Source organism: Paraburkholderia nodosa DSM 21604, from assembly GCF_000519185.1.
Taxonomy (GTDB): domain Bacteria; phylum Pseudomonadota; class Gammaproteobacteria; order Burkholderiales; family Burkholderiaceae; genus Paraburkholderia; species Paraburkholderia nodosa.
In genome coordinates, this window is record NZ_JAFA01000008.1 from 1 (window position 1) to 56281 (window position 56281).

Below are 56281 nucleotides of genomic sequence, written 5' to 3' on the forward strand. Positions count from 1 at the left end.
GAAAACGGCACTCGGACGGGTCCGAAAAAATCACAGGGGATGACTCACGTGATGCTTCGGCGCTCGCGTGCCCGATCGCCGAGGCGCCTTGGTTAATTCAATGAGCCACGATCGGTAGAGCGAAGACCTTGTGGGCGAGAGTTACCCACAGATTTCGTTGACAGCCCTGTGGAAAAGCCCTGGAAAGCTCGACCAACCCATTGGCCCATAAGGAAATTCCGCTCACCAAACAAAAAACGGCGCGCCGTTGCCGACGCGCCGTTTTTATCCTGCAGAACTCATCAAACCAGTATCAAGGCTTGTTCGATTCGAACAGATCCATGATCTGCTTCTTCTCCGTCGTCGTCACGTTCGGCGGCGTCATGCCGCCCGGACCCATGCTGCCGGTCGCGCCGCTCGCGTCGCTCGCCGCACCCGCCGGGTTCGCCGAGTCCAGACCGATGCTCGCCACGAAGCCGTTACCCGGCGTCATGTCCGAGAAGTACAGTTCGTCGTTGATCGTCGTGAGGCCCTCGGGCATCGCCGGCTCTTCCTGCGGCACGCCGCGCAGCGCACGCTGCATGTACTCCACCCAGATCGGCAACGCGAGCTGCGCGCCGAATTCGCGGCTGCCGAGACTCTTCGGCTGGTCGTAACCCATCCACGCCACGGCGACCAGCGTGCGCTGATAGCCCGCGAACCAGCCGTCCTTGGCATCGTTGGTCGTACCGGTCTTGCCCTGCAGGTCGTTGCGATGGAGCACGTTGGTGCCGGCGCCCGTACCCGCCGTCGCCACCGAGTGCAGCAGGCTGTTCATCACGAAGGCGTTGCGCGGCGACAGCGTTTGCGGCGCATTCTGGCCCGCCACCAGCGGCTGCGCGCGCAGGATCGGCTGGCCGCGCGCGTCGTCCACTTCGGCGATCAGGTACGGGTTGATGCGATAGCCGCCGTTCGCGAACACGCTATACGCGCCCGCCGACTGCAGCGGCGTGACGAGGCCCGCGCCGAGCGCCATCGGCAGGTACGGCGGGGTCTTGTCCGCGTCGAAGCCGAAGCGCTGCGTCACGTAGTCCTGCGCGTACTTCGTGCCGATGTACGAGAGGATGCGGATCGACACGAGATTCTTCGACTTCTGCAGTGCGAGGCGCATCGACATCGGCCCTTCGGGCTGGTCGTCGTCCTTCGGCTCCCACGCATCGCCGCCCGGCGAGCTGGGGGGGAAGTACAGCGGCGCGTCGTTGATGATCGTCGCCGGTCCGAGGCCCTTTTCGAGCGAGGCCGAGTAGATGAACGGCTTGAAGCTCGAACCCGGCTGACGCCACGCCTGCGTGATGTGATTGAACTTGTTCTTGTTGAAGTCGAAGCCGCCGATCAGCGCGCGGATCGCGCCGTCCTGCGGCGTGAGCGAGACGAGCGCGCCTTCGACCTGCGGCAGCTGCGTGATCTGCCAGTTGCCCTTCGCGTCCTCCATCAGGCGCACGATCGAGCCGGGGCGAATGCGCAGCGCCTGCGAGGCGCGCGGCGAGAGCGCGGTCGCGACGAAGCGCAGGCCCTCGCCCGTCACCGTCACCGAGGTGCCGTCGAGCTGTTGCGCCGTCACCGACTTCGGGCCCGCATCGGTCACGACCGCCGAGACGAGGTCGCCGTTGTCCGGGTGATCGGTGAGCGCGTCTTCGATGGCCTGCTCGCGGTCGTCGCCGTCGGCGGGCAGTTGCACGAAGCCTTCTGGTCCGCGATAGCCGTGGCGGCGCTCGTAGTCCATCACGCCCTTGCGCACGGCCGCGTACGCGGCGTCCTGGTCGGCCGAATCGATCGTCGTCGTCACCGTCAGGCCACGCGTATAGGTCTCGTCCTTGTACTGCGCGTACATCATCTGGCGCACCATTTCCGCGACGTATTCGGCGTGCACGTTGTACTCGGTGCCGGCCGTCTTCGTCTGCAGCGGCTCCTTGATCGCTTCGTCGTACTGCGCCTGCGTGATGTAGCCGAGGTCGAGCATGCGCTTGAGGATGTACTCCTGGCGAATCCTCGCGCGGTGCGGATTGACGATCGGGTTATACGCCGAAGGCGCTTTCGGCAGGCCCGCGAGCATCGCCGCCTGGGCGAGCGTGATGTCCTTCAGGTCCTTGCCGAAGTACACGCGCGCCGCGGCCGAAAAACCATAGGCGCGCTGCCCCAGATAAATCTGGTTCATGTACAGCTCGAGAATCTGGTCCTTCGTGAGTGCGCGCTCGATCTTGTAGGCGAGCAGCATCTCGTAGACCTTACGCGTGTAGGTCTTCTCGCTCGACAGGAAGAAGTTGCGCGCCACCTGCATCGTGATCGTGCTCGCACCCTGCGAGGCGCCGCCGTGCATCAGGTCGGCCACGCCGGCGCGCAGGATGCCGATGAAGTCCACGCCGCCGTGCTCGTAGAACCGGTAGTCCTCGATGGCGAGCACCGCCTTCTTTTGGATGTCAGGAATATCCTGGAAGCGCACGAGTTGACGACGCTCTTCGCCGAACTCGCCGATCAGCACGTGATCGGCGGTATAGATGCGCAGCGGCACCTTGGGCTGATAGTTGGTGAGCGCGTCGAGCGAGGGCAGTTGCGGCCCCATCACGACGAGTGCGTAGCCCAAGAGCAGCGCACCGACCACGCAAAGCGTGCCGATCAGGCCGACGAACCAGAGCGCGAGCGTGGTGCCGATGGAGCGCCGCTTCGGGCTCCCGTCGCGCGGCCCGTTGCCGCCGGACCCGCCGCCCGATTCAGGCCGGCGAGGCGGCTGGCGCCCGTTGTTGAAGGAGGGTTCCCGATCTTCGTTCGGGTACTGCGGTGAAGGCGGTCGTTTGATGATAGGCATGACTGGAATGATGGGCGCGTCTCGCGCGCGCCGGCTGCGCGCAACTCGCGCGCATGGATCTCGACCACGGCGTCATGGCGCCACTGCGGCATACGACGTCGCCGGCGCAAACCCGGCGACGCGGCGCGACCGGCAACGCCCCCGTCCGGCCGCGCGGCGCGCACTACGGCACGCCACAGGCGAATACACGCCCGTTCAGGCGCCATTCGCGAAATGTAACAGCGCATTCTAAAGAAATCGCAGGCGCCGGGTCGCGCTTTTTTTGTAAGAGTTTCTTGGGAAACCGTTCCTGCCCGATTTTTTGGCAGCCCAGGCGCTCGCTTGCGCCGATCGTGGTCTTGTGCGCGAAAAGTTTCATAATCATCCTTCTGTGACGCGACAAATTAGACGGCGGCCGGCTACCGACGGCAGATTCTTGCAGGCAGGGTTGTTCCTGGTCGAGCACCTTCCAATTGCGCATCGGCGCACTCGTCTTATGATGAAAGATCTGCTACACGCCCCCTGTCCGCGCCCAGGCGAGCACGCATCCATTCTTACAAAAAGCTGTTGCGCAGGCAGGCAAACCGACGTCATACGAAGCCGACCTAACGGCCCGTCGATCATGAACAAGCCCAGCGAACGCATCGTCGTCTTCGTTACGCCCGCGCAAAAGCGCGCGATCTCCGCCACCGCCGACGAACTCGGCATCAGCATCAGCGAACTCATGCGCCGCGCCGTGATCGCGTTCAGCGCCACGAGCGATCAGGTGAAGGCCGCGAGCATCGTCGACAGGCTGAACGCGCCGCGTCAGCCCGACGCCCTCGCCCAGGTGCTGCAAAAGGCGGCGAAGCCGCTGCGCGCGGGCCGTGCGGGCGCGTTCCGGCCACCTGCGGGCGCGGCGGCTGCCATCGGTACGAATGCAGCGACCGCCGACGCGCAAACGGCTGGCGAAGCGGCTGCGGCCGTTCACGACGACGCCACCCGCGAGGCAACGCCTCAAGCGCCAAACACACCCCTCCCCGCCGCGCACACCGAAGAGACGGACGTGAGCCACGCCGCGCGTGAAATCGCCCAGGCTGTCGCCCGGCTGAGCGCCGAAGCGGCCGCCGCAGCGGAAAGCGCCGCGCTCGACGCGACCGCGGCACAATCGCTGGACGTTGAACCGCTGCAGCCGCTGAGCTCGGCACCCTTCGCCCGCTCGCGGCGCGACGCGAGCGATCCACGCGATGAAGCCCGCAGCGACGACGCCGCGCCCGAAGGCGGCAAATACGCCTGACACGCGCCGCATCCGCGCCGCCATACGCACGCGTCACAATCGGCTTAACGCCCGCTTACACACGCGCCGCGAGCGCTGTGCAGGCCCGATTCCTTTAAGTCCCTTTTAAGACGGGCCGTGGTGTAATATCCGCGATCGATGGCGGCGCCCCGCCTGCAGCGGTGCTTCGCACCGCGCAGCCAGGCCCCGTCCGGATGAACATACGCGTGCAAGAAAACACCTTCACGCTATTGCAATTGCCGCACTCGCCCCGATTTTTGCCGTGCATGCGCGCCAGGCGCAAAGCGGCGTAAGCTGGCAGATGGATCAGCCCTCTGCCGGCCGACTGGCGCGTGAGGCCAAACCGCATACACGCACCTCGGCCCACCATGGCCGATCTCATTTCACTGGAGGAATTCATGTCGCTTTTCGACTCCATCTCCCGCACCGTCAAGGGCCTGCTCAACGACGCCGCCGACTCGGTGCAGGATCCGTCGCGCGACGCGCGCCAGATTGTGCGTGAGCTCGACGACAGCATCGCCCGCGCGGAGAACTCGCTCGTCGAGATCCAGGCGCAGGTCGCGACGCAGCAAAGCAAGCGCGACGTGGCCGCCGACAAGGCGAAGAAGTACGAAGACGGCGCGAAGCGCGCGCTGCAATCGGGCGACGAAGCGCTCGCACGCGAAGCGCTCGGCGCGCAGCAAACCGCCGAAGCCGAACGCGACGCGCTCGCGGGCGAACTCGCGAAGCTCGAACCGTCGGTCGATCAACTGAAGCAGCAGATCGACGACATGCGCCAGCGCCGCAACGACCTGAACGCGCGCTCGAACATTCTGCAGGCGAAGCAGCAGATCGCCCAGGCGAAGGACGTCGCGGCCACAGCGCTGGGCGGCATCGGCGGGAAGAATCTCGATGGCGACTTCCAGAAGCTGGAAGAGAAGGTCGCGCTCTCGAACGCGCGCTCGGACGCCCGGCTGAGTTCGTCCGACCAGTCAAGCGGCAAGGCGCTCGAGGACAAGCTCGCGGCGCTCAACAAGGGTCCGTCGGTAGATGAGCGCCTCGAGGCGCTCAAGAAGCAGATGAACACGCCGGCACAGTAAACGCGCTGGCGTGCTGGATGCGGCGCGGCATGGTCGTGCTGCCGGCATGGTCGGCAGGCGCCTGATAGCGTCGCATCCCCGTATCGAATGCCATGGAGACGGGCGTCAATCCGCCCGGCCTGCAACATGAAAAAGTTTCTCGCCGCTGCCAGCATCGCTGTCGCGTCGCTCGCCTTCACGGGCGGCGTGGCGTTTGCCGTGCCGAGCGTGCAGCAGATCGAATCCGCGATGTCCCAGGGCGACTGGCAGCGCGCCGACTCCGGCCTGACCGAAGTCCTGCAGGCGCATCCGGACAACGCTCGCGCGCATTACCTCTACGCGCAGGTGCTCGACCGCGAAGGTCGCTACAGCGACGCGCTCACCCAGGTCGATCAGGCGAAGTCGCTCGATCCGCAAATCCGCTTCACCCAGCCGCAGCGTTTCGCGCAGGTCGAAGCGAAAATCCGCTCCGACGCCTCGCGCGCCGGCAGTGTCAACACGAACAGCACGGGCAACCCGTTCACGCAGCAGCAGTTGGCCGCGCCCGCGCCACAGAAGCGAGGTCCTGGTATGGGCATGTGGATCGGTATCGCCATCTTGTTTGTCGGCATTGCGCTCGTGCTGCGCTGGACCCTGCGCCGCGCGAAGTCCACCGAAGACGCGAAGGCCGGCGACGACCGCCGCGACCAGCTCAAGCGCGCCACCGAGCTGCTCAACGGCGTGCGTTCGCTCAAGCTCGACGTGAAGCTCTCGACTGCGCCCGGCCACGAAGCGCTCGAAAAGGAAGTCGAAGGACTCGAAGCGCAGTTGCGCAGCCTCGTCGAAACGCTCTCGAACAGCGCGAATCCGCGGCCGCCGTATGAGATCGAGGATCTCGAACGCCAGTTCGCGAGCCTCAAGGCGCGCGCCGAAGGGCGCCCCGATCCGAATGCGCAGCCTGCCGCGCCGGACTACGGCAGCAACTCCACCTACGCGCGAGAAGCCGACGCCGCCTTCGGACGCCAGCCGCAGTATCCGCCTGCGCCGCAGCAGCAACCGCCGCAGGTCATCGTGCAGCAAGGCGGCGGTGGCATGGGCGGCATGGGCGGCCTGCTCACGGGCGTGCTGCTCGGCGAAGCACTGAACCACGGCCGTGACCGCGTGATCGAGCGCGATGTATTAGTCGACGACGAAGGCCGCCGGGTTCAGCGCGACGGCAACAATGGCGGCGGCCTCGACTTCGGTCAGGGCTCGAACGACTGGGACGACGGCTCGGGCGGCGGCGGCGTCGATATGGGCAGCAACGACAGCTCGGACGACTGGAACAACTCCTGAACGCCTGAGGCTTCCCCAGCGCACGCCGCTAAAGCAAAGACGGGCTCCTTCATGGAGCCCGTTTTGCATCGGCGCAGAACCCGGCACAACACACATAACGGCGGACGCACACATGGCCAAAGAAGCGCTCGGCAACGGGGGCGCGCTGCGCATCGCCATCATCGGCAGCGGCTTTTCCGGCATCGGCATGGCGATCCGGCTGCGTCGCATGGGCGTGGACTCGTTCACGATCTATGAGGCAGCCGAAGGCCTCGGCGGCACCTGGCGCGACAACGCCTATCCGGGCGCCGCCTGCGATATTCCTTCGCACCTCTACTCGTTTTCGTTCGAGCTGAATCCGGCGTGGACGCGCACCTTCGCGCCGCAGCACGAAATTCTCGACTACCTGCGCCATTGTGCGCACAAGTACGACGTCGAGCGCTTCATCGAATACCGTTCGCGCGTGCGCGCGGCGCGCTTCCTGGAGGCGCGCGGCGTCTGGCAGGTGGAGATCGAACGCGACGGCGCGATCACGACGATCGAAGCCGATATCGTGATCGCCGCGAACGGTCCGCTCTCGCGCCCGGCGCTGCCGCATGTCGCGGGCATCGAGCGCTTCGAAGGCAAGCTCTTCCACTCGGCGCGCTGGGACCACGACTACGCGCTCGAAGGCAAGCGCATCGCCGTGATCGGCACCGGTGCGAGCGCGATCCAGTTCGTGCCGCATATCCAGCCGCACGCGGCGCAGCTCACGGTGTTTCAGCGCACGCCGCCGTGGATCATGCCGCGGCGCGATCGCGCCATCAGCGAGCGCTGGCGCTGGATTTACCGGCACATGCCGTTCGCGCAACGCGTGGCGCGCGCCGCGATTTACTGGCAGCACGAATCGCGCGCGCTCGGCTTCGCGGTGGAGCCGCGCCTGCTCAAGACGCCGACGAAGTTCGCGCTGAGCTACCTCGCGCACAAGGTGAAAGACCCCGGCCTGCGCGCGCGCCTCACGCCCGACTATCTGCTCGGCTGCAAGCGCGTGCTGCTCTCGAGCGACTACTACCCTGCCCTCGCGCAGCCGAACGTCGAGCTGGTGACCGACGCGATCCGCGAGGTCGTCGCCGACGGCATCGTGACCGCCGACGGCACGCATCGGCCTTACGACGCGATCGTCTGCGGCACGGGCTTCCAGGTCAACGATGTGGACGCGCCTTTCCAGGTGACGGGCGTCGGCGGCCAGGACCTCGGCGAGACGTGGCGGCGCGACGGCCCCGAGGCCTACCTCGGCGCGAGCGTCGCGGGCTTCCCGAACCTCTTCTTCGTGATCGGGCCGAACACGGCGCTCGGGCACAACTCGATGATCTACATGATCGAGTCGCATATCGCCTATATCGCGGCCTGCATTCGCGCGCTGCAGCGCTCGGGCGCCCGCACGATGGAGGTACGCGCCGAGGCGCAGCAAAGCTGGAACGCGCGCGTGCAAGCGCGCTTCGCGCGCACCGTGTGGCAGTCGGGCTGCCGCAGCTACTACCTCACGCAGGCGGGCAAGAACACCGCGCTGTGGCCCGGCTTCACGTTCATGTTCCGCCGCAGAACGCGCCGCGTGCGCACCGCCGACTACGCGTTCGGGCGTTAGACGCGCTGCGGATGCCCGGCGTACACGCGCGTCTCGTAGGCGAAGTTCACGGTGCCGTCCTTTTGCGTTGCCGCGAACAGCTCGCGCAGCGCCGCGAGCATCGGCTCGTGGCGTTCATCGCCCGCGCGCGGTGCGTATGACGACGACATCAGCCGTCCGCGCAGGCCATCGAAGTCGAGCAGTTGCGCGTTCGGGAACACGGTTTGATGCTCGAAGCCATCGCCGAACCAGTCGGCCATCGCGGCCGAGTCGGGATAGGTTTCGGCCACCCGTGCGTAGTCGGGGCAAAAACGCTGCAGGAGCGCCTCGTAGCCCGCCAGAAACGCCGAGCCTTCGAGCAGGCGGCTGTTCCAGAACAGCACGATCTTGCCCCGCGGCTTGAGGATGCGCGCGAATTCGCGCTGCGTGTCGGTCTTGTGGAACCAGTGGAACGCCTGCGCGGCGCTCACGAGGTCCACGCTCGCGGCTTCGAGCGTCGTCGCCTCCGCCGTGCCCGCCACGCTGCGATAGCCTGGATAGCCGCCCAGCAGCTCGTCCGCCGCGGCGCGCATGGCTGCGTTCGGCTCGACGGCCGTGACCGGATGGCCCGCGTCGAGAAAGAGTTTCGTGGAAAGGCCCGTGCCCGCGCCGATATCGGCCACGGGCGCGCCCGGCGCGATGCCGCACTCCACATGCACGAAGGTCGCCACTTCGCGTGGATAGGTCGGCCGGAATTTCACGTAGTCTGCGACCCGGTCGGTGAAACGCCGGGTGGAATCGTCGATCATCGTCTGCCCTTTCGTCGTTCAACCGCCGCCGCCGAGGAGCTTCACCAGCTCCCAGAGGAAGCGCAACACCATCACGATCAGCTCCCAGAGCTGGATCAGCTGCTGCCAGAGCGCGAGCGGCGCGCTCCCGCCGAAAATCGCTTCTATCATCTTGCTCCCATCGCGACGCCCCTTTGCTCCTCATTGCCGGCTTTCGAAGCGCCCGAGTTCCCGATCATAGCGCCAGGCGCCGCCCCTGCGCTCAAGTCGCCGTGTTACACGCCGTAAACAAGTTCAGAAAGCCCGGCGATCGGACCTACCGACGACCGGGCACGCAGCCTTTCCGCAGTTGTCCGCACCGGGCAGCTTTGCATGGGATGGCGCGAGGCGCTAAAGCGCCAGGCGCCATCGACAAAGGAGACACCCGATGACACGTTTGCGTTTGCTGGGTCTGCGCGGCCGCCGCCGCGCGGGAAAATCCGCCGGCGTCGTCGTCGACATTGCCACACACGCCGGCAGGCTCGGTATCGAGATCTGCGACGTGGCGGGCCATGTCGACGAAGTCGCCGCGCGCGTGCAGCGTCAGACCGACGTGTGCCACGCCCTGCGCGAGTCCGCGGCTCACACCCTCGCCGGCAACCACCAGATCGCCACGGCCGCTCGCGCCATGCGCACGCTGAGCACCGGCACCGCCGCCACTGTGCAGCAGTCGCAGCAGACCATCGAGGCGTCGCTTGCCGACATTCACGGTCTCGTGGAGAGCGTCACCGTCATCGAGACGCAGATCCGGGCGCTCAAAAGCGCGCTCGCGCATGTCTCGAAGGTCTCCGAGGAAATTTCCCTGATCGCGCGGCAAACCCAGCTTCTCGCGCTCAACGCGGCCATCGAAGCGGCGCGCGCGGGCGAGTCCGGCAAGAGCTTCGCCGTGGTCGCGGCCGAGGTGAAGAACCTCTCCGCCAAGACTGCGCAGGCCACCGGCCAGATCGAGAAAACCCTCGGCCAACTCACGCAGCAGACCGAGCAGCTCATTGCCGAGGGCACCGCCAACACCGAACGCGCGCATCGCGTGCGCGAGGGCACGCACACGATCGGCGAGGCCGTGCACAGCACCGGCCAGGCGATCATGCAGCTCGACGAGCACGCCGGCCAGATCGCCCAGCTCACGGGCGAGATCGAGACGAAGTGCGATGGGCTCGAAAGCCAGGTGGGCGAAATGGTCGCGGGCGTCGAGGATTCGGGTCGCAACTTCGTGCAAGCGAAGGATCAGCTCGGCAAGCTGCTCGAGGTCTCGGAAACGCTGATCGAACTTTCCGCCGCAACCGGTGTAGAAACCGACGACACCCGCTTCATCGAGACGGTGCAGCGCGCCGCAGCCCAGGTGAGCAAGCTGTTCGAAGGCGCGCTCGCGCGTGGCGAGATCGGCGAAGCGGATCTGTTCGATGGCGTCTACGCGCCAGTGCCGAACACGAACCCGCAGCAGCATATGACGCGCTTCACCGCCTTCACCGACCGGGTGTTGCCCCCGGTCCTCGAACCGCTGCTGACGTTCGACGAACGCGTTGCCTTCTGCGTAGCGATCGATCCGCGCGGCTACATACCGACCCACAATCGCAAGTTCTCACATCCGCAGGGCGCCGACCCGGTGTGGAACGCCGCGAACTGCCGCAATCATCGAATTTTCAACGACCGCGCGGGCCGCGCCGCCGGTTCGCACACCAAGCCCTTCCTGCTGCAAACCTACCGTCGCGATATGGGCGGCGGCACGTTCGTGATGATGAAGGACGCCTCCGCGCCGATCTTCGTGAACGGGCGGCATTGGGGCGGGTTTCGGATGGGCTACCGGCTGTAAGGACTGCGCCGCAACAAGCAAACGGCGCGCGGACATGACTGTCCGTGCGCCGTTTTTTTGCATGCGCTTCGAAGCGCGGCGGCGCTCAGACCGCCATCGCCATGCGCTTGCGCTCTGCGCGCTGCATGAAGTAGTTGCCGGCGATCACGCCCACCGTGACGACCGCGATGAAGAGCGTGGCGAGCGCGTTCATCTCCGGGTTCAGGCCAAGGCGCACGCGCGAGAACACCACGAGCGGCAACGTGGTCGAGCCCGGGCCCGAAAGGAACGCCGAGAGCACCAGATCGTCGATCGACAGGGTGAACGACAGCAGCCAGCCCGCGGCAAGCGCCTGCGAGATGAGCGGCAGCGTGATCTGGAAGAACACCTTGAACGGCGTTGCGCCAAGGTCCAGCGCCGCTTCCTCGAGCGACGGGTTCAGCTCGCGCACGCGCGATTGCACGATGATGGCGACGTACGAAATGCACAGCATGACGTGGCCGATCCAGATCGTGAACACGCCGCGGCCCGCGGGCCAGCCGATCAGCTTGCCCATTTCCACGAAGAGCAGCAGCAGCGAAATGCCCTGGATCACTTCGGGAATCACGAGCGGCGCGTTGATCATGCCCGAGAAGAGCGTGAAGCCGCGAAAGCGCCCCATGCGCGCAAGCACGAAGCCCGCCCACGTGCCGATGAATACCGAGGCGAACGCCGTCATCAGCGCGATGCGCAGCGAGAGCCACGCGGCGGTGATCAGCTCGTCGTCGGTGATGAGCGCCTGATACCAGCGCGTGGAAAAGCGCGTCCACACCGTCACGAGTTGCGACTCGTTGAACGAGTAGACGATCAGGCTCAGGATCGGAATATAGAGGAACGCGAAGCCGAGGCCGAGCGCGATGAACTGCAGAAGGCGATTCGGTTTCATTTGCCGCGGCCCTCCAGTTCCTTCGCCTGGTAGTGCTGGAACAGCGCCATCGGCACGAGCAGCAGGAGCACCATCGCGCAGGTCACCGCGGAGGCCATCGGCCAGTCGGCATTGTCGAAGAACTCGTTCCACATGACGCGGCCGATCATCAGCGTGTTCGCGCCGCCGAGCAGCTCAGGAATTACGTACTCGCCCACCGCCGGAATGAACACGAGCAGGCAGCCGGCGATGATGCCGTTCTTCGAGAGCGGCAGCGTGATCTCCACGAACGCGCGCCACGGCTTCGCGCCGAGGTCGTAGGCGGCTTCGAGCAGCGTGAGGTCCATCTTCACGAGGTGCGCGTAGAGCGGCATCACGAGAAACGGCAGATACGAATACACCATGCCGATATAGACCGCCGTGTTCGTGTGATAAAGCTCGATGGGCGAATGAATGATGCCGATCGACATCAGGAAATTGTTCAGCAGTCCGTTGTTCTTCAGGATGCCGATCCATGCGTACACGCGGATCAGGAACGACGTCCAGAACGGCAGCATCACGGCCATCATGAGGATATTGCGCGAGGCCGGATTCGAGCGCGCAATGTAATACGCCATCGGATAGCCGATGATGAGGCATAGCAGCGTCGAAATCGCCGCCACCACGACCGAATTCACGTAGGTCGCAAAATACAGGCTGTCCTGGAACAGGAACGCGTAGTGCGAAAAGTCGAGCGCGATATGCCAGACGCCATCCGCGAACGACGTCAGCTCCGTGTACGGCGGAATGCCGAGCTGCTGGTCGGCGAAGCTGATCTTCACCACCAGGATGAACGGCACGAGGAAGAACAGCAGCAGCCAGATGAACGGGCCCGCCACGACAGCCGTGCGCCCGGTCAGGTTGAAGCGCTTCGCCGGCCAGTTCAGGATGTTGCGCACAGTCGTCGCGCTCATGACGTCAGCACCACACCGGCCGAAGCGCTCCAGCGCACGTAGACTTCGTCATCCCAGGTGGGCGAGTCGATCTCGGAGAGCGCGAGGCTCGACATGTTCGCGATCACCGTCTTGCCCGAATCGAGCTTGACGTGATACAGCGAGTAGCCGCCCATGTAGGCGATGTTCTTGACGACGCCCTTGCCCCAGTTGAACACGCCCTCGGGCGGCTTGCGCGTGAGCGCGATACGCTCCGGTCGCACCGAGATCGTCACGGGCATGCCGAGCGGCCCGGTGATGCCGTGGTTCACGTAGAGACGTACCGGCAGCTCGGCGCACTCGACGAACACGTGGTCGGGTTCGTCCTCGACCACATTGCCGTCGAAGAGATTGGTCGAGCCAATGAATTCCGCCGAAAAGCGGCTGTTCGGGAACTCGTAGACCTGGTTGGGCGTGCCGAGCTGGACAATCTCGCCTTCGCTCATCACCGCGAGGCGCCCCGCCATCGTCATCGCTTCTTCCTGGTCGTGCGTGACCATGATGCAGGTAACGCCGACCTTGTCGAGAATGTTGACGAGTTCGATTTGCGTGCGCTGGCGAATCTGCTTGTCGAGCGCCGACATCGGCTCGTCGAGCAGTAGGAGCTTCGGGCGCTTCACTAGCGAGCGCGCGAGCGCCACGCGCTGCTGCTGGCCGCCCGAAAGCTGGTGCGGCTTGCGCCTGGCGAAGCGCGTCATCTGCACGAGTTCGAGCGCATTGGCCACGCGATCCTTGAGTTCGCTCTTCTTCACGCCTTCCTGGCGCAGCCCGAAGCCCACGTTCGCCTCCACCGTCATGTGCGGAAAGAGCGCGTACGACTGGAACATCATGTTGACCGGGCGGCGGTACGGTGGCATCGAAGCGAGGTCCTCGCCGTCGATCAGGATCTTGCCCGACGTCACGGTTTCGAGACCCGCGAGCATGCGCAGCAAGGTGGACTTGCCGCAGCCCGAGCTGCCGAGCAGCGCGAACAACTCGCCCTTATTCACCGACAGATTGACGCCCTTGACGGCTGTCGTCTCGCCGAACTTCTTGACGACATCGACGATCTGCACGAAGTTGTCCGCGGCCAAATCTGCCGCGGTGAAGCCCGAAGGCAGCGAACCGGCGGATGCCGGCGCGCTCGACTGGTCACTCATGATTCTCTCTGCCCTGCCTGTTTCTGCGTGAATGCTGGACGGGGTTGACGAACAAAGCCCCCGGCATCGTGCCGAGGGCTCGGGGTAAAACGGGATCGAATTTCAACCGCGGCTGCGACCGGGTCAGCGGCCCGACTTGAACTCGGTCCACAGACGCGTCTGCAGGCGCTGGATCTCAGGCGGCAGCGGCTTGAGCAGGAACAGCGTCTTCAGGACCTCGGGCGGCGGGTACACGGCCGGGTCGTTGGCGATGTCCTTGTCCACATACTTGCGCGCTTCCGCGTTTGCGCTCGGGTAGTAGACCGCATTCGTGATCGCTGCGTGGACCTGCGGCGTCTCGATGTAGTTGATCCACTCTTGCGCGGCTTCCTTGTGCTGCGCATCCTTCGGGATGGTCATCACGTCAAACCAGATCGGCGCGCCGCCCTTCGGGATGTAGTACTCAATCTTGTAGGGCTTCTTCGCGTCGATGGCGCGATGCTTGGCGATCACGACGTCGCCCGACCAGCCGTATGCGAAGCAGATGTCGCCGCCCACGAGGTCGTTGATGTAGCCCGACGAGTTGAACTGCGTGATGTACGGGCGGATCTTCTTCATCATCGCGAGCGCGGCGCGATAGTCGTCCGGATTCGTCGAAAGCGGATCCTTGCCGATGTAGTGCAGCGCGGCCGCGAACATCTGGTCCGGCGCGTCGAGCACGGACACGCCGCAGGCCTTCAGCTTCGAGATGTTCTCGGGCTTGAAGAGGATGTCCCAGTTGTCGAGCGGCACGTTCTTGCCGAGGATCTGCTGCGCCTTCGTGACGTTATAGGCGAGACCCGTCGTGCCGTACGCCCAGGGCACCGCGAACTTGTTGCCCGGATCCGCGCCGGCGACGAGCGCCATCAACTGCGGATCGAGGTACTTGAGGTTGGGGATCTTCGACTTGTCGAGCGGCGCGAAAATGCCGGCGGCGATCTGCTTGCCCGCGTAATTGCTGGTCGGCACCACGATGTCGTAGCCCGAGTTGCCAGCGAGCAGCTTGGCCTGGAGCGTGTCGTCGCTGTCGTAGTTGTCGTACTTGACCTGAATGCCGGTCTGCTTGGTGAAGTTCGGAATCGTGTCCTTGGCGATGTAATCGGACCAGTTGTACACGTTCAGCTGCGTGTCCTTCGCCACCGACGTCATCCACGGCGCCGCGCACAATGCGAGCGCGGCCAGTTGCGCCACAACCCCTTTCTTCATCCCGTTCTCCGATCCTGACCGGCTCCGGCCGGCTGCCTGCCTCGCTTCGTGCCGTGCTGCGTGTCACCTGCGCACGACTCCCCTGACTTTCCCAGAACCTACCATCAAACCCGCCCGGCAAGAAATAAAACGCGGGCGTGTCGCGCAAACGGAACATGGGCCGTGGAAACACGGCGAGCCGCGCGCGGACGGTAAATCGCGCGCAATTTTAGCCGTTTCACGGGCCGTGTCCACAAAAAACCGCTTCAGTGGCGCATGCGCGCGACGCCCTGCTACCGGCGGGGCACAGCGGCGCCTACCACCTTGCTATCGCCTTGCAGCGGCCTCGCCGATTCATCGCGCATCGCGCGTCGCCGCGGCTCGCCTCGCGGTGCGGGCGGCCGCCCCGCTCCGTATCGGTTAACATAGCGGCGTTTCGTACCGAAGCCGGCGCGCGCGACGCCCGGCCACGCCCCAAGGCTCTTCAATGGCATCCAATCTCCACGACCTCCCCGACAGCCCGTGCATCGGTGTGTGCTCGACACTCTTCGACGACGTCTGCAAAGGCTGCGGGCGCACCGCCGTGGAAGTCTCCAACTGGGTCTTTCTGAGCGATGAGGAAAAGCGCGCCGTGTGGGAGCGCATCGAGCGCGAAGGCACCGCCATGCGCTTCCAGAAAGACCGCGCCTGAACGCGGATAAAAAAACGCCGGGCAAGCCGGCGTTCGAAAAAGCAGTGGTCAGGCGACCGATCAGAACTTCATGCCGACGCCCAGACCGACCACGAGCGGATCGATATGCAACGTGCCGAGAGACGTGCCAGCCAGCGACGCGTCGGTGTGCATCCAGATCTTCTTGATATCCGCGTTCACGAAGATGCGCTTCGTCACCTGGAAGTCAATGCCGAACTGCAGCGCCGGACCCCAGCTGTGGTTGTCGATCGAAACCGACTGCCCGCCTGCGTGTAGACCATTGTTGTAGAACAGCGTGTAGTTGATACCCGCGCCCACGTACGGCCGCACCCTGCCCGCATTGTTGAAGTGATACTGCAGCAGCAACGTAGGCGGCAGCACGCCCACGCCGCCGAGCGCACCGATATTCGACGTCACCTGGTTGCGCGACGTGCCGAGAATCAGCTCGACGCCGATGTTGTTGGTCGCCATGTAGGTGAAGTCGAGCTCGGGCACGATGGCGTTGTTCACGTCCGCGCCGAGCGCGCCGAGCGTACCGCTGCCGCGCGCGTCCGGCGCGATCTCGATCGCGCGCAGACGCACCAGCCAGTCGCCCGCGTAAATGCCCGAGTCGGGAGAACCGGCCGCGCAGGCCGGCACTGCCAGGAAGGCCGCGCCCATGGTGAGCGCGGCAGTTGCTGCTGCCTTTCTAATTGCTTTATACATCGTTAATCCCCGTGTCTGTAGGTCTAGCCTTGAAGGCCTACAAATTGTCAGAGACGGGGTCTGGCGCCGTTTTGATACGTATCAAGCCAGTGCGAACGCTGCTCGTTGTGCGACCGCAGGTCGCGCAGCGCCGGTCAGCAGCAACTCCAGCAGGTCGCGGACACTGCGGATCGCATTGCCGAACGGCAACGCTTCACGGCCGCGGAAGAACAGGCCGTTCGCAACGTCGCCACGCAATGCCGCAGCGAGGCGCGTGTCGATGCAGAAGTGGCCGAACTTCTCGATGCCGTCGCGCAGCCCGCAGGCCGAAAGACATTCGAGACCGGTTGGGCATGCAAGCTTGAGCGAGCCGATCTTGGTGCGAATGCGCGACTCGTTGCGCAAGTAGCGTTCGAGCCACGGCGTTTTCACGGCGCGTGCGGGCAGGCCCGTCACGCTCACGAACTCGACGATGTCTTCAGGCTTCGCTTCGGCGAGCACGCGCTTGAACTCGGGGTGCGCGTCGCCCTCCTCGGTCACCGCGAACGGCGTGCCGACCTGCACCCCGTTCGCGCCCGCCTCGAGCCATTTGCGCACGGCCTCGTGGCTATTCACGCCGCCCGCCACGACGAGCGGCACGTCGCGCCGCGAAATGCCGAGCGTGGCATAGACGCCTTCGAGTTCCTCGAAGATCTGCGTGAAGGCGAAGCGCTCGTTGCCCATGTCGGCGATGTCGGTCACGCCGAGGTGGCCGCCCGCGTAGGCAGGATGCTCGATCACGATGGCGTCGGGCAGGCGGCCCTTCTTCATCCACTTCTTGAGCACGAGCGCGACGCCGCGCGCGTCGGACAGGATCGGCACGAGCGCGATATCCACGCCCGCCGTAAGGTCGGGCAGATCGAGCGGCAAGCCTGCGCCCATGACAATGGCGTCGGCGCCGTGCTCACAGGCGGTGCGCACGTAGTCGGCATGGGCGTTCACCGCCTTCATGACGTTCACGGCGATCATGCCGTTGCCACCTGCAAGCTTGCGTGCCGCCGCAATTTCGCGGCCGAGCGCGATCAGGTTCGCGCGAGCGAGCGTTTCGTGCCGCGGGTCCGCGCGGCACATGTCCATGAGATCGCTGTGATGATGGCGCAGGTCGATGCTCGCGATCGTGCCGAGCGCGCCTTCACGGGCGACACTGCCAGCAAGCCGGTGTGCCGAAATGCCGACACCCATGCCGCCCTGCACGACGGGCAGGAGTTGACGACCGCGAAGCTGGAGCGGAGCGAAGGAGTGTCCAGGAAACATGTTGTGCTCTGTCGATGACAAAGCGCCTATGGTCGCGCGTACCCCACATATGACATTGACATAGATCAAACAAAAACGCGGATCTCTGTAAAGAAATCCGCGTTTATGACTTGCATCAACACGTCGCATTAAAAGATTTGCGATAGCGCGCGACGAGATGCCTCATCAGCCCTTCGGCACCTTGAACTGCATCGACTTGTATTCGAGGTACTCCTCGAGGCCGTATGCGCCGTTTTCGCGGCCGTGTCCCGACTGCTTGAAGCCGCCGAAGGGCGCGGCCATGTTCCAGGCGCCGCCGTTGATGTCGATCTGGCCCGTACGGATGCGGCGCGCCACGCGCATCGCGCGCTCGTCGCTGCCGGCCCAGACCGCGCCGCCGAGGCCGTAGAGCGAGTCGTTGGCGATCGCCACGGCGTCGTCTTCGTCCTTCGCCGTGAGGATCGTCAACACCGGGCCGAAGATCTCCTCCTGCGCGATGGCGGCGTCGCGCGGTACGCGGCCGAACACGGTCGGCTTCACGAAGAAGCCCTGCGTCACGCCTTCCGGCATGCCGGGGCCGCCCGTCACGAGCTCGGCGCCGTCGGCCATGCCGCGCTCGATGTAGTGAAGCACGCGCTCCTGCTGCACTTTCGAGGCGAGCGGGCCGAGCTTCGCTTTCTCGTCGCGCGGATCGCCCACTTTGAACGCCTCGGCGGCCTGCTTCGCGAGGTCGCGCGCTTCTTCGTAACGCGACTCCGGCACGATCATGCGCGTGTGGGCCGAGCAGGTCTGCCCCGAGTTGAGGAAGCACGCGCCCACCGTGCCTTTCACGGCGGCCGCGAAGTCGGCGTCGTCGAGCACGACGGCGGCCGACTTCCCGCCCAGCTCCAGCGCGACGCGCTTGACCGTGGCCGACGCGACTTCCGACACGCGTTTGCCCGCACGCGTCGAGCCAGTGAACGACACCATGTCGACGTCCGGATGGCGCGCGAGCACCTCGCCCACCACCGGACCGTAGCCCGTCACGAGGTTGAACACACCCGCGGGCAGGCCGGCTTCGTGGATGGCCTCGGCGAGCACGAATGCGTTCAGCGGCGCGACCTCGGAAGGCTTGAGCACGACGGTGCAGCCGGCGGCGAGCGCGGCGGCGACCTTGAGCGTGATCTGGTTGAGCGGATAGTTCCACGGCGTGATGGCCGCGACGACGCCCACCGGTTCGCGCACGACGAGCGAGTTGCCCACGCGCGCCTCGTACTGGAACTCGCTTGCGAGCTGCGCGTAAGCGCCCCAGTTGTAGACCGGGCCGCCCACCTGGATCGCGCGCGCGAGCTTGAGCGGCATGCCGACTTCGCCTGCGATCAGCTGCGCGAGTTCGTCGGTGCGGGCCTTGAGATTTTCGGCGATTTTCTGCAGATACGCCCCGCGCTCGGCGGCGGGCGTCGCGGCCCAACCGTCGAAGGCGGCGCGCGCGGCGGCGACGGCCGCTTCGGCGTCGGCTTCAATGCCCTCGGGGATGCGGCCCATCACCGTCTCGGTGCCCGAATCGATCACGTCGATCGTGCCCTTGCCGTGCGGGGCGACCCATTGGCCGTTGATGTAGAACTGCGCGTAGTCGTTCATGGGCGGTGCTCCTGTCTCCGTGTTTGTTGGTGTCTGCGACGTTCGCTTGCATGAGCGGCGCGGGCGTCGAGGCCCGCGCGGCGACAACGTTGCATTCTAGCTTGGTTGACGATTACGTAAAGTGCGACTCGCGGTTGGCTTCGGGGCGGCTATCGCGCCCTTATACTGCTGCTCACCTGGGCTGTCCCTCTCGATCGATGAAACGCACCCTGCTTTGTGTCGCCGCAAGCCTTGCCCCGCTACTCGCGCATGCAGGCTGCCAGGATCATGTCAAGACGTGGGCGCAGCAGTTGCATCCGGACCGCGCATTCGATGTGAAGCTAGCGAAGTGCAAGGTATGGCCGGCGAACACGGCGCTTACGATTGCGGCGCTGCCGCTCGGGAATCCCGCAGACAAGGACGGTGGCGGCGGCGCGGATCTCGAAGTGCTGGTCGCCGATACCGCAACAGGTGCGATCGTGGCGCATCAGTTTCAGCAAGCGGCGATCCACTATGAGGCGGACCATTACTTCGACGGCGTGGAGATCGATACGGCGCGCTATCAGCTTACGCCTGCTCAGCACGCCTTCGGTGTGAGAGTGAAGTCGTCGGGAGGTTACCCGGTCGACATGTCCGGGGTGACGACGCTCAGCCTTTATCTGCTGGACGGTTCGCGTTTGCACACGGTGCTGGACCGCTTGATTGCGACGGACTGGTACACCAGTCGCGACGGCGCATGCGAATCCGACTCGACGGCGACGACGCGCACGCTCGCGCTGGGCCCGGCGCAGGGCGATCAATACGTGAAGCTCCAGTTGAACGAAAAGACGACCGCGCAGAACGTCAGCAGCGACGGGGAACACTGCACGATGAGTAACTCGCCAGCAAAACACCGCAGCTTCACGCTCGACTACCGCGATGGCGAGTATCGCATACCCGACGATCTGCGCCATACGGATTAAGCCGCGCTTTGCCTGCCACAAAAACAAAACGGGCGACGCTCACGCGCCGCCCGTTATCATTTCACGCCTCGATCAGCGATCGAAACTTATTGCAGCCCCTGGCTGGCAAGGAAGTCCTCGTAGTTGCCGCTGTAGTCCTTGACCGCGCCGTCGGGTTTCACCTCGATGATGCGGTTGGCGAGGCCGTTCACGAACTCGCGGTCGTGCGACACGAAAATGAGCGTGCCTTCGAACTTTTCGAGCGCGATCTGCAGCGATTCGATCGATTCCATGTCCATGTGGTTCGTGGGCTCGTCCATGAGCAGCACGTTGTGGCGGCCGAGCATCAGCTTGCCCCAGATCATGCGGCCCTTCTCGCCGCCCGACAGCACCTTGACCGACTTCCTGATGTCGTCTGCATTGAAGAGCAGACGGCCCAGCGTACCGCGCACCGACTGCTCGTCGTCGCCTTCCTGGCGGTACTGATCGATCCAGTCCATCAGCGTGACGTCGGCGGGGAACTCTTCGTACGTGTCCTGCGGCATGTAGCCCACATTCGCGTTCTCCGCCCACTTCACCGAGCCGTTATCGACGGCCAGGTTGCCGAGCAGCGAGCGCAGCAGCGTGGTCTTGCCCGCGCCGTTCTCGCCGATGATCGCGATACGCTCGCCCGGCTGCACGCTGATGCTGAGCTTGTTGAAGATGCGGCGCTCATACGTCTTCGTGATCTCTTCCGCGACCACGACGATGTTGTGCAGCTTCTTCTCGAACTCGAAGCGGATGAACGGGTTCTGTCGCGACGAAGGCTTGAATTCCTCGATCTTGATCTTGTCGATCATCTTCAGACGGCTGGTGGCCTGGCGCGCCTTCGACTTGTTCGCCGAGAAGCGGCGCACGAAGTCCTGCAGGTCGGCCACGCGCTCCTTCGCCTTGGCGTTGGCGTTGGCCTGACGCTCGCGCGCCTGCGCCGAAGCGAGCATGTAGTCGTCGTAGTTGCCCGGGTAGATCTTGAGCGTGCCGTAGTCCATGTCCGCCATGTGCGTGCAGACCTGGTTCAGGAAGTGTCGATCATGGGAGATGATGATCATGGTCGAGTTGTACTCGTTCAGAACATCTTCCAGCCAGCGGATCGAGTTGATGTCGAGGTTGTTGGTCGGTTCGTCGAGCAGCAGTACGTCCGGCTTCGAGAACAGCGCCTGCGCGAGCAGCACGCGCAGCTTCCAGCCCGGCGCCACGCCGCTCATCGGCCCATTGTGGAAATCCGTGCCGATGCCGATGCCGAGCAGCAGTTCGCCCGCGCGCGCTTCGGCCGTGTAGCCGTCGTACTCGGCGAACTTCGCTTCGAGTTCGGCGGCATGCATGTAGTCGTCGTCGGTGGCCTCGGGGTTCGCGTAGATCGCGTCGCGCTCGGTCATCGCGGCCCACATTTCGGTATGGCCCATCATGACGACGTCGAGCACGCGCACGTCTTCGTACGCGAACTGGTCCTGGCGCAGCTTGCCCAGACGCACGTTCGGCTCGAGCATGACGTTGCCCGAACTCTGCTCGAGATCCCCACCGAGGATCTTCATGAACGTGGATTTGCCGCAACCGTTCGCGCCGATCAGGCCATAGCGGTTGCCTTCGCCGAATTTGACCGAGATGTTCTCGAACAAGGGCTTCGGCCCGAATTGCATGGTGATGTTGGCGGTAGAGAGCACAGCGCGTCCCGGTAAGTAGATCGACGAAAAACCTGTAATTTTAGCAGGTTATGCCACTTCGCGCGCGAGTTCCAGCCGCGCGGACAGCTCTGCTGCGCGCAGCATGACACGGCAAGAAGTGAGCAATGTGAAGGCCGCCATGCACGCCGGTTACAACGGGGCCGCATCGCCTGCGAGACCTTCGCGCGGTCGATCCGCTCAAGCTTCGCCGGTGCGCGGCGTCTGCAGGACGTCGATGAAACCCGAAAAATCGGCCTGCGCGAGGCCCATGGCTGCTGCCAGACGCAGCAATTGCTGGACCGTGCCCGAGACGGGCATGGGCGTGCCGGTCTGCGCGGCCGCTGCGGCGATCGTGTCCACGTCTTTCTGAAACGTCTTGAGCGCGCCGATGGATTCGAGCCCGTCTTGCGTCATGCGCGGCACGAACGTCCGCAGCAACGTCGAATCGGCCCAGCCGCCCGCGAGCGCGTCGGGCAGCTTCGACGCGTCGATGCCGCTGCGCCGCGCGAGGCTAACCGCTTCGGCAATCGCGGCGACGGTGGCCGTGACGATGGCCTGGTTGCACAGCTTGGTGGTCTGACCCGCGCCCACGCCACCCATATGGGTCACGCGCGCCGCGTAGGCGCCAAGGATCGGCGTAACGGCTTCCACGTCCGTCGCTGTGCCGCCCGCCATGATCGCCAGCGTGCCGTTCTGCGCGCCCGCCACGCCGCCCGAAACCGGCGCGTCGACCCAACCCACGCCGAATGCCGCCGCACGCTCTGCGAGCCTGCGCGTCGCGTCGGGAGGAATGCTCGAATGATCCACGATGCGGCGCACGCGCACGCTCGCGCCGGGCGCACCGGCCAGGAGCCCGTGCTCGCCGAACACCACCTGCTCGACCGCCGCCGCATCGGCGACGCACAGCAACACCACGTCGGCCTCGCGCGCCAGCTCGCCGGGCGTCGCGGCCACCTGCGCGCCATCGGCGATCAGCGCCTCGGCCTTCGCCGGCGAGCGGTTCCATACGCGCACTGCGTGCCCGGCGCGCAGCAAATGACCGATCATCGGCGCGCCCATCAGCCCCGGTCCGCAAAACCCCAATACCTGACCGCCCATCTCGTTCGTCTCCTGTCGATCGCCGTTGCGCTTTCACGCCTGCAAAACGGGCACGTCGAATGCTCGTTTTCGCGAGAGGCGCCATGATAACCGGCGCCGGGCTTCTCTCATCTTTGCCCTTGCGCCCCGGTCCGTTACCTATACTCGATTGACGCGCCGACGCCGCGCGACCCACGAGGAGACACTGTTATGAACGACCACGTCTACAAGCAGATCGAACTTACCGGCTCGTCCAAGGAATCCAGCGACGACGCCATTCGCTGCGCCATCGCGCGGGCGTCGAAGACGCTGCGTTACCTGCACTGGTTCGAGGTCGTGGAAACGCGCGGCCTGATCGAAAACGATCAGGTCTCGCACTGGCAGGTCACGATCAAGGTCGGTATACGCCTCGACGACTGACGCGGCGCGGCTTCGCGCCGCGTCGGCGCCACGTCTTTGCGGACGGCCATCAAGGCAAAACGGCTGCGCGAGCCTCGCCGGCTACACACAGCCGTTTCGCGTACGCACGTCGAAATCGTACGAAGAATGCGCTCGCACCCGCGCCGTGTCAGGCGGCGCGAGCGCCCGACTCATGCTTACTTCGGCAGCGAGCCGTCCACGCCTTCGACGTACCAGTTCAGGCGTTGCAGTTCCGGGTCGGTCAGCGTCTTGCCGGCCGCAATCTTGACTGCGCCCGTCTGATCCTTGATCGGGCCCGTGAAGACGTCCCACTTGCCGCTCGCGATCTGTTCGCGCTTCGCGGCGACGGCCTTTTGCGCGTCGGCCGAAAGCTCGGACGTGTTGACGTCGCCGAGATCGACGGCCTTTTGCGGAATGCCCCACCACACGGGGTCGTTCTTCCACTTGCCATCGAGCACCTGCTGGATCGCCGCGACGTAGTACACGCCCCAGTTCGCCTCGACCGAGCCCAGGTGCGCGTGCGGGCCGAACTTCTTCATGTTCGAATCCCAGCCGAACGCGTGGACTTTCTTCTCTTCGGCGGTGGCGAGCGTGGCGCTCGAATCGGTGTTTTGCAGCAGCACGTCCGCACCCTGGCCGATCAGCGTTTCGGCGGCCTGCTTCTCCTTGCCCGGATCGAACCAGCTGTTGATCCAGATGACCTTGGTGTGCACCTTCGGATTCACCGAGCGCGCGCCGAGCGTGTACGCGTTGATGTTGCGCACGACCTCGGGAATCGGCACGGAGGCGACGAAACCGAGTGTGTTGGTCTTCGTCGCGTAACCCGCCGCGACGCCCGCGAGATAGGCGCCCTGATACATGCGCACGTCATAGGTGCCGAAGTTCGGCGCCTTCTTGTAGCCCGTTGCGTGCAGGAACACGGTGTCCGGGAAATCCTTCGCCACCTTGAGCTGGAAGTCCTGATAACCGAAGCTCGTGCCGAAGATGATCTTGTTGCCCTTGTTCGCGAGATCGCGGAACACGCGCTCCGAATCCGCCGATTCCGGCACGTTTTCCACGCGCGTGATCTTGATCTTGTTGCCGAACTTCTGCTCGGCGACTTTCGAGCCCTGATCGTGCGCGAAGGTCCAGCCGGCATCGCCCGGATTGCCGAGGTAGACGAACGCGACGCCCGGCGCATCGGCGGCGTGAGCCGCAGGCGCGAGGGCCGCCGTGCCGCACGTGGCGGCGACGGCGAAAGCGGTCAGGATGGTTTTTTTCATCGTGGATCTCCTGTCGTGGATTGGGAACGGCGAGCGTTCAAGGCGTGTTGGTTAGCATTCCGGATAATTGGACCCACCTGGGCGGCCCCACCTGGGCGGCCCCACCTAGGCGGCCCCAAAGAACGGCTTGCCGAGCGAAGCCGGCGCGTTCAGGCGGATCGTGTTCGGGTTGCGCGAGATGAGCACGAGCACGACGATCGTCGCGACATACGGCAACATGGCCAGGAACTGCGTGGGCACCGGCACGCCCACGGCCTGCGCATAGAACTGCGCGCCCGTGACCGCGCCAAAGAGCAGCGCGCCGATCAATAGGCGGCCCGGGCGCCACGTCGCGAACACGACCAGGGCGAGCGCGATCCAGCCACGCCCCGCCGTGATCTGCTCCTGCCACAAATGCAGTTGCACCACGGAGTAGTAGCTGCCCGCGAGGCCTGCCATTGCGCCGCCGAACGCCGTTGCGCCATAGCGCACGCCGATCACGGGAAAGCCCACTGAATGCGCGACCTGCGGCGACTCGCCCACCGAGCGCAGCACGAGCCCGGCGCGCGTGCGATAGAGGAACCAGCCGACCACGGCGAACATGATGAACGCGAGGTAGTCGACAGGCGTGAGGCTAAAGAACGCCTGCCCGACCACGGGCAGTTGCGAGAGCCCCGGAATCGGCCAGGGGGCGATGGTCGCCGACGTGGCGGCCGAGGTATACGGCTTGCCCACATACGCCGAGAGCCCGACGCCGAAGATCGTGAGCGAGAGGCCCGTTGCGACCTGGTTGGCCAGCATCGTGAGCACGAGGAAGCCGAACAGCAAGGCCATGACGATTCCTGCGACCATGCCCGCAACGAGGCCGACCCAGGGACTGCCAGTTATGGTCGTGACCGCGTAGCCCGTGACGGCGCCCATCAGCATCATGCCTTCGACGCCGAGGTTGAGCACGCCCGACTTCTCCGTGACGAGTTCGCCCACGCCCGCGAACATGAGCGGAATGGCGGCGGTGACGGCGCTCGAGGCGAGCGAGCTGGCTTGCTGGATATCCATGTCGTGTGGCCCGTTTGATTGTTCTGGATTGCGCTGGTCAGTTCGCAACCGCGACCGGATGACGGCGGCGCACGCGATAGTTTACGAAGAGGTCCGCGCCGAGCAGGCAGAACAGCAGCAGCCCCTGGAACACGCCGGAAAGCGCCTGCGGCAATTGCAGCGATGTCTGCACGGCTTCGCCGCCCAGGTAGAGCAGCGCCATCAAGAGGCTCGCGAGCACGATGCCGACCGGGTGCAGGCGCCCCACGAACACGACGATGATCGCCGTGAAGCCGTAGCCCGGCGACCACGTCGCCTGCAGCTGGCCGATGGGGCCGGCAATCTCGCCCATGCCCGCCAGGCCCGCGAGGCCGCCGGACAGCAGCAGCGAGGTCCAGATCGTCTTTTTCTCCGAGAAGCCCGCGTAGCGCGCCGCGAGCGGCGCGAGACCGCCCACGCTCATGCGATAGCCCGCGAAGCTGCGGCGCATGAAGAGCCACACGAGCGGAATGGCCGCGAGCGTCAGGAAGATCGATGCGTTCAGGCGCGTGCCGCGCAGCCAGTGGATACGCCAGTCGCCGCCGAAGGTCGGAAAGAGCGCGTCGCCGCTGAACATTTCGGAGAGCGGAAAGTTCATGCCTTGCGGGTCGCGCCACGGACCGCTTACGAGCCAGATCAGCAGTTGCGTGGCGACGTAGGTGAGCATCAGGCTCGTGAGGATCTCGTTGGTGTTGAAGCGGCTCTTGAGCCACGCGGGAATCGCCGCCCACGCCATGCCGCCCAGCACGCCCGCGAACATCATCAGGAAGAGGATCCACCAGCCCGTGGCTTGATCGAAATAGATCGCCACGCCGCTCGCCGCGATGCCGCCCAGCACCATCTGCCCTTCCGCGCCGATGTTCCACACGTTGGCGCGATACCCCGCCGCGAGACCGAGCGCGATCAGGCATAGCGGCGAGGCCTTGAGCAGGAGCTCGGACCAGCCGTTGATGCTCGAAAGCGGTTCGATGAAGAACGCGTGCATCGCCTGCAAGGGATCGCGGCCCACGAGGCCGAAGATCAGGAAGCCGATGGCGAGCGTGAGCAGCGCCGCAATCAGCGGCACAGCGATGCGCACCGTGCGCGACGGCGTCGTGCGGGCTTCGAGTCGGTACGGGAAGATCATGGTCGTGAAGTAGGTGGCCGGTCTGGGGTGGTCGATGGGCTTGCGCGTGTTGTTATGGGTCGCCTGTCACGCGTTCGCCACGGTCTGCGCGGGCGGCTCGCCGTCGGGCCGGCCGCCGCCATCGCCGCGATCGGCGCGCTCGCCGAAAAGCCCCGCCATCCAGCGGCCGATTTCCTCGGCGTTCGTCTCGCCGGTCAAACGCGCGGGCGAAAGGCGTCCGCCTGCGAGCACGGCAATGCGATCGCAGATGTCGAAAAGCTCTTCCAGTTCTTCCGAGATCACGAGTATCGCCACGCCGCGCGCCGAAAGATCGAGCAACTGCTGGCGAATGAATGCGGCCGCGCCCACGTCCACGCCCCAAGTGGGCTGCGCGACCACGAGCACCTTCGGCGCCTGGAGAATCTCGCGCCCAACGATGTACTTCTGCAGATTGCCGCCCGAGAGGCTTTGCGCGAGCGCGTCCGGACCGCCGCAACGCACATCGAATGCGCCGATGCAGCGCTCGGCGAAAGCGCGCATCGCGCCGGTCCTGAGCCAGCCCGAGCGCACCATGCCTTCGCGGTGTGCCGTGAGCAAGGCGTTTTCGGCAAGCGACATGGCCGGGACCGCACCGCGCCCCAGCCGCTCCTCCGGCACGAACGCGAAGCCGAGCTTGCGGCGCGCCCCGGCCGAAAATCGGCCTGCGGGCTTGCCGCAAATCCTGACGGCATCGGCGCTCACACCGTGGCGGGCCGCGTGCGCCTCGCCCGAGAGCGCGGCGAGCAATTCTGCCTGGCCGTTGCCCGAGACGCCGGCGATACCGAGTATCTCGCCCGCATGCACGCTGAACGAAACATCGTTGAGCGAGGTGCCGAACGGATCGTCGCTCGGCATCGACAGATGCTGCGCTTCGAGCAGCACGTCGCCGGGCGCGTGCGCGCGCCGCGTGTAGTCGGGCAGTTCGCGCCCAACCATCAACCGCGCGAGCGACGCATGCGTTTCTTCGCGCGGTATGACGCGGCCCGTGACCTTGCCTCCGCGCAGCACGGTGGCCGTGTCGCAAAGCGCCTGGATTTCGTCGAGCTTGTGGCTGATATAGAGAATGCTGCAGCCTTCGGAAGCCAGTCGCCGCAGCGTGCCGAACAGCTTGCGCACCGCTTGCGGCGTGAGCACCGAAGTCGGTTCGTCCATGATCAACAGACGCGGATTCTGCAGCAGGCAGCGCACGATCTCCACGCGCTGACGCTCGCCCACCGTGAGGCTATGCACATGGCGCTGCGGATCGACATCGAGGCCGTATTGCGCCGACACCTCGCGAATCCGCTTGCCGAGCGTTTTCAGGTCGAACGCTTCGTCGAGCGAGAGCGCGATGTTCTCGCCGACGGTAAGCGTTTCGAACAACGAAAAATGCTGGAACACCATGCCGATGCCGAGCTTGCGCGCCGCAGCCGGACTCGCGATTTCGACGGCCTGGCCTTCCCAGCGGATCTCGCCCGCGTCCGGCCGCACCGCGCCGTAGACGATCTTCATGAGCGTGCTCTTGCCCGCGCCGTTCTCGCCGAGCAAGGCATGGATTTCGCCAGGCGCGACCGAGAGCGTGACATCGTCGTTCGCGCGCACCGCCGGGTACTGCTTCGTGATGCCGGCAAGCGCGAGGCGCGGCACACCACTGCCGTTTTGCGCACGCGATGCCTGACGTGAAGAAGAATCACCCATGGAGGTTCCGCCGTTGTACGTTATTGCTGTCCGTTAACCGTTTGACGCTGGCCGCCGCGCGCCGCCGTGCGGGGGTGACGATACCCGTTAGCCCTGCGAAGGTCGAGCCGCCAAAATTCGCTGTTGCCCCGCTGCACGGGCGACTTGGCGCGAGCCTCGGGGTAAGCCTCGCTTGACGCCACTTTTTGTCCATATTAAAAACGATATACCCACAAGCCTCATCGATCAGCCAGAACATATAATTCGGAGAATTCATGAGTCAGCAACGCGAGGCGATCGACACGTACCTCTTGCGCGTCTTGCACACGCTTCTGATGGAGCGCAGCGTGACACGCGCGGCCGTCAAGCTCAATCAGTCCCAGCCCGCAATCAGCGCGGCGCTGCGGCGTCTGCGCGACATCACCGGCGACCCGCTCCTCGTGCGCGGCAAATCCGGCATGGTGCCGACCGAGTACGGCCTGCGCCTGCTCGAGCCCGTCCAGAACGCGCTGCGCGAGATCGAGCGCATCCGCTTCCAGCAGCACAATTTCGATCCGGCCACCTCCATCCGCTGTTACCGGATTGGCTGTCCTGACTATCTGAACGTCCTGTTCGTGCCGACCGTGGTCGAGCGCTTTCGCCAGGCCGCGCCCAACGCCACGCTCGAGTTTCACTCGCTCGGGCCTGCGTTCGACTACGAGCTCGCGCTCGAGGAAGGCAAGCTCGATATCGTCATCGGCAACTGGCCCGAGCCGCCCGAACAGCTGCACCTCTCGAACCTGTTCGTCGACCAGATCGTCTGCCTGATGAGCAACGCGCACCCGTTCGCCAAGCGCGGCGGGCTCACGCTCGACCAGTATCTGAACGCGCCGCATCTCGCGCCCACGCCCTACTCCGTGGGCCAGCGCGGCGCCATCGACGTGCACCTCGCGCGCGAGCGCCTCAAGCGCCACGTGGTCGTCACGCTGCCCTACTTCAATCTCGCGCCCTACGTGCTCGTGAAGTCGGACCTGGTCTTCACGACCACGCGCCTTTTCGCCGACCACTACGCGCGCTTCCTGCCGCTCACGGTCGTGCCCGCGCCGCTCGACTTCCCGCCGATGCAGTACTACCAGTTGTGGCACGAACGCTGTCATTACTCGGACGAAGTACGCTGGTTACGCAGCCTCATCGCCGAAGCGACGAAGACGCTGATCAACAAGCCTTGAGTACCACGGCCGCACGTTGCTGCGGCCGCCTGACCTTTTTCAACACGCCTGTGCGTTGCGCGCTTGCCTGCCTCAGCGCGCCATCTGCACGAGCTGTGCCGCGAGCCGGTTATGCCGCTCGATGACCGGCCCAAGCTCCACCGTCTGCAACACGCCCTCCTTCACGACCACGCGCCCGCCGATCACGCTCAGCGCGACCTGTGAGGGTGCGCAGAATACGAGCGCGGCGACTGGATCGTGCAGCGCGCCCGCGAAAAGCGGCTGGCGCAGGTCGAACGCCACGAAGTCGGCTGCCATGCCGGGTGCGAGCGCGCCAATGTCGTCGCGGCCCAGCACCTGCGCGCCGCCCAGCGTCGCGATTTCGAGCGCTTCGCGCGCCGTCATGGCATCCGGTCCGAAGCCCACGCGCGCGAGCAGCATGGCCTGGCGCGCCTCGGCCACCATCTGCGCGCCGTCGTTCGACGCCGAGCCGTCCACGCCGAGGCCGACCGGCACGCCAGCGAGCCGCATCTTTTTCACGGGCGCAATGCCCGAGGCAAGCCGCATGTTCGAGCACGGACAATGCGCGACGCCGGTGCCAGTCCGGCCGAACAAACCGATGCCGTGATCGTCGAGCTGGACGCAGTGCGCATGCCATACGTCGCGGCCCACCCAGCCGAGGTCCTCGGCATATTCGGCGGGCGTCATGCCGAACTTTTCGCGGCTGTAAGCAATGTCGTTGACGTTCTCGGCGAGATGCGTGTGCATGGACACGCCGTAATGCCGCGCGAGCACCGCCGATTCGCGCATCAGGTCGCGGCTCACCGAGAACGGCGAGCATGGCGCCACGACGACGCGCAGCATCGCGTACCGGCCCTCGTCGTGATACGTCTCGATAAGCCGCTGCGTGTCGGCGAGAATCGCGTCCTCGCGCTCGACCACGGCATCGGGCGGCAAGCCGCCGTCCTTCTGGCCGACGCTCATGCTGCCGCGGCTCGCGTGAAAGCGCATGCCGATGCGTTGCGCCGCGCGGATGCTGTCGTCGAGGCGGCTGCCGTTCGGATAGATGTACAGATGATCGCTGGACGTCGTGCAGCCCGAGAGCAGCAGCTCCGCCATCGCGGTGAGCGTGGAGACCTCGATCATCTCGGGCGTGAGGTTCGCCCATACCTTGTAGAGACTCGTGAGCCAGCCGAACAGTTCGGCGTCCTGCGCGGCCGGCACGGCGCGCGTGAGGCTCTGGTACATGTGGTGGTGCGTGTTGACGAGCCCCGGCGTCACGAGGTGGCCGCTGGCGTCGATCACCTCGTCGGCCGTGGCGGGCAGTCCCGCCGTCGGGCCGACCGCGACAATGCGGTTGCCTTCGACGTAGAGGCCGCCGCCGCGAATCTCGCGGCGCGCGCCGTCCATCGTCACCAGCATGTCGGCGTTTTTCACCAGCAGCGTCTTGCCGGGCTTTTGCGGGTCTTGCGGGTTTTGCCGCTGTGCGAGTGTGGGTTCCATCGTCCTTGTTCGCTCCGTTGTCGTGCCGCCACGAGCCCTGGCTATTCCTTCGGACTCGCGCACGGCGTGTGAACCAGACGCCCTCGCCTCACCCGCCGACCTCGCCGGTCGCCCAGGCGCCCGGTGCCGACGCGTCCCGACGAGGACGCCGCTGGCCCGGTTACCCGGCGTCCACCGCCGTCTTCGGGACGCGCAGCACGCGCTGCGCATGGCCTCTACGATCCGCAACCAAAATTGTCGTGGCAATTCGCGCCGCTGCGATACCCACATTCACGCCACGCATATAGAGGTCGATTTTTGGCGTCGCTACGATGCCAACAAGGGACACCTGAATCCGGGGCGCAATGTGCGACAGCGCCCCGGGCACCACCCAGGGCTCACCCTCATGCGCGTAGCTTTATCTTTCCTATCGCTCGCGCGCACCGGGTGCGATCGTTCTTAAAATGCGTTCACGGCGCTCGCTTCGATCCGCCGACGGGTATGTAGCCACTGACGTGGAGCCTCGATCCGCCGCAATGCATCATGCATGGGATCGGGAGCTGCCGCTGAAACCTCGCAATCGCACCAGGCACTCACAAGGAAAACTGCGAATGGGCAAGCTGACTACCCACGTGCTCGACACCGCGAACGGCCGTCCCGGCGCGGGCATCAAGGTCGAGCTCTTTGCGCTCTCGGGCGACGCGCGCCGCGCGCTCAAGACCGTCACCACCAATGACGACGGCCGCTGCGACGCGCCGCTGCTCGAGGGCGTTGCACTCGCCAAGGGCGAATACGAACTCGTGTTCCATGCCGGCGACTATTTCGCCGCTCTCGGCACGAAGGTGCCCGAGCCGCGCTTCGTCGACCGCGTGGTGTTGCGCTTCGGCATCGCCGACGCCGGTTCGCACTACCACGTGCCGCTACTCGTTTCGCCGTGGTCGTACAGCACCTATCGGGGCAGCTGAGCGAGCCCCGGGCGGCCACCGCAACACATTCTCATAGGGCATTCCGGGCGATCTCTAGCCCGGGTCATCAAGCCCAAGGTCATACGAACAACAACGGCAGCGCGGCAGCGCAAGGGTCGTCCAGCGGCCCCGACGCTACGCGGCGCGCTCATACCCCGCAGTTAGCGCGTGCGCTCGGACGCGCGCGCAATGCATCAGGACTGGAGACGTTTCATGGAAGGCTTTATTACCGATTGGCTGAACCTCGCGCTGCGCTGGTTCCACGTCATCGCGGCGATCGCCTGGATTGGCGAGTCGTTCTATTTCGTCGCGCTCGACAACAGCCTCAAACCGCCCACGGACCCGAACCAGCGCCGCCGCGGCGTGTTCGGCGAACTGTGGCACGTGCACGGCGGCGGCTTCTACAACATGCAGAAGTACACCGTTGCGCCGCCCGAAATGCCCGACGACCTCCACTGGTCGAAGTGGCCGTCGTACACCACATGGCTCTCGGGCGCGTCGCTCTTCACGGTGCTGTACCTGATGGCGCCGAACACGTATCTGATCGACAAGAACGTGCTCGACATGGGTCCGGTCGTCGCGATCTTCTCGGCGCTCGGCTTCCTCGCCGCGGGCTGGATCGTCTATGACTCGCTGTGCCGCGTGCTCGGCACGAAGGACAAGCTGCTGGGCGTGTGCGTGGGCATCTATGTCGTGATCGCGGCCTACCTCGCGTGCCACATTTTCTCGGGCCGTGCCGCGTACCTCATCATGGGCGCAATGCTCGCGACGATCATGTCGGCCAACGTGTTCTTCGTCATCATCCCGGGCCAGCGCAAGATGGTCGCGGCGATGCTCAAGGGCGAAGTGCCGAATCCGATCTACGGCAAGCGCGGCAAGCAGCGCTCGGTGCACAACACCTATTTCACGCTGCCCGTGGTGTTCGCGATGCTCTCGAACCACTACGCGATGACCTACGCCCACGCCTACAACTGGGCCGTGCTCGTGGTGATCATGCTGGCCGGCGCGCTGATTCGCCAGTTCTTCGTGATGCGTCATCGTGGTCAGCAGCTCTGGTATCTGCCGATCGGCGGCGTGGCGCTGATGTTCGTCGCGCTGGTTTGGACGCTGCCGCGTCCGGTCGTGCCGCAGGCCGAAGCCGCGAACGCGCCGTCGCTGAAGGTTTCCGATATCCAGCCGATCCTGCAGCAACGCTGCGCGTCCTGTCACTCGGCCCATCCGACGCTGATGGGTGCCGCACCCGCAGGCGTGATGTTCGATACGCCCGATGAGATTTCGCAGAACGCACAACGCCTGTATCAGCAGGCTGTGACGCTCAAGGCGATGCCGCTTGGCAACGTCACTCACATGACCGACGACGAGCGGCAGAAGATCGCGATGTGGTTCCAGGGCGGCGCGAAACAATGACGTAGCTGGCAGCGCGATTAGTTTGCATCGCGCTACGTAAGTTGCGACCGGAAGGACCCGAAGTGCGATGCGCTTCGGGTCCTTTTTCTTTTGGTACGGTTTCTTTGCTGAAGGGCTTGCGCGTTGGGCGGCGATGCGCGGGGTATGGCGAAATGGCATCAGGCATTCGACGAATGCTGGGGACTCGGCGTGCAAGCTGCAATGAGAGCGCAAACGCTGCGCAACTATTCGCAAAGGCTACGGCAGGTGCATCACGCAGTCAGGCGCCCGCAGAATGTGCGGAACTCGGATGACGCGAGCCTCGCCGCCTTGCCCGATCGAAGCATTGAAGCATCGAGCGGCGCACACAGCCATGCATGACTCGCCATGCCTTACGGCGCCCTGAGCAGCCGGCTCGACCAGAGCCACAACCCTGCTTCACCCGCCAGACGCAAAAAAAGCCACGGTCTCGACCGTGGCTTTTTCCAGCTGATACGGACTGCTGTGTAATTTCGTGAATTAGCGCATCGCGGCCTTCATCGCTTCTTGCGTCAACCAAAACGACTCCGCCAGATCCTGCTCGTTGAGATTGAGCCCATCCCCACCGCGATCGACGACGATGAAATCGCTCACCTCGCCCAACGCGATCAGCGGATGATGCCAAACGCCCTTCGCATAATTCACGCCCTGCCAGCCGCGCGAAACGAAAGCACGAATCTGCGTGACGTCCAGCTCGCCCGCCGGCGCGACCACCACCAGATACGGCTTGTCGTTGAGCGGCACGAACGCCTGACTGCCCAGCGGATGCCGTTCGAGCATCTTCACTTCGAACGGCAGTTCGCGCGGCTGCCCGCGAAAAAGATTCACGAGCGTGCGGCCGCCTTCGTCGGTCACATCCACGTTCGCGAGATCGTGAAAGCGGATGGTCGTGCCCAGATTGATCGGAATCTGCTTCGCGCCCGCGAGCTCGATCACATCGCCGAAGGGTGCGAACGCCTCGGGCGTGAGCGGCTCGATGGTCAGCGTCGTCCTTGTTTCACTCATGATGGCCTCGTCAGCGTATCAGGCGAGCGTGCCCCAGAGGCGTACACGCGAAACGCCGCCGTCCGGGATGATGTTGAAGCGCACATGCGTAACCGGGCCGAGCGCCGCGAGCTCGCTTTCGTAGTAGTGCTGCTTGTCCATCTGCAGCTTCTGCTCGCCGAGCAGCACCGGCCAGAACATGGCCTGGGTCACGAGCGAACTGTCCGTGCCGCCCACCACGCGCGCGGCCTGGAACGAGCAGCGGTCCGGGTAGTTGCCCTTGAAGTGCGCCGTATCGACTTCGATCTTCTTGATGATGCCCGGCTGCGCGAGCGCGATGATCGCCCAGTCGTTGCCCGGTTCCCGGCGGCGGCGCGTTTCCCAGCCGTCGCCCATGTTCACGCCGCGGCCCGGCATGAGCAGCGTGGAGGCCATGCCAAAGTGCTGGTTGTTCGCGCCAACGAGGTACGCGCCGTTTTCCATCGCGGCCAGGTCGAACATTTCGGTGCGGCTCGCGCCCGCCCAGTCCACCTGCGGCTGGCCGTACACGCGCAGACGCGCGATGCCGCCATCGGGATAGATATTCACGCGCAGGTGCGTGTACGGCTTGTCGCTGGACACTTCCACGTAATGGTGGCTATTGCCGTTCAAGGAGGTCGAGGGAACGATCTCCGTCCATTGCGTCGCGGCAGTGGGTGCGCCGTCGGCCACATACGCGCCCTCCACCGATGCCGCCGGCGGGTAGTTGCCCGTGAAGTGGCTCGTGTCGATATCGAGGCCCTTGATTACGCCGGGGCGCGCGAGCTTCACGATGCACCAGTCAGAGCCGGTCGTGCGCTTGCGGCGCGTTTCCCAGCCGTCCATCCACTTGCCGTGTTCGTCGTACTTGCCCGGAATAAAGACGGCCGGCTCCGGATTGAGCATGCGATCCTTCGGCGCGAAGAAGTCGTCGCTCGCCTCGAGCGCCTGCGCGCCCAGGCGCGGGTCCGCGAGATTCACGAAGCGGCGCGTGAAATCGGGGGCGTTGGGGTCGAGAGTCGGGAGTGCCATCGTTGTCTTCCTTCGTGTCTTTTCTGTAGATCAAAACGGCGCTGCGCCCCCTCGCGAAAAGCCGGCGGGCGCATCGCCACGTTACGCGTCGATCAGCTCGTCCAGCCTGAAGCGCGCAATACGGTAAATCTGGTCGAGGCTCGCGCGCAATTCATCGGTGCGGCTGTTGTTCACGCGCGCCTCGAAGTTGGCCATGATGCCGTGGCGGTCATAGCCGCGCACCGCGAGAATGAATGGGAATCCGAACTTCTCGCGATACGCGCCATTGAGCGCGAGCAGCTTGTCGAACTCTTCCTGCGTGCACTGGTTCAGACCCGCGCCGCTTTGCTCGCGCGTGGATTCGGCGGTCAGCTCGCCGCGCACGGCGGCCTTGCCCGCAAGCTCCGGGTGGGCGTTGATGAGCGCAAGCTGCTGCACCTCGCCCGAGGTTTCCACGGCCTGTGACATGGTGCGATGCAGCGCGTCGATGTTCGCAAACGGGCGCTGCTGCGCGGCCGCAGCGGCGACCCAGGGCGAGTGCTCGAAGATGCCTGAAAGCGCCGCCACGAAGGCGTCGACCGAGGCTTGATTCAGCTGTTCGAGGGTGTAGTGCATTGCCTTCATGCGGCGGCCCCGCGGTGGTCGTTCTGCTGCGGTTGGTAGGGATGATGCTCGCGCCAGTGTCGCGCGATGTCCACGCGGCGCGTGACCCACACGCGCTCGTGTTTTTCGATGTGATCGAGAAAGCGCTGCAGCGCGCGAAAACGCCCAGGGCGCCCGAGCAGCCGGCAGTGCATGCCGATCGAGAGCATCTTCGGCGCTTCGTCGCCTTCTTCGTAGAGCACGTCGAATGCGTCGCGCAAATAGGTGAAGAAGTGGTCCGCCGTGTTGAAGCCCTGGGGCGAAGCGAAGCGCATGTCGTTCGTGTCGAGCGTGTAAGGCACGATCAGTTGCGGCGCCGACTTGCCGCCTGTGACCTCGACGTCCATCCAGAACGGCAGGTCGTCGCCGTAGTAATCGGAGTCGTAGAGGAAGCCGCCATACTCGGCCACGAGGCGATGCGTGTTCGGGCTGTCGCGCCCCGTGTACCAGCCGAGCGGGCGCACGCCCGTCACGCGCTCGATTGCTTCCATGCCGAGCTTCATATGCTCGGCCTCCTTGGCGGGCGAGACGTCCTGGTAGTGAATCCATCGATACCCGTGGCACGCGATCTCGTGGCCCAGCTCGACGAACGCGCGCGCGACTTCGGGATGACGCTCGATCGCCATACCCACGCCGAACACGGTGAGCGGCAAACCGCGCTTTTCGAATTCGCGCAGGATGCGCCACACGCCCGCGCGCGAGCCATATTCGTAGATCGACTCCATGCTCATATGGCGCGCGGGATACGCCGCGGCGCCCACGATTTCGGAGAGGAACTGCTCGGAGCCGGGGTCGCCGTGCAGCACGCAGTTTTCGCCGCCCTCTTCGTAGTTGAGCACGAACTGCACCGCGACGCGCGCCTGACCGGGCCAGTTGGCCTGCACCGGATACCGGCCATAACCGATCAGATCGCGGGGATATTGGGGATCGAGTGGCATGCTGGTCGAATCAATCGAATAGAGAGGATGAAACGAAATATCCGCGTAACGGCGAGGCGCCGTGAAGCGGCCGCCGGCGCTGCTTTGCAAGGCCTGACGAACGGTCCGCGCAACCTGCTTACAGGACCGGACCAGTGTAGCGAAATCACCCGTACGCGCCCATACGCACGCTCAGATAGTACGGGTCAAGCGAGGTGTATGTGGCCGCCCGATCTGGCGTAGCTGGGCGGCCACCCCCGCTTGCACGCGTTGCGCGTTTACCCGTAGCGCAACGGCCGCACCGGCGGCGGCGTTTCCGTGGCCGGGGCGGGATTAGTCGGGCTGAAACGCGCGAATTCGCCGTCGTAACGCTTGGCGAGCGGTCGCGCGAAGTCGCCGCGCTTGCCGGTCTTGAGGCGCAGCGCGACGAGCACCTCCACCCATTTCACGGCGGCCGTCACGCCGTCGACCACCGGCACGCCGAGTGCGTCCTCCACCTGCGCGCACAAGCTCGTCATGCCCGCGCAACCGAGCACGATCGCGTCGGCGCCATCTTCTTCGAGCGCGCGGCGGCACTCGTCGACGATCGCGCGGCGCGCGGCCGATCCCGGTTCATCGAGTTCGAGCACGGCCACGTCGATCGCGCGCACGTTGCGGCAAAAACGCGTCATGCCGTAGCGCTCGGCGAGGTGCCAGGCCATTGCGCGAGTGCGCGAGAGCGTCGTCACGACCGAGAAGCCCGGCGCGAGCACACTCGCCGCATGCATCGCGGCTTCCGCGATGCCCACGACGGGCCCGCGCGCCAACTCGCGCGCCGCGTAAAGGCCCGGGTCTCCAAAGCACGCGATCACGTAGCCGTCGAAGCCCTCGCGCTCGCCCGCCTCCACTTCGGCGAGCAGACCGGGCGTGGCGAGCGCCTCGTCGTAATAGCCTTCGATCGACGGCGGGCCCATCGTCGGGCTCACCGCCACCACCTCCGTGCCCGGTGCGATCACGTCGCGCGCGCACTGCTCCATCGCGGCGGTCATACGCTGCGTGGTGTTCGGATTGATCAATTTGATGCGCATTTCGATTCCTTCGTCGATGCCTGGTTTTGCGTGAAGCTCATGCGTTTGCGCGAGCGCGTTCGCCCATCGTGAGCGCGCGATAGAACAACGCGCTGAGCGCGGCGCCAATGAACCACGAGAAGTTCGCCGCGCCGCCGAGCGAAGGCACCATCACGCAGAGAATCGCGATCACCGCTGCGGGCAGCAAAGCCGACACCGCACGCCAGTTCACGCCGTTGCGATACCAGTACGCCCCCTTCGGCGACACCGAGTAGAGATCGTCCACGGCAAGACGCCCGCGCTTCACGAGATAAAAGTCCACGATCAGGACACCATACAAAGGCCCGATGAAGGCGCCAAGCACGTCGAGCGTGTAGTGAATCACAGCCGGGTTGTTGAAGAGATTCCACGGCGTGATGAAGATCGAGGCCACGGCGGCGAGCATGCCACCCGCACGCCAGCTAATGAGCCGAGGCGCGACGTTGGAAAAATCGAACGCGGGCGAAACGAAGTTCGCGACGATGTTGATGCCGATGGTCGCAATCGTGAACGTGAGCGCGCCGAGAATCACAGCGGTCGGATGATCGATGCGGCTGACCGTTTCGACGGGGTCGGTGATCAGTTCTCCGAACAGAGGGAGCGTAGCCGAAGTCGTGATGACCGTGACGAGCGAGAAGGCGAGAAAGTTGACCGGCAGTCCCCAGAAGTTGCCCTTGTGAACGCTCTTGAGCGACTTGCCATAACGCGAAAAGTCGCCGAAATTGAGCATCGGCCCCGAGAAATACGACACCACGAGCGAGATCGCCGTGATCATCACGGGAATCACTTCGGTACCGTGATACTTCACCTGGCCAAGATTCAGACCGATGTTGTGCCAGCCCGCGCGATACACCATGTAACCCGCGAGCGCGAACATCACGACATAAACCGCCGGCCCCGCGAAGTCGATGAACTTCTTGATGGTCTCCATGCCGTTCCAGAACACGAGCGCCTGCAGCACCCAGAGCGTCATGAAGCCGGCCCAGCCAATCGCGGAAAGCCCGAGCAAGCCGTGCTTGTGAACGTCGGCATAAGGCATGAGTTGCGGAACGAACTTGAGCACGACAATCACGAGCGCGCTCGAAGCGAGATAGGTCTGGATGCCGTACCACGCCACGGCGATGAGGCCGCGGATCACGGCGGGAATGTTGGCGCCGAGCACGCCGAAGGTGCCGCGACACGCCACCGGATACGGCACGCCGTGACGCTGGCTAGGCCGCGCGATCAGGTTGCAGAGCACATTGACGATGGAGATGCCGACGATCAGCGCGACGAGCACTTGCCAGCTCGTGAGGCCGAGCGCGAAGAGGCTCCCCGCGAACACGTACCCGCCGACGCTATGCACGTCGGACATCCAGAACGCGAAGATGTTGTACGCGCCCCAGGTCTGCTCCTTGAGCGGTGCAAGGTCGTGGTTGTAGAGCCGCTCGCTGTAGCCGGCTGGCAAGCGCAGATTATCTGCGGACTCGCTGCTTTCGCCAGATTCGAAGTTGGGCACTGCCGGACTGCCAGGTGACGCGCTGAACTGAGCCATGATCCGCTCCTTGGATGGATATGCCGACGGAAAAAAGACGCCTGAACGCCTCGAAACGCGTGCGTACCGCCGCTAGACGCGGCCGCCGCGATATCCCCGAATGGTCTGGCCTTCGCAGGCACTGCGCCGGTCGCCGCTTGCGGGCGCCCTGTAACGCGGTGCTTGTTCGAGCCGTACGCATGCCCTGCATGCGCCCCACTCCATCCTTTTCAGCCGCGGCGGCCACCGTTCGGAGTGGTCCGCCGCGCTTTACTGCAATCCTTTACTTCAATCCGTTCCAGTGCCGCGCCAGAAGCGCATCAGCGTGCAAGCGAGGTCGCCTCACGAGCGCTGAATACTTCCTGCAAGTCGACCGAAGCGCCCGCCGGCCGGTCGAGCATCCTGAGCTCGACACCCTGCAAATGGCGCACCATGAGGTCGACGGCCTCTTGCTCGTCGCCGGCCTCGAGCGCTGCGAGAATCGCCTCGTGATCGTCGAACGAACACGGACTGCGTCCCGGCGATTCGTAGAGCGCTGAAATCAGCGTCGAGCGCGCCACGAGCCCGCCCAGGCAATCGCACAGCACCGTATTGCCGGTGAGCGTGGCCAGCGACGTATGAAACTCGCCCGAAAGGCGGATCCACGTCGGAAAGTCGCGCCCCTCAAAGGCCTTGCGCTCGCGCCTGATCGTCTCGCCGATGGTCTTCAGCCGACGGCTGCTGTGCTGCGCGCTGCAGATGCGACCCACCACTGCCAACTCGATGATCCGCCGCATCTCAAACACCTCGTGCACCTCCTGGAGCGACGGGCTTGCGACGAACGCGCCACGATTGGGCTCCAGATCCACGAGATGGTCCTTCGCGAGCAGCGCGAGCGCCTGGCGGATCGGGCCACGCTTCACGCCGAATACTTCGCACAACTGCGCTTCAGTCAACTTCGCGCCGGGCGGCAGCCGGTGCTCGAGAATCGCGGCGCGGATTCGCGCGGCGATCGCCTCGGGCTTCATGCCGGTTGCTTCGGCGTCGATATCGGTCTTTCGCATGGTTCGGGTCTCTATGTTGGGTATCCTAGGTTGGACATAAATATTGTCAACAATTTTGTGGGCGAACCTGGGGAAGATCCCCACCTGCGCGTCGGCTGCCACATGCCTCTTATCGGTGAAACGCGCTTTATTTCGGGGAATTCAGCGCCTGCATGGTGATTCGTCGCCCCAATCCGGTCACATTTTTTGTCAACAATTTAGAGAGGAAGCGTTGACGTGAACATTGTCTGATGCCGCCCGGAATTGGCCGTTAGTTGCATAAGACTCCATAAAAAAAGCGCCCGGAAGCGCTTCTGTGTCAGTGCGAAATCAACCCAGATGCGGATACCCGCTCACGGTCAGCTCGAAACCATGTGCGGTGGTGGTCAGCTGCGCCGGCGCGCCCATCGGCAGCGTGACCATATCCGGAATATGACCGAACGGCAGGCCCGTCACCACCGGAATGCCAACCACGGCACGCACCTGCTCCACCATTTCGCGCAGATCGTAGCCGTTGTCGTAATCGAACTGCTTGTGGCCGGTGAAGTCGCCCAGCACCAGGGCTTGCTGGCGAGCAAGAATGCCGGTCAGATGCAGCTGATAAATCATGCGCTCGACGCGGAACGGCTGCTCGTTCACATCTTCGACGAACAGGATGCCGCCCTCGACCGGCGGCAGATAAGGCGTGCCGATCAACGAAGTCAGCACGGCCAGATTGCCGCCCCAGAGCGTGCCCGAAACATTCGTCGACTGGGCCTGCGGCGCATTCACCTTGAGCGTGTATTTCGGTTTCGAGAGCGCGTCCCAGAAGTGATGCATCGTGAAGCTGCTGAGGCTCTCGGCGCCGAAGTCGCTGCAGAGCATCGGACCGCCGAATGTCGTGAGCCCGGCGCGCGCGAGCAGCGCAAGCTGAATGGCGGTGAAATCGCTATGCCCCACGAACGCAATGGGCTGATCGGCCAAACGCCGTTGCAGTCCGTCGTAATCGAGACCGTGCAGGATGCGCACCGCGCCGTAGCCTCCACGCACGGCGAGTACGATGTCCGGCAGCTCGCGCGACGGGTCGGCGAGGCGATTCAGTTCGGCCGCGCGCTGGCCATCCGTGCCGGCAAAGCGCTGATAGCGCCGTTCGGTCGACTGCACGCCGTCGACGTGATGGCCTTGCGCCCGCAACCGCGCAAGCGCGCGATGCACTGCTTCCTGGTCATGCGGATAACCGGACGGTGCGATCAGTTCGATGGTGCGATGAATGGTCATGTCGAATTCGATTCAACCGTGAGATTCAACCCGCAGGTTCGCCCGGACCGGCGACACCAGTCCCTCCCTGCGTTTGCTCAGCCTGTTCGCGAGCCGTGCGCCGCGCTTCCCGGCTCGCGCGGCGCCGGTCGGCGAAGAACGCGCGCAGCGCCTCGCCGCACTCGTCCGCCAGCACGCCACCCGATACGCTCGTCTGATGATTGAGCTGCTCATTGGCGAAGGCGTCGACCACGCTGCCGCAGGCGCCGGTTTTCGGGTCATGCGCGCCGAACACCACACGTGCGATGCGCGCGTGCATGATCGCGCCGGCGCACATCAGGCACGGTTCAAGGGTCACATAGAGTTCGCAGCCGGGCAAGCGGTAGTTTCCCAGCGCGTGCGCGCCCGCGCGCAAGGCCGCCATTTCGGCGTGCGCGGAGGGATCGTGCGCGCCGATCGGGTGATTGAAGCCCGAGGCGATCACTTCGTCACCGCGTACGAGCACCGCGCCCACAGGCACTTCGCCGGCGGCGCGCGCCTCTTCGGCGGCCGCCTGCGCGAGGCGCATGAAATGCCGGTCGCGCTCGGAAACGGAATCGGGTTGGACGTCGGATTGAGGCGCGCCTGTGGACGCCGTCATGAGCAGATCGGCGGGAACCGATCCGGCAGGCAAACGGGCAGCCGGGTGCGCCTCTTCGCGTTCGCCGCCGGGAGCGTCTGGCTGGACGGGACTGCCCGTCACGCGGCCCCCGCCGGGAGCCCCGGGAGACCGGGCTCGCCCGCTGCGCGTTCGGACAAACGCTCCGCGATGCGGCGGCGATATTCGTGCGGCACGACCATCGGTCCGCCGCGCAAGGATTCGAGCGCCATGTCGAGCGCCAGCATGCGCGCGCGCAGACGGCATTGCGCGGCCTTGTCGCCCACCGTGGCGAGCGCTTCCTCGAGGTCGCGCAAGGCCCGCAGCTGTTCGACTGCGGGCGGCACGAAGCCCGCGTTCTTCAGGATGCGGTGGGCTATGCGCACTTCTTCGGGCACGAGCAGGTCGTCGTCGAGCGTCTGCGGCGCACCGGCGCCGGGCAGGTCGTCGAGGTCACCGCGCGCGGCCGCGGCGGCAATCCGTTGTTCGACGAGGGCATCAAGCAATTTCATCAGGAATCCACTACGTTGCGGCTCACGCATTCTATCAGGGTAAGACCTGGAAGACCGTGCGCAGCTGGCATGTGTGCCATCTACTCGCTACAGCTTGACAGACTGGCGGTTTGATGCGGGACAAATAGGCGTGGACGGCGATTTCTCGAATCGTCAGATGGCAGGCGGCGTTGCCGGTGGATGCGGCACCGGCACGCGGTTCCGGGGCTGGATGTGAAAACGCCGCTGGAGTGTCCGGCTCGTACCGGCACACCAGCGGCGCTAGAAAGATATCGGGGCACTCAGCCCCGCCCTTCCCTTAGTCCTTCATCACCTTGCCGACCGCGTCGACCACCACGCTCACGTTTTTCTCGTTGAGGCCTGCCACGCACATACGGCCCGAGCGCAGGACATACACGCCGAATTCCTCTTTCAGGCGCTCGACCTGCTTCTCGCTCAAGCCTGTGTACGTGAACATGCCGCGCTGCTTTACGTAGCGAGCGAGCGCCGCTTCGCTCGCATGGGCGCTCAGGCCGTCGTGAATCGCCACGCGCATGCGCGCAATGCGCTCGCACATCGCCGTCAGCTCCTGCTCCCACGACGCCTTCAGTTCCGGCGTGCTCAACACACGGGTGACGATCTTCGCGCCGTGAGTCGGCGGATTGCTGTAGTTCGCGCGCACCGAGCCCGTGAGCTGGCCGAGCACACGGTCGGCGGCCGCCGCGTCTTCGCAGATCACGTGCAGGCCGCCACAACGCTCGCCGTAGAGCGAGAAGTTCTTCGAGAACGAATTCGCCACGAGCGCCGGCACACCGCGGCGCGCAAGCTCGCGCACCGCGAACGCGTCGTCCTCGAGGCCCGCGCCGAAGCCCTGATACGCCATATCGACGAACGGCAGCAGATCGCGCTTTTGCAGCACGTCGATCAGTTGCTCCCACTGCGCGCGATCCAGATCGACGCCCGTCGGGTTATGGCAGCACGCGTGCAGCAGCACGACGCTCTTCGCAGGCAGCGCGTCGATGGCCGAGAGCATCGCGTCGAACTTCAGGCCGCCCGTCACCTCGTCGTAGTACGGGTACGTGTTCACCGTGAAGCCCGCGCGCTCGAAGATGAAACGATGGTTCTCCCACGTCGGATCGCTCACCCACACCTGGCTGGTCGCAAAGTAGCGCTTGATGAAATCGGCGCCCACCTTGAGCGCGCCCGAGCCGCCCAGCGTCTGCACGGTCGCGATGCGGCCGGCCGCGCGCGACGGGCAGTCAGCGCCGAACACCAGCGCCTGCACGGCGTCGCGGTACTGCGCGAAACCGGCCATCGGCAGATACGGCTTCGGACCCGGCTCCTCGAGAATCGCCGCCTCGGCCGCGTGAACGGCCTTCATGACGGGCAGACGGCCTTCGTCGTCGAAGTAGATGCCAATGCTCAGATTGACCTTGTTCTGACGCGGGTCCTTCTGGAAGTTCTCGTTAAGCGAGAGGATCGGGTCGCCGGGGTAGGCATCGATGTGTTCGAACATGCTGTTTAACTCTCTGGACGAAATTCGGGACGAATATCAGCGCTTACGGAGCCGGCACGCCGCGTTGCAGCGCCGGCGCCGACTTGCGGCACCACAGGCGGTAGGCGAGCCCGAGCACGCCCAGCCAGACCGGAATCAGGTACACGGAAATGCGCAGATCCGGAATCAGATACATTACAACGAGAATGCCGCCGAGGAACGCGAGACATACGTAATTCGTCAGCGGATAGCCAAGGCTGCGGAACGTGGTCGTCTGACCCGCGCGCGCCTTCTCGCGGCGGAACTTCAGGTGAATCAGGCTGATCATCGCCCAGTTGATGATGAGCGCGGACACGACGAGCCCCATCAGCAACTCAAACGCCTTGCCAGGCATGAAATAGTTGATGATCACGCAGGCGGCCGTGACGAACGCCGACACGCCGAGCGCCGCCAGCGGAATACCGCTCCGGCTCACCTTGAGCAGCGCCTTCGGCGCATTGCCCTGCTGCGCGAGGCCGTAGAGCATGCGGCTGTTGCAGTACACGCCGCTGTTGTAGACCGAGAGCGCCGCCGTCAGCACGACGAGATTGAGCACGTTGGCCACGAGGTCGCTGTTCATCGCGTGGAAGATCAGCACGAAGGGGCTGCCGCCAGCCACGACCTTCTGCCACGGGTAGAGCGAGAGCAGCACGCCGAGCGCGCCGATGTAGAAAATCAGGATGCGGTAGATCACCTGATTCGTCGCGCGCGGAATGCTGTGCGAGGGATCATCGGCCTCTGCCGCGGTGATACCGACCAGCTCCAGCCCACCGAACGAGAACATCACGACCGCCATGGCCATGACGAGACCCGAGACGCCGTGCGGGAAGAAGCCGCCATTGCGCCAGAGGTTCGACACGCTCGCCTCGGGACCGGCCGAGCCCGAAAACAGCAGCCAGCCGCCGAAGGCGATCATGCCGACAATCGCGAGCACCTTGATGATGGCGAACCAGAATTCGAGCTCGCCGTACGACTTCACACTCGTGAGGTTGATGGCGTTGATGACCACGAAGAACACGAGCGCCGAGACCCACGTGGGCAAAGTCGGCCACCAGTAGTGCATGTAGATGCCGACCGCCGAAAGCTCGGCCATGCTCACGAGGATGTAGAGCACCCAGTAGTTCCAGCCGGAGAGAAAGCCCGCGAACGGGCCGAAATACTTGTCGGCGAAATAGCTGAACGAACCGGCGACGGGCTCGTCCACGACCATCTCGCCCAGTTGCCGCATGATGAAGAACGCGATGATGCCGGCGATGCCGTAGCCGAGCAGCACCGAAGGGCCGGCGGTCTGAATCGTCTGCGCAATGCCGAGGAACAGGCCCGTGCCGATCGCCCCGCCCAGCGCAATGAGCTGGATGTGGCGATTCTTGAGGCCGCGTTTTAGCTGGCCGCGATTTTCACGCGTGTCGTTTGAAACCATGTCTCTTCCTGTCTCCGACTTATCTGCGCGGGGCCAAAGCATCCGGGTGGGACGCCGGCTCCGCTCCACGAAATAAAATTGCGCGCACAACCTTCTGCGCCGGCGCGCTGCCAGGCTTGGGGGTATTGGCCGCCAGCCCGATCGGGTGCGCCCAGTGTATAGTTGGCGCGGAAAAATATGATTTCATCTCGTACGCAGGCAAACCCTGATTGATACAATTCCCTCTCTCCTAAAACCCATCTCACGCAAGATAAATGCAAAATCTCGCGCTCGATACGATCGACATGCGGCTACTCGCCGCACTGCAGGAGCACGGCCGCGCCTCGAACCTCGAACTCGCGGCCGCGATCAAGCTCTCGCCCGCGCAGACACTCAGGCGTCACCGGCGGCTCGAGGAACTCGGCGTGATCCGGCGCTACGAGACTCGCCTCGACGCGCAGGCGCTCGGCTTCGGCGTGGTCGCCTTCATTCAGGTAACGATGGAGCGCGGGCACATGCGCGAGCTCATCAAGTTCAAGGAGCTCGTCGCGACGTTGCCGCAGGTGCAGGAGTGCTACTCCGTGACTGGCGATATCGACTACGTTCTGAAGGTGGTGGCGCGCGATCTCAAGGCGCTTTCCGAGTTCCTGCTCGATACGCTGATGCGCGCGCCCGGCGTGAACAGCGTGCAGTCGATCGTCTGCCTCGATGAACTCAAGGGGACGAGCGCGATGCCGCTGGAAGCCTGAGACAAGCGCGCGCCAGGTCCGTCTGGCGGGGTTTTTCGGCGAAAATGCAATTTTATCTCATCGGCGGCCTGCTGGCGGCGCAGCAGGACCGGCTGATGAAATAGTCTTGCTAAAAGGCCCATCGTGCTCTAAAAAACATGCTAGTTAGCATGTCTACTGGCCACCCTGGACACTGCAACGGGCGGCTTCACAAGCGCGAGCGCGACAGTCCATGAGTCTTCTTGAGCTCAGAGGCGTTTCCAGGCACTTCGGCGCCATTCAGGCGCTGACTGACGTGACGTTGAGCCTGGAACCCGGCCAGGTGGTCGGACTGATGGGCGACAACGGGGCCGGAAAATCCACGCTGGTGAAGGTCATCGCCGGCAACTTCCCGCCCTCCCATGGCGAAGTTCTCATCGACGGCAAGCCTGTTCATTTCGGCAGACCCGTGGACGCCCGCGCCAAGGGCATCGAGGTCGTGTATCAGGACCTCGCGCTCTGCGACAACCTCACGGCGGCGGCCAACGTCTTTCTCGGGCGCGAGCCGCGCATCGGCATATGGCCCTTTCGCGTGCTCGATCACGCGGCCATGTACCGGCGCGCCGCCGAGCTTTTCAAGGAACTGAAGTCCGAGACGCGCCCGCGCGATCTCGTCCGGCAAATGTCGGGCGGCCAGCGCCAGGCCGTGGCGATTGCGCGCACGCGACTGTCCGACGCGCGGCTCGTGCTCATGGACGAACCCACCGCTGCGATCAGCGTGCGCCAGGTGGTGCAGGTGCTCGACCTCATCAAACGCCTGTCCGAACACGGCATTGCCGTCATTCTCATCAGTCACCGCATGCCTGACGTTTTCGAAGTCGCCCACCGCGTGGTCGTCATGCGGCGCGGGCGCATGGTGGCGGACAAGCAGATCGAAGCCTCTTCGCCGGAGGAAGTCACCGGCCTGATCACCGGAGCCATCGCCGCCGCCTGAAGATGCCCGCGCGCGACGGCGTTGCAGGGGCCGCACAAGCGCTGAAGCGCCGGGTGCGGCCGACAGCTTTGCATGGGGCCGCACCAAGCGCTGAAGCGCCAAGTGCGCGCCGACAGCTTTGCATGGGGCCGCACTAAGCGCTGAAGCGCTAAGTGCGGCCGACAGGAGACCCGAAATTGAACGATGCGCCGCAAAGGCCAAACCCGATGCCGACTTTGCTTGACGACCCCCAATCCGCGAAGACCCACACGCGCTGGAGCGGACTGCTCGCGAGCCAGGTGTTCTGGGTGGTGCTGGCGACGCTCGTTGCCTGCGTCCTGCTCTCGTTCGTTACCTCCACGTTCGCCACGCCGCAAAACCTCTTCAACGTCACGCGCAACTTCGCCTTCGTCGCCATCGTCGCGCTGGGGATGATGGCCATCATCGTTACAGGTGGGATCGACATTTCGGTCGGCTCGACGATCGGCCTGAGCGGCATCGTGCTCTCCGTCACGATGAACGCGGGCTACCCGATCTGGGCCGGCATCGGCCTCGGCCTGCTCACTGCGGGGCTGGTCGGCCTCGTGAACGGCCTGCTCATCGCGTATCTCAACATGCAGCCTTTCGTCGTGACGCTCGGCATGCTGAGCGTAGGCCGCAGCCTCGCGCTCGTGATCTCCGGAAGCCGGACCATCTTCGAATTCGGACCCGACGGGCACAAGCTCCTCGTGCTCGGCGGCGGCAAAACGCTCGGCGTGGCCAATCCCGTGTGGTTTCTGATCGTCCTCGGCGTGCTGTTCTGGTTCGCCTTCGCCTTCACGCGTTGGGGCCGCTATGTCTTCGCGGTCGGCGGCAACCGTCATGCGGCAAATCTCACGGGCGTGCCGGTGCGGCGCGTGATCTGCTCGGTGTATGTGCTGGGCGGCCTGATGGCAGGCGTCGCGGCCATTCTCGAAGTGGGCTGGCTCGGCGCGGTGACCACCGGCCTCGGCACCGGAGACGAACTCCGCGTGATCGCCGCCACGGTGATCGGCGGCACCAATCTCGCGGGCGGCGTGGGCAGCGCGTTCGGCACGATCGTCGGCGCCGCGCTCATCGAGGTGATCCGCAACAGCCTGATCCTGCTCGGCGTGGACTCGTTCTGGCAGGGCACGGTCGTGGGCGGCTTCATCATCATCGCCGTGCTGTTCAACCGGCTCGGCGGCGAGCGGCAAGAAGACTGAACGGATTTCAGGGAGGCGCGGCCGGACTGCACGTGGAACCGCCGGACGTGAGCCATTACAAGAAACGCGACTCGTTGCGCGAGGTTCCGCAGAAAGCCCAAGGCACGGGCGCGGGCTTTCCTTCCGATGACGAAAACTGTACGAGACACGCGCGCCGTACAACCGGCGCCGCACAGGAGGAAACCATGAAGAAAGCGTGGAAGTATCTCGCTGCGATCGGGGGGCTCGCCATGCTGGCCTCTTCCGCCTACGCAGCCGACAAGACCCTCGCGCTGGTCGTGAAGGGCCTCGACAATCCGTACTTCGACCTCATGCACCAGGGCTGCGACCGGGCCAACAAGGAGCTCAGCAAACAGGGCTACAACTGCTATTACACCGGCCCCGCGACAGCCGCGGACGAAAGCGCCGAAGTGCAGATCGTCGACGACCTGCTGACCAAGGGCGTCGCGGCGATTGCGATATCGCCGTCGAACGCGCCGGCCATTGCCGAAGTGATCCGCCGCCGCAACGCGAAGATCCCGATCATCACCGCGGACGCCGACCTGCTGCCGAAGGACCAGTCGTTGCGCAAGTCGTATGTGGGCACCGACAACTACGAGCTGGGCGTAAAGCTCGGCGAGCAGTTGAAGACGCTGATGCCCAAGGGCGGCAACATCTGCCTCGTGATGGGCAACCCCGCGGCCGAGAACATCAACCAGCGCGCCCAGGGCACGCGCGACGTGCTCTCGGGCAAGAAAGGCATCAAGAAGCTGGCGGGCGAAAACAACTGGCACGAGATCAGCGCCTGCCCGCTCTACGTGAACGACGACGCCGCGAAAGCGAACCAGATGATGCAGGACACGCTCACCGCGAACGCCAGCACGCTGCAGGCGTTCGTGTTCGAGGGCGGCTGGCCGCTCTTCGCACCCGAGGCGTATTCGCAGGTGGTCGCGCCGATCATGGACAAGATCAACAGCGGCCAGTTCGTGATCGTTTCAGCCGATACGCTCGGACCGGAACTGCAGGCCCTCAAGGACCACAAGGTCAATGCGCTGGTCGGGCAGCGGCCTGAGGAAATGGGCTATCAGGCGGCGATGGTGATGCGCGACCTGGCGGAGGGAAAGACGGTGAAGCCGATCGTTCACACGGGTCTCGACGTTTGCACCTGGAAGAACGCGGATACGTGCCTGAAGCATTGAGCGCGTAACCCTGCGGGACCCTGGGCTCGGTCTGCACGAGCGCCGACAGGTCATCACCAGAAGCAAAAAAACCCGCGCCGGCACAATGTGCCGGACGCGGGTTTTTGCATCGCCAGCAGGCTAGCGGGAGAACCTCACTCCCACTCGATCGTCGCGGGCGGCTTGCCCGAGATGTCGTACACCACACGGTTGATGCCGCGCACTTCATTGATGATGCGGTTCGATACGTGGCCCAGCAGTTCGTGCGGCAGGTGCGCCCAGTGCGCCGTCATGAAGTCGAGCGTCTGCACCGCACGCAGCGCAACGACATACTCGTAGGTGCGGCCATCGCCCATCACGCCCACGCTCTTCACCGGCAGGAACACGGCGAACGCCTGGCTCGTGAGTTCGTACCACGACTTGCCGGTTTCCTTGTCGATCGTGTTACGCAGCGTCTCGATGAAGATCGCATCGGCACGGCGCAGCAGATCCGCAAAATCGCGCTTCACTTCGCCGAGAATGCGCACGCCGAGGCCCGGGCCCGGGAACGGATGGCGATAGACCATTTCGTGCGGCAGGCCGAGCTTCACGCCCAGTTCGCGCACTTCGTCCTTGAAGAGTTCGCGCAGCGGTTCGAGCAGCTTGAGGTTGAGCGTTTCCGGCAGGCCGCCCACGTTGTGGTGGCTCTTGATCGTGTGCGCGGCCTTCTTGCCCTTGCCGGCCGACTCGATGACGTCCGGATAGATCGTGCCTTGCGCGAGCCATTTGGCGTCGCTGAGCTTGCCCGCTTCCGTCTGGAACACTTCGACGAACTCCGCGCCGATGATCTTGCGCTTCGCTTCCGGATCGGTCACGCCCGCGAGCTTCGACATGAACGCTTCGCTCGCGTCGACGTGGATCACCTTCACGCCGAGGTTGTCGGCGAACATCGACATCACCTGCTCGGCTTCGTTCAGACGCAGCAGGCCGTGATCGACGAACACGCAGGTCAACTGGTCGCCAATCGCACGATGCAGCAGCGCCGCCGCGACCGACGAATCCACGCCGCCCGAGAGGCCGAGAATCACGTGCTCGTTGCCCACCTGCTTGCGGATCGTCTCGACGGCTTCGTCGATGTAGTGGCCCATCTCCCAGTCGGCCTTCGCGCCGCAGATGCCGAGCACGAAGCGCTCGAGCATCGCGCTGCCCTGCACCGTGTGCGTGACTTCCGGGTGCCATTGCAGGCCGTAGAAGTGGCGCGCTTCGTCGGCCATGGCCGCGATCGGGCACGATTCCGTCGATGCCATCAGCTGGAAGCCCGCCGGCATTTCCGTGACCTTGTCGCCGTGGCTCATCCACACCTTGAGCATGCCGTGGCCTTCGCTCGTGCGGAAGTCTTCGATGCCTTCGAGGAAGCTCGTGTGATTGCGCGCGCGCACTTCAGCGTAGCCGAATTCGCGCAGGTGCCCGCCGTCCACCTTGCCGCCGAGCTGCTCGGCCATCGTCTGCATGCCGTAGCAAATGCCGAGAACCGGCACGCCCAGTTCGAACACGGCTTGCGGCGCGCGCGGCGTGTCGGTGTCGGTGACCGAATTCGGGCCGCCGGAGAGGATGATGCCCTTCGGCGCGAATTCGCGCACGAATGCGTCGTCCACATCGTACGGATGGATTTCCGAATAAACGTGGGCTTCGCGCACGCGGCGAGCGATGAGCTGGGTGACTTGCGAGCCGAAGTCGAGGATCAGGATTTTGTCGTGCATGGCTGCGGACGAGACCTAAAAAAGAACGGATACATAAAGCCGCGCGACAGTTCAAACGCGCGCAGCGTGAATTCATCAGGACCGGAGCCCCGCGCTACGGCGGCACCGGGTGGCGCAAGTTCGGGTGTGCTTCGGGCGCACTGCGTCTGCTGTTTCGGAGGCCGGGTTTGCGCGCGGCCTCAGCCACGCAGCGGCGGCCTCGGTGCGTCGGCCGCTTCGTCGCGAGCCGCCTGGCGCGCCTCTTGAGCTTGCGCCGGGCTGGCAGGCGGCGGCGTAACCGGCGACGGACGGGGCGTAACCGGCGGGACCGCCGCGGGCGTCACGGTCGGGACTTCGACCACGGGCTCGACCGGCGCTGCGGGCCGGTTCGGCTCACGCGCACTACCCCACGCCGTTTGCGGAGCACCGGGCTTCGCGTACGTCACCGGCTCCTCGCGTCGCGCCTTGGCGGCTTTGCGAGCTTCGCGCGCGTCGCGCCGCTGCGCGGCGGCTTCGGCCGGCGTGGTTCTTTCGCGCTTGCGCACCAAACCCGCCAGCCGCGCACCGCCCAACCCAAGGACGATCAGCCAGACGCCCACCGCGCCAGCCACCAACTGGCCGAAGCCCGTGAGCTGCGGACTACGCACGCCGATCAGCCAGACCAGCATCAGCACGCCCGCAATCCAGTTGACGTGCCCCACGGTGCGACCCACGGGCACCGTCATCTCCCCGTGGAAGGCCGCGCGCAGCGCGAGCCACGCGAAACCCAGCAGCACCACGCCGAAAGCCTGCCCAACGAGCGCCGGTTGCGGTTGCACCAGTTGCAACGCGTTGTAGACCAGGGTCCAGGGCGTGAGAACGAACAGCACGCCGAACCCCAGCAACGTCAACGCATCGACAATCAGCAGCACGCGCAGCAGCGGCTTCATCGAGGTTTAGTCCACGTGATAGTTGGGCGCTTCCTTCGTGATCTGCACGTCGTGCACGTGCGACTCGTGCAGGCCGGCGCCGGTAATCTGCACGAACTCCGCCTTCGCATGCAGGTCTTCGATCGTCCGGCAGCCGCAGTAGCCCATCGAGGCGCGCACGCCGCCGATCAGCTGGAACAGGATGGCGTTGATGGGACCCTTGTAGGCGACACGGCCTTCGATGCCTTCCGGCACGAGCTTGTCGATGTTCGCCGAGTTGTCCTGGAAGTAGCGGTCTGCGGCGCCGTCCTTCATCGCGCCGACCGAGCCCATGCCGCGATACGACTTGTACTGGCGGCCCTGGTACAGGAACACGTCGCCCGGCGACTCTTCCGTGCCCGCGAACATGCTGCCCATCATCACGGCGTTCGCGCCGGCGGCCAGCGCCTTCGAAACGTCGCCCGAGTAGCGCACGCCGCCGTCGGCGATGCACGGCACGCCCGTGCCCTTGAGCGCTTCCGAGACATTGGAGATCGCGCTGATCTGCGGCACGCCCACGCCGGCCACGATACGCGTCGTGCAGATCGAGCCAGGACCGATGCCGACCTTCACGCCATCCGCACCGTACTCGACGAGCGCGCGCGCCGCGTCGGCCGTGGCAATGTTGCCTCCGATCACTTCGACGTGCGGGAAGTTCTTCTTGACCCAGCGAACGCGCTCGAGCACGCCCTTGCTATGGCCGTGCGCCGTATCCACGACGATCACGTCGACGCCGGCTTGCACCAGCAGCTCGACGCGCTCTTCGTTGTCGGGACCGACGCCGACTGCCGCGCCCGCGCGCAGCTTGCCGTGCTCGTCCTTACAGGCAGCCGGGTGCTCGGTCTGCTTGGTGATGTCCTTGACGGTCATGAGACCGCGCAGCTCGAACGCGTCGTTGATGACCAGCACGCGCTCGAGGCGGTGGCTGTGCATGAGCGCCTTGGCTTCGACGAGCGGCGTGCCTTCCTTGACGGTGACGAGGCGCTCGCGCGGCGTCATGATCGAGCGCACCGGCTCATCCAGACGTGTTTCGAAACGCAGGTCGCGGTTCGTGACGATGCCGACGAGTTGCGCACCTTCCACGACCGGGAAACCCGAAATGCCATGCTGCTGCGAGAGCGCGATGACGTCGGCGACCTTCATTTGCGGCGGAATCGTGATCGGATCGCGCACGACGCCCGACTCGAAGCGCTTCACCTTCGCGACCTCGCGCGCCTGCTCGGCCGGCGTGAGGTTCTTGTGGACGATGCCGACGCCACCCTGCTGCGCCATGGCGATTGCCAGACGGCCTTCCGTAACGGTATCCATAGCGGCCGACACGAGCGGAATGTTCAGGGAGATATTGCGGGTCAGCCGGGTCTTCAGGCTGGTGTCGCGCGGGAGAACGTCGGAAAAGGCGGGGACGAGGAGCACGTCATCGAACGTGAGTGCTTTCTGGATCAGACGCATGGCAAATCCTATAGGCGCAAAAGCAGATTATACGCGATAGCGCCCTGGAAATCATCAGCGCTAACAGTAGCTTAGCGCCGTTTTCGGGATTATTTCCACGCTCCGGCCCTGCCGGCGAGAGCCGTGCGGGCGCGGCTCGCCTCCGACCCGAATATCGGGCGCACGCTGCAGGATTGAACAAGACGGGTGCGCACGCCTCCAGTTATGCTTCGGGCCGTCCTGTCAAAACGGCCCGCCTGGGCCGCGCGAAGTTTCTGGAGGCAATACAAATGCAGCGTGGTGTGTTGTACGGCGTGCTCGCCGGCGCGTTATGGGGAACGGTGTTCCTCGTACCCCGGCAACTGGCGGAGTTCTCACCATTGCTCCTGAGCGCGGGCCGCTACGCGATGTATGGGCTCGTCTCACTCGCCGCGCTGGTGCCCATGCTGCGCCGCGTCTGGCCGCGCATGACGCGCGCCGACCTCGTCGCGCTCGTGAAACTCGCGCTCGTGGGCAACGTGCTCTATTACCTGTTTCTCGCAAGCGCGATTCATCTGGTGGGCATCGCGCCGGCCTCGCTGATCGTCGGCGTGCTGCCCGTCACCGTCACGCTGCTCGGCCGCCGCGACCATGGCGCCTTGCCGCTTTCGCGTCTGGTCTGGCCGCTTGCGATGATCGCGGCCGGTATCGTCTGCATCAACGTGGACGTGTTCACCGCCGCCAGCGAGGCAGGCGGTGCGAGCGTCCTCACGCGCATTGCGGGCATTGGCTGCGCCGTCGGCGCGCTCGTGTGCTGGACCTGGTTCGCGGTCGAAAACGCGCGTTATCTGCAGCGCAATGCGCACTTCAGCGGCAACGAATGGTCGGTGCTCTGGGGCGTGGTCACGGGCGCGCTCGGCGGCCTGCTCTGGCTCGGCATTCTCGTCGTGCCGTCGCACTGGGTGCAGGAAACCGTGGCCGCCGGCCGCTGGACCACGTTCTGGCAGTTGAATCTGGTGCTCGCGATCGGCGCGTCATGGCTCGGCAACGGCCTCTGGAACGCGGCCGCCAAGCGCTTGCCGCTCACGCTCTCGGGCCAGATGATCGTGTTCGAGACGCTGTTCGCCCTGCTCTACGGCTTTATCTACGATCACCGGCTGCCGCGCGGGCTGGAAATCGCCGCGATCGTGCTGCTGGTGGCGGGCGTGAGCTGGTCGGTACGCCAGCATTCGGGCGGCCCCGAAGATACCGCGCACGGCGACGGCATCGTGCCGGACGGCGATCTGCCGGGCATCGGCAACGACAGCGGCCGCGCGCACCCCAACGCCGACGCGAAGCGAAGCGGCCGCACGACCACCGCCTGAGCGCACCGGGCCGCAAAAAGCCGAATGGGCGAGACAGCGCAAGCTATCCCGCCCATTGCGTTCGTGCGGCAAATCCGTGGCAACCCGCCTCGAGCCTTAGCGCGAGTCCTTGGGCAACCACTTGCGCCCCTCGATCGAGCCTTCCTTGCGGGTCTTGTCGACACGGCGCTGGCGCGCCATCTTGGGATCGACGATCAGCGGCCGATAGATCTCCACGCGGTCGTGGTCGGCGAGCACGGTGTCGAGCGGCTTGAGCTTGCCGTACACGCCCACCCTGAGCTGCGCCAGATCGATCTCGGGATGGCGCGCGAGAATGCCGCTCGCATCAATGGCCTGCTGGACGGTCGCGCCCGCGGGCAGTTCGATGCTGATGAGCGTCTGCGCATCCGGCAGCGCGTAGCAGACGTCGATGGAGAGATTCGCGCTCATGGCTTGCCGTAGCGCTGGTCGGCGCGCTTCACAAAGGAGTCGACGAAGGTGTTCGCGATGTGATGGAACACGGGCCCGATGAGCTTCTCGAGAATGATGTTTGAAAACTCGTAATGCAGCGCAAACTCGATCTTGCAGGCGTCGGCGCGCAGCGGCGTGAAACGCCAGTAGCCCGTGAACTTGCGAAACGGGCCATCGGCGAATTCCATGTCGATGCGCTCGGGCCGCTTTTGCGAGTTGCGCGTGGCGAAGTGTTGCTTGATGCCCTTGAAGTTGATGTCGATCTTCGCCTCCATACCGCTGTCGTCCTGACGGCGAATCTCGACGCCGCCGCACCACGGCAGGAAGTTGGGGTAGTCGGCGACGTCGGTGACGAGGTCGAACATTTGTTCCGCCGAATGGCGAATCAACACGGTTTTCTGGACATCCGCCATAAATTGCGCAATGCGTGGCTAGGGTGAAAGCGC

Annotated in this window: 51 protein-coding genes; 16 read left to right on the plus strand and 35 right to left on the minus strand. The window is 64.9% G+C overall.

From position 1 onward, the window contains the following. Positions 1-292: 292 nt before the first annotated feature. Both A3CW_RS0113195 and A3CW_RS0113200 read right to left on the minus strand, forming a co-directional pair. Positions 293-2821 carry a penicillin-binding protein 1A gene (locus A3CW_RS0113195; protein ID WP_028203994.1) on the minus strand — a complete coding sequence of 843 codons (2529 nt, stop codon included), beginning with the start codon at positions 2819-2821 and terminating at the stop codon, positions 293-295. A gap of 163 nt (positions 2822-2984) precedes the next feature. Then, a complete protein-coding gene (locus A3CW_RS0113200; RefSeq protein WP_154677934.1) occupies positions 2985-3281 on the minus strand; it encodes a hypothetical protein in 297 nt (98 codons plus the stop codon). Between the two features lie 141 nt (positions 3282-3422). Between A3CW_RS0113200 and A3CW_RS50565 the strand changes: the two genes are divergently transcribed. From A3CW_RS50565 to A3CW_RS0113220, 4 genes are all read left to right on the plus strand, one after another. Then, a complete protein-coding gene (locus A3CW_RS50565; RefSeq protein ID WP_028203996.1) occupies positions 3423-4076 on the plus strand; it encodes a hypothetical protein in 654 nt (217 codons plus the stop codon). Between the two features lie 398 nt (positions 4077-4474). Beyond that, positions 4475-5155 carry a PspA/IM30 family protein gene (locus A3CW_RS0113210; RefSeq protein WP_028203997.1) on the plus strand — a complete coding sequence of 227 codons (681 nt, stop codon included), beginning with the start codon at positions 4475-4477 and terminating at the stop codon, positions 5153-5155. 126 nt (positions 5156-5281) lie between these two features. Further along, on the plus strand, positions 5282-6448 hold the full coding sequence (locus tag A3CW_RS0113215) for a tetratricopeptide repeat protein (protein WP_028203998.1): 1167 nt from the start codon (positions 5282-5284) through the stop codon (positions 6446-6448). A gap of 112 nt (positions 6449-6560) precedes the next feature. Then, positions 6561-8051 carry a flavin-containing monooxygenase gene (locus A3CW_RS0113220; protein WP_028203999.1) on the plus strand — a complete coding sequence of 497 codons (1491 nt, stop codon included), beginning with the start codon at positions 6561-6563 and terminating at the stop codon, positions 8049-8051. Here A3CW_RS0113220 and A3CW_RS0113225 read toward each other — a convergent pair. Together A3CW_RS0113225 and A3CW_RS54290 are read right to left on the minus strand one after the other, a co-directional pair. Further along, positions 8048-8818, minus strand: coding sequence for a class I SAM-dependent methyltransferase (locus A3CW_RS0113225; protein ID WP_028204000.1), 771 nt, complete (start codon positions 8816-8818; stop codon positions 8048-8050). The two genes, A3CW_RS0113220 and A3CW_RS0113225, sit on opposite strands and share 4 nt — an antisense overlap. Positions 8819-8836: 18 nt before the next feature. Further along, positions 8837-8968, minus strand: a complete 132-nt coding sequence (locus A3CW_RS54290) for a hypothetical protein (RefSeq protein ID WP_256094777.1) — start codon at positions 8966-8968, stop codon at positions 8837-8839. A 256-nt stretch (positions 8969-9224) separates the two neighbouring features. Here A3CW_RS54290 and A3CW_RS0113235 point away from each other — a divergent pair, with 256 nt between their 5' ends. Beyond that, entirely contained in the window at positions 9225-10646 is a 1422-nt protein-coding gene (locus tag A3CW_RS0113235; protein WP_035512945.1) for a methyl-accepting chemotaxis protein, read from the plus strand. 85 nt (positions 10647-10731) lie between these two features. Here A3CW_RS0113235 and A3CW_RS0113240 read toward each other — a convergent pair whose 3' ends face one another. From A3CW_RS0113240 to A3CW_RS0113255, 4 genes are all read right to left on the minus strand, one after another. Continuing rightward, positions 10732-11550 (minus strand): ABC transporter permease subunit, encoded by an 819-nt coding sequence (locus tag A3CW_RS0113240; RefSeq protein WP_028204002.1) that lies wholly within the window; start codon positions 11548-11550, stop codon positions 10732-10734. Further along, the gene (locus A3CW_RS0113245) at positions 11547-12482 is read right to left on the minus strand and encodes an ABC transporter permease subunit (RefSeq protein WP_035512946.1); all 936 of its coding nucleotides are present in this window, start codon (positions 12480-12482) and stop codon (positions 11547-11549) included. The genes A3CW_RS0113240 and A3CW_RS0113245 overlap by 4 nt, the downstream gene beginning before the upstream one ends. Beyond that, positions 12479-13639: an ABC transporter ATP-binding protein gene (locus A3CW_RS0113250; RefSeq protein ID WP_035512947.1), complete on the minus strand. Its 1161-nt coding sequence runs from the start codon at positions 13637-13639 to the stop codon at positions 12479-12481. The genes A3CW_RS0113245 and A3CW_RS0113250 overlap by 4 nt, the downstream gene beginning before the upstream one ends. Positions 13640-13762: 123 nt before the next feature. Further along, entirely contained in the window at positions 13763-14863 is a 1101-nt protein-coding gene (locus A3CW_RS0113255; protein WP_028204005.1) for a polyamine ABC transporter substrate-binding protein, read from the minus strand. A gap of 466 nt (positions 14864-15329) precedes the next feature. Between A3CW_RS0113255 and A3CW_RS0113260 the strand changes: the two genes are divergently transcribed. Beyond that, the gene (locus tag A3CW_RS0113260) at positions 15330-15533 is read left to right on the plus strand and encodes a DUF1289 domain-containing protein (RefSeq protein ID WP_028204006.1); all 204 of its coding nucleotides are present in this window, start codon (positions 15330-15332) and stop codon (positions 15531-15533) included. A 60-nt stretch (positions 15534-15593) separates the two neighbouring features. On the opposite strand, the gene A3CW_RS0113265 is transcribed toward A3CW_RS0113260, so the two are convergent. From A3CW_RS0113265 to A3CW_RS0113275, 3 genes are all read right to left on the minus strand, one after another. Then, entirely contained in the window at positions 15594-16193 is a 600-nt protein-coding gene (locus A3CW_RS0113265) for an OmpW/AlkL family protein (protein ID WP_028204007.1), read from the minus strand. A 126-nt stretch (positions 16194-16319) separates the two neighbouring features. Further along, positions 16320-17510: an NAD(P)H-dependent flavin oxidoreductase gene (locus A3CW_RS0113270; protein ID WP_028204008.1), complete on the minus strand. Its 1191-nt coding sequence runs from the start codon at positions 17508-17510 to the stop codon at positions 16320-16322. A gap of 165 nt (positions 17511-17675) precedes the next feature. Continuing rightward, on the minus strand, positions 17676-19109 hold the full coding sequence (locus tag A3CW_RS0113275) for an aldehyde dehydrogenase family protein (protein WP_028204009.1): 1434 nt from the start codon (positions 19107-19109) through the stop codon (positions 17676-17678). A 197-nt stretch (positions 19110-19306) separates the two neighbouring features. On the opposite strand from A3CW_RS0113275, the gene A3CW_RS50150 reads away from it, so the two are divergent. Continuing rightward, the gene (locus tag A3CW_RS50150; protein WP_028204010.1) at positions 19307-20050 is read left to right on the plus strand and encodes a PA3715 family protein; all 744 of its coding nucleotides are present in this window, start codon (positions 19307-19309) and stop codon (positions 20048-20050) included. 86 nt (positions 20051-20136) lie between these two features. On the opposite strand, the gene A3CW_RS0113285 is transcribed toward A3CW_RS50150, so the two are convergent. Together A3CW_RS0113285 and A3CW_RS0113290 are read right to left on the minus strand one after the other, a co-directional pair. Next, entirely contained in the window at positions 20137-21729 is a 1593-nt protein-coding gene (locus tag A3CW_RS0113285; protein ID WP_028204011.1) for an ABC-F family ATPase, read from the minus strand. 198 nt (positions 21730-21927) lie between these two features. Further along, positions 21928-22827 (minus strand): NAD(P)-dependent oxidoreductase, encoded by a 900-nt coding sequence (locus A3CW_RS0113290; RefSeq protein ID WP_035512951.1) that lies wholly within the window; start codon positions 22825-22827, stop codon positions 21928-21930. Between the two features lie 189 nt (positions 22828-23016). Here A3CW_RS0113290 and A3CW_RS0113295 point away from each other — a divergent pair, with 189 nt between their 5' ends. Beyond that, positions 23017-23226, plus strand: a complete 210-nt coding sequence (locus A3CW_RS0113295) for a dodecin (RefSeq protein WP_028204013.1) — start codon at positions 23017-23019, stop codon at positions 23224-23226. Between the two features lie 176 nt (positions 23227-23402). Here the strand turns inward: A3CW_RS0113295 and A3CW_RS0113300 are convergent, their stop codons facing one another. From A3CW_RS0113300 to A3CW_RS0113315, 4 genes are all read right to left on the minus strand, one after another. After that, the gene (locus tag A3CW_RS0113300; protein ID WP_028204014.1) at positions 23403-24488 is read right to left on the minus strand and encodes a BMP family ABC transporter substrate-binding protein; all 1086 of its coding nucleotides are present in this window, start codon (positions 24486-24488) and stop codon (positions 23403-23405) included. 105 nt (positions 24489-24593) lie between these two features. Next, complete coding sequence (locus A3CW_RS0113305; RefSeq protein WP_028204015.1) at positions 24594-25523, minus strand: ABC transporter permease; 930 nt, start codon at positions 25521-25523, stop codon at positions 24594-24596. Positions 25524-25560: 37 nt separating this feature from the next. Next, positions 25561-26667 (minus strand): ABC transporter permease, encoded by a 1107-nt coding sequence (locus tag A3CW_RS0113310; protein ID WP_028204016.1) that lies wholly within the window; start codon positions 26665-26667, stop codon positions 25561-25563. Positions 26668-26733: 66 nt separating this feature from the next. Continuing rightward, entirely contained in the window at positions 26734-28362 is a 1629-nt protein-coding gene (locus tag A3CW_RS0113315) for an ABC transporter ATP-binding protein (protein WP_028204017.1), read from the minus strand. 254 nt (positions 28363-28616) lie between these two features. Between A3CW_RS0113315 and A3CW_RS0113320 the strand changes: the two genes are divergently transcribed. Continuing rightward, a complete protein-coding gene (locus A3CW_RS0113320; RefSeq protein ID WP_028204018.1) occupies positions 28617-29549 on the plus strand; it encodes a LysR substrate-binding domain-containing protein in 933 nt (310 codons plus the stop codon). 72 nt (positions 29550-29621) lie between these two features. On the opposite strand, the gene A3CW_RS0113325 is transcribed toward A3CW_RS0113320, so the two are convergent. Beyond that, positions 29622-31031 (minus strand): 8-oxoguanine deaminase, encoded by a 1410-nt coding sequence (locus A3CW_RS0113325; protein ID WP_028204019.1) that lies wholly within the window; start codon positions 31029-31031, stop codon positions 29622-29624. A 590-nt stretch (positions 31032-31621) separates the two neighbouring features. On the opposite strand from A3CW_RS0113325, the gene uraH reads away from it, so the two are divergent. Together uraH and A3CW_RS0113340 are read left to right on the plus strand one after the other, a co-directional pair. Next, positions 31622-31975, plus strand: coding sequence for a hydroxyisourate hydrolase (uraH, locus tag A3CW_RS0113335; protein WP_028204021.1), 354 nt, complete (start codon positions 31622-31624; stop codon positions 31973-31975). A 213-nt stretch (positions 31976-32188) separates the two neighbouring features. After that, positions 32189-33382: a urate hydroxylase PuuD gene (locus tag A3CW_RS0113340; RefSeq protein WP_028204022.1), complete on the plus strand. Its 1194-nt coding sequence runs from the start codon at positions 32189-32191 to the stop codon at positions 33380-33382. A 498-nt stretch (positions 33383-33880) separates the two neighbouring features. Here the strand turns inward: A3CW_RS0113340 and A3CW_RS0113350 are convergent, their stop codons facing one another. The 12 genes from A3CW_RS0113350 to A3CW_RS0113405 form a co-directional block, all read right to left on the minus strand. Continuing rightward, positions 33881-34405 (minus strand): ureidoglycolate lyase, encoded by a 525-nt coding sequence (locus tag A3CW_RS0113350; RefSeq protein ID WP_028204024.1) that lies wholly within the window; start codon positions 34403-34405, stop codon positions 33881-33883. Positions 34406-34423: 18 nt separating this feature from the next. Beyond that, complete coding sequence (gene alc / locus A3CW_RS0113355; protein WP_028204025.1) at positions 34424-35434, minus strand: allantoicase; 1011 nt, start codon at positions 35432-35434, stop codon at positions 34424-34426. A gap of 81 nt (positions 35435-35515) precedes the next feature. Continuing rightward, positions 35516-36037, minus strand: a complete 522-nt coding sequence (gene uraD / locus A3CW_RS0113360) for a 2-oxo-4-hydroxy-4-carboxy-5-ureidoimidazoline decarboxylase (RefSeq protein WP_028204026.1) — start codon at positions 36035-36037, stop codon at positions 35516-35518. Further along, entirely contained in the window at positions 36034-36993 is a 960-nt protein-coding gene (gene puuE, locus A3CW_RS0113365; protein ID WP_028204027.1) for an allantoinase PuuE, read from the minus strand. The genes uraD and puuE overlap by 4 nt, the downstream gene beginning before the upstream one ends. Positions 36994-37250: 257 nt before the next feature. Then, positions 37251-38039, minus strand: a complete 789-nt coding sequence (locus A3CW_RS0113370) for an aspartate/glutamate racemase family protein (protein WP_028204028.1) — start codon at positions 38037-38039, stop codon at positions 37251-37253. Positions 38040-38076: 37 nt separating this feature from the next. Continuing rightward, positions 38077-39591 (minus strand): NCS1 family nucleobase:cation symporter-1, encoded by a 1515-nt coding sequence (locus A3CW_RS0113375; protein WP_028204029.1) that lies wholly within the window; start codon positions 39589-39591, stop codon positions 38077-38079. A gap of 299 nt (positions 39592-39890) precedes the next feature. Further along, positions 39891-40613: a GntR family transcriptional regulator gene (locus A3CW_RS0113380; protein WP_028204030.1), complete on the minus strand. Its 723-nt coding sequence runs from the start codon at positions 40611-40613 to the stop codon at positions 39891-39893. 309 nt (positions 40614-40922) lie between these two features. Further along, a complete protein-coding gene (ldcA, locus tag A3CW_RS0113385) occupies positions 40923-41849 on the minus strand; it encodes a muramoyltetrapeptide carboxypeptidase (RefSeq protein WP_028204031.1) in 927 nt (308 codons plus the stop codon). 25 nt (positions 41850-41874) lie between these two features. Then, positions 41875-42468, minus strand: a complete 594-nt coding sequence (gene tadA, locus A3CW_RS46200; protein WP_051481459.1) for a tRNA adenosine(34) deaminase TadA — start codon at positions 42466-42468, stop codon at positions 41875-41877. 98 nt (positions 42469-42566) lie between these two features. After that, entirely contained in the window at positions 42567-42977 is a 411-nt protein-coding gene (locus A3CW_RS0113395) for a DnaJ family domain-containing protein (RefSeq protein ID WP_028204032.1), read from the minus strand. 298 nt (positions 42978-43275) lie between these two features. Continuing rightward, positions 43276-44472, minus strand: coding sequence for an amino acid aminotransferase (locus A3CW_RS0113400; protein WP_028204033.1), 1197 nt, complete (start codon positions 44470-44472; stop codon positions 43276-43278). Positions 44473-44515: 43 nt separating this feature from the next. Next, positions 44516-45910, minus strand: a complete 1395-nt coding sequence (locus tag A3CW_RS0113405) for an amino acid permease (protein ID WP_028204034.1) — start codon at positions 45908-45910, stop codon at positions 44516-44518. A gap of 254 nt (positions 45911-46164) precedes the next feature. On the opposite strand from A3CW_RS0113405, the gene A3CW_RS0113410 reads away from it, so the two are divergent. From A3CW_RS0113410 to A3CW_RS0113425, 4 genes are all read left to right on the plus strand, one after another. After that, on the plus strand, positions 46165-46638 hold the full coding sequence (locus A3CW_RS0113410) for an Lrp/AsnC family transcriptional regulator (RefSeq protein ID WP_028204035.1): 474 nt from the start codon (positions 46165-46167) through the stop codon (positions 46636-46638). 211 nt (positions 46639-46849) lie between these two features. Further along, on the plus strand, positions 46850-47590 hold the full coding sequence (locus A3CW_RS0113415; RefSeq protein WP_028204036.1) for an ATP-binding cassette domain-containing protein: 741 nt from the start codon (positions 46850-46852) through the stop codon (positions 47588-47590). Between the two features lie 206 nt (positions 47591-47796). Then, positions 47797-48792 (plus strand): ABC transporter permease, encoded by a 996-nt coding sequence (locus A3CW_RS0113420; protein ID WP_028204037.1) that lies wholly within the window; start codon positions 47797-47799, stop codon positions 48790-48792. Between the two features lie 185 nt (positions 48793-48977). Next, complete coding sequence (locus A3CW_RS0113425; protein WP_028204038.1) at positions 48978-49970, plus strand: sugar-binding protein; 993 nt, start codon at positions 48978-48980, stop codon at positions 49968-49970. A 134-nt stretch (positions 49971-50104) separates the two neighbouring features. Here the strand turns inward: A3CW_RS0113425 and guaA are convergent, their stop codons facing one another. The 3 genes from guaA to guaB form a co-directional block, all read right to left on the minus strand. Continuing rightward, the gene (gene guaA, locus A3CW_RS0113430; protein WP_028204039.1) at positions 50105-51688 is read right to left on the minus strand and encodes a glutamine-hydrolyzing GMP synthase; all 1584 of its coding nucleotides are present in this window, start codon (positions 51686-51688) and stop codon (positions 50105-50107) included. Between the two features lie 179 nt (positions 51689-51867). Further along, complete coding sequence (locus A3CW_RS0113435) at positions 51868-52596, minus strand: hypothetical protein (protein WP_028204040.1); 729 nt, start codon at positions 52594-52596, stop codon at positions 51868-51870. Between the two features lie 6 nt (positions 52597-52602). After that, positions 52603-54063 (minus strand): IMP dehydrogenase, encoded by a 1461-nt coding sequence (gene guaB / locus A3CW_RS0113440; RefSeq protein ID WP_028204041.1) that lies wholly within the window; start codon positions 54061-54063, stop codon positions 52603-52605. Between the two features lie 269 nt (positions 54064-54332). Between guaB and A3CW_RS46205 the strand changes: the two genes are divergently transcribed. Further along, positions 54333-55385 carry a DMT family transporter gene (locus A3CW_RS46205; RefSeq protein WP_081771646.1) on the plus strand — a complete coding sequence of 351 codons (1053 nt, stop codon included), beginning with the start codon at positions 54333-54335 and terminating at the stop codon, positions 55383-55385. Between the two features lie 96 nt (positions 55386-55481). Here A3CW_RS46205 and A3CW_RS0113450 read toward each other — a convergent pair whose 3' ends face one another. Both A3CW_RS0113450 and A3CW_RS0113455 read right to left on the minus strand, forming a co-directional pair. Then, positions 55482-55814 carry an RnfH family protein gene (locus A3CW_RS0113450; protein ID WP_028204042.1) on the minus strand — a complete coding sequence of 111 codons (333 nt, stop codon included), beginning with the start codon at positions 55812-55814 and terminating at the stop codon, positions 55482-55484. Next, positions 55811-56248 (minus strand): type II toxin-antitoxin system RatA family toxin, encoded by a 438-nt coding sequence (locus tag A3CW_RS0113455; protein ID WP_028204043.1) that lies wholly within the window; start codon positions 56246-56248, stop codon positions 55811-55813. Before A3CW_RS0113455 ends, A3CW_RS0113450 begins: the two co-directional genes overlap by 4 nt. Positions 56249-56281 lie beyond the last annotated feature (33 nt).

Bases quoted from the DNA above. Each gene is read 5' to 3' on its own strand.
- puuE (WP_028204027.1), bottom strand. From the start codon at position 36,993: ATGCCACTCGATCCCCAATATCCCCGCGATCTGATCGGTTATGGCCGG.
- A3CW_RS0113375 (WP_028204029.1), bottom strand. From the start codon at position 39,591: ATGGCTCAGTTCAGCGCGTCACCTGGCAGTCCGGCAGTGCCCAACTTC.
- A3CW_RS0113425 (WP_028204038.1), top strand. From the start codon at position 48,978: ATGAAGAAAGCGTGGAAGTATCTCGCTGCGATCGGGGGGCTCGCCATG.
- A3CW_RS0113295 (WP_028204013.1), top strand. From the start codon at position 23,017: ATGAACGACCACGTCTACAAGCAGATCGAACTTACCGGCTCGTCCAAG.
- A3CW_RS50150 (WP_028204010.1), top strand. From the start codon at position 19,307: ATGAAACGCACCCTGCTTTGTGTCGCCGCAAGCCTTGCCCCGCTACTC.
- A3CW_RS0113315 (WP_028204017.1), bottom strand. From the start codon at position 28,362: ATGGGTGATTCTTCTTCACGTCAGGCATCGCGTGCGCAAAACGGCAGT.
- A3CW_RS0113450 (WP_028204042.1), bottom strand. From the start codon at position 55,814: ATGAGCGCGAATCTCTCCATCGACGTCTGCTACGCGCTGCCGGATGCG.
- A3CW_RS0113290 (WP_035512951.1), bottom strand. From the start codon at position 22,827: ATGGGCGGTCAGGTATTGGGGTTTTGCGGACCGGGGCTGATGGGCGCG.
- alc (WP_028204025.1), bottom strand. From the start codon at position 35,434: ATGGCACTCCCGACTCTCGACCCCAACGCCCCCGATTTCACGCGCCGC.
- tadA (WP_051481459.1), bottom strand. From the start codon at position 42,468: ATGACGGCGTCCACAGGCGCGCCTCAATCCGACGTCCAACCCGATTCC.
- A3CW_RS0113415 (WP_028204036.1), top strand. From the start codon at position 46,850: ATGAGTCTTCTTGAGCTCAGAGGCGTTTCCAGGCACTTCGGCGCCATT.
- A3CW_RS0113455 (WP_028204043.1), bottom strand. From the start codon at position 56,248: ATGGCGGATGTCCAGAAAACCGTGTTGATTCGCCATTCGGCGGAACAA.
- A3CW_RS0113240 (WP_028204002.1), bottom strand. From the start codon at position 11,550: ATGAAACCGAATCGCCTTCTGCAGTTCATCGCGCTCGGCCTCGGCTTC.
- A3CW_RS0113255 (WP_028204005.1), bottom strand. From the start codon at position 14,863: ATGAAGAAAGGGGTTGTGGCGCAACTGGCCGCGCTCGCATTGTGCGCG.
- A3CW_RS0113250 (WP_035512947.1), bottom strand. From the start codon at position 13,639: ATGAGTGACCAGTCGAGCGCGCCGGCATCCGCCGGTTCGCTGCCTTCG.
- A3CW_RS0113435 (WP_028204040.1), bottom strand. From the start codon at position 52,596: ATGAAGCCGCTGCTGCGCGTGCTGCTGATTGTCGATGCGTTGACGTTG.
- uraH (WP_028204021.1), top strand. From the start codon at position 31,622: ATGGGCAAGCTGACTACCCACGTGCTCGACACCGCGAACGGCCGTCCC.
- A3CW_RS46205 (WP_081771646.1), top strand. From the start codon at position 54,333: ATGCAGCGTGGTGTGTTGTACGGCGTGCTCGCCGGCGCGTTATGGGGA.
- A3CW_RS0113410 (WP_028204035.1), top strand. From the start codon at position 46,165: ATGCAAAATCTCGCGCTCGATACGATCGACATGCGGCTACTCGCCGCA.
- A3CW_RS0113370 (WP_028204028.1), bottom strand. From the start codon at position 38,039: ATGCGCATCAAATTGATCAATCCGAACACCACGCAGCGTATGACCGCC.
- A3CW_RS0113340 (WP_028204022.1), top strand. From the start codon at position 32,189: ATGGAAGGCTTTATTACCGATTGGCTGAACCTCGCGCTGCGCTGGTTC.
- A3CW_RS0113420 (WP_028204037.1), top strand. From the start codon at position 47,797: ATGCCGACTTTGCTTGACGACCCCCAATCCGCGAAGACCCACACGCGC.
- guaB (WP_028204041.1), bottom strand. From the start codon at position 54,063: ATGCGTCTGATCCAGAAAGCACTCACGTTCGATGACGTGCTCCTCGTC.
- A3CW_RS0113305 (WP_028204015.1), bottom strand. From the start codon at position 25,523: ATGGATATCCAGCAAGCCAGCTCGCTCGCCTCGAGCGCCGTCACCGCC.
- A3CW_RS0113350 (WP_028204024.1), bottom strand. From the start codon at position 34,405: ATGAGTGAAACAAGGACGACGCTGACCATCGAGCCGCTCACGCCCGAG.
- A3CW_RS0113245 (WP_035512946.1), bottom strand. From the start codon at position 12,482: ATGAGCGCGACGACTGTGCGCAACATCCTGAACTGGCCGGCGAAGCGC.
- ldcA (WP_028204031.1), bottom strand. From the start codon at position 41,849: ATGACCATTCATCGCACCATCGAACTGATCGCACCGTCCGGTTATCCG.
- A3CW_RS0113260 (WP_028204006.1), top strand. From the start codon at position 15,330: ATGGCATCCAATCTCCACGACCTCCCCGACAGCCCGTGCATCGGTGTG.
- A3CW_RS50565 (WP_028203996.1), top strand. From the start codon at position 3,423: ATGAACAAGCCCAGCGAACGCATCGTCGTCTTCGTTACGCCCGCGCAA.
- A3CW_RS0113225 (WP_028204000.1), bottom strand. From the start codon at position 8,818: ATGATCGACGATTCCACCCGGCGTTTCACCGACCGGGTCGCAGACTAC.
- guaA (WP_028204039.1), bottom strand. From the start codon at position 51,688: ATGCACGACAAAATCCTGATCCTCGACTTCGGCTCGCAAGTCACCCAG.
- A3CW_RS0113265 (WP_028204007.1), bottom strand. From the start codon at position 16,193: ATGGGCGCGGCCTTCCTGGCAGTGCCGGCCTGCGCGGCCGGTTCTCCC.
- A3CW_RS0113195 (WP_028203994.1), bottom strand. From the start codon at position 2,821: ATGCCTATCATCAAACGACCGCCTTCACCGCAGTACCCGAACGAAGAT.
- A3CW_RS0113400 (WP_028204033.1), bottom strand. From the start codon at position 44,472: ATGTTCGAACACATCGATGCCTACCCCGGCGACCCGATCCTCTCGCTT.
- A3CW_RS54290 (WP_256094777.1), bottom strand. From the start codon at position 8,968: ATGATAGAAGCGATTTTCGGCGGGAGCGCGCCGCTCGCGCTCTGGCAG.
- A3CW_RS0113275 (WP_028204009.1), bottom strand. From the start codon at position 19,109: ATGAACGACTACGCGCAGTTCTACATCAACGGCCAATGGGTCGCCCCG.
- uraD (WP_028204026.1), bottom strand. From the start codon at position 36,037: ATGAAGGCAATGCACTACACCCTCGAACAGCTGAATCAAGCCTCGGTC.
- A3CW_RS0113200 (WP_154677934.1), bottom strand. From the start codon at position 3,281: ATGCGCAATTGGAAGGTGCTCGACCAGGAACAACCCTGCCTGCAAGAA.
- A3CW_RS0113210 (WP_028203997.1), top strand. From the start codon at position 4,475: ATGTCGCTTTTCGACTCCATCTCCCGCACCGTCAAGGGCCTGCTCAAC.
- A3CW_RS0113320 (WP_028204018.1), top strand. From the start codon at position 28,617: ATGAGTCAGCAACGCGAGGCGATCGACACGTACCTCTTGCGCGTCTTG.
- A3CW_RS0113300 (WP_028204014.1), bottom strand. From the start codon at position 24,488: ATGAAAAAAACCATCCTGACCGCTTTCGCCGTCGCCGCCACGTGCGGC.
- A3CW_RS0113220 (WP_028203999.1), top strand. From the start codon at position 6,561: ATGGCCAAAGAAGCGCTCGGCAACGGGGGCGCGCTGCGCATCGCCATC.
- A3CW_RS0113215 (WP_028203998.1), top strand. From the start codon at position 5,282: ATGAAAAAGTTTCTCGCCGCTGCCAGCATCGCTGTCGCGTCGCTCGCC.
- A3CW_RS0113270 (WP_028204008.1), bottom strand. From the start codon at position 17,510: ATGTTTCCTGGACACTCCTTCGCTCCGCTCCAGCTTCGCGGTCGTCAA.
- A3CW_RS0113310 (WP_028204016.1), bottom strand. From the start codon at position 26,667: ATGATCTTCCCGTACCGACTCGAAGCCCGCACGACGCCGTCGCGCACG.
- A3CW_RS0113325 (WP_028204019.1), bottom strand. From the start codon at position 31,031: ATGGAACCCACACTCGCACAGCGGCAAAACCCGCAAGACCCGCAAAAG.
- A3CW_RS0113405 (WP_028204034.1), bottom strand. From the start codon at position 45,910: ATGGTTTCAAACGACACGCGTGAAAATCGCGGCCAGCTAAAACGCGGC.
- A3CW_RS0113395 (WP_028204032.1), bottom strand. From the start codon at position 42,977: ATGAAATTGCTTGATGCCCTCGTCGAACAACGGATTGCCGCCGCGGCC.
- A3CW_RS0113235 (WP_035512945.1), top strand. From the start codon at position 9,225: ATGACACGTTTGCGTTTGCTGGGTCTGCGCGGCCGCCGCCGCGCGGGA.
- A3CW_RS0113380 (WP_028204030.1), bottom strand. From the start codon at position 40,613: ATGCGAAAGACCGATATCGACGCCGAAGCAACCGGCATGAAGCCCGAG.